The 57099-nt window shown below is 55.2% G+C and carries 53 protein-coding genes, 2 tRNA genes, 1 pseudogene and 1 other annotated feature (1 of these 57 only partly in view); of the genes and pseudogenes, 26 read left to right on the top strand and 30 right to left on the bottom strand.

Going from position 1 to position 57099, the window contains the following annotated elements; translation table 11 throughout:
- The 9 genes from hisIE to hisL form a co-directional block, all read right to left on the bottom strand.
- On the bottom strand, nucleotides 1-496 hold the 5' portion of the coding sequence (hisIE, locus tag EPG66_RS08445; RefSeq protein WP_109650766.1) for a bifunctional phosphoribosyl-AMP cyclohydrolase/phosphoribosyl-ATP diphosphatase HisIE. 116 nt of this gene lie to the left of the window's left edge; the window shows 496 of its 612 coding nt (coding positions 1-496); it begins with the start codon at nucleotides 494-496; the stop codon falls past the left edge of the window.
- Nucleotides 490-1266 carry an imidazole glycerol phosphate synthase subunit HisF gene (gene hisF / locus EPG66_RS08440; RefSeq protein WP_010248068.1) on the bottom strand — a complete coding sequence of 259 codons (777 nt, stop codon included), beginning with the start codon at nucleotides 1264-1266 and terminating at the stop codon, nucleotides 490-492. The genes hisIE and hisF overlap by 7 nt, the downstream gene beginning before the upstream one ends.
- Nucleotides 1248-1985: a 1-(5-phosphoribosyl)-5-[(5-phosphoribosylamino)methylideneamino]imidazole-4-carboxamide isomerase gene (gene hisA, locus EPG66_RS08435; protein ID WP_163657706.1), complete on the bottom strand. Its 738-nt coding sequence runs from the start codon at nucleotides 1983-1985 to the stop codon at nucleotides 1248-1250. Before hisA ends, hisF begins: the two co-directional genes overlap by 19 nt.
- Complete coding sequence (hisH, locus tag EPG66_RS08430; RefSeq protein WP_008926061.1) at nucleotides 1985-2575, bottom strand: imidazole glycerol phosphate synthase subunit HisH; 591 nt, start codon at nucleotides 2573-2575, stop codon at nucleotides 1985-1987. The genes hisA and hisH overlap by 1 nt, the downstream gene beginning before the upstream one ends.
- On the bottom strand, nucleotides 2575-3642 hold the full coding sequence (gene hisB, locus EPG66_RS08425) for a bifunctional histidinol-phosphatase/imidazoleglycerol-phosphate dehydratase HisB (RefSeq protein ID WP_010670960.1): 1068 nt from the start codon (nucleotides 3640-3642) through the stop codon (nucleotides 2575-2577). Before hisB ends, hisH begins: the two co-directional genes overlap by 1 nt.
- Entirely contained in the window at nucleotides 3639-4715 is a 1077-nt protein-coding gene (gene hisC, locus EPG66_RS08420; protein WP_182686498.1) for a histidinol-phosphate transaminase, read from the bottom strand. The genes hisB and hisC overlap by 4 nt, the downstream gene beginning before the upstream one ends.
- On the bottom strand, nucleotides 4712-6016 hold the full coding sequence (gene hisD, locus EPG66_RS08415; protein WP_115758973.1) for a histidinol dehydrogenase: 1305 nt from the start codon (nucleotides 6014-6016) through the stop codon (nucleotides 4712-4714). The genes hisC and hisD overlap by 4 nt, the downstream gene beginning before the upstream one ends.
- A 3-nt stretch (nucleotides 6017-6019) precedes the next feature.
- The gene (gene hisG, locus EPG66_RS08410) at nucleotides 6020-6919 is read right to left on the bottom strand and encodes an ATP phosphoribosyltransferase (RefSeq protein WP_004571317.1); all 900 of its coding nucleotides are present in this window, start codon (nucleotides 6917-6919) and stop codon (nucleotides 6020-6022) included.
- Nucleotides 6920-6967: 48 nt separating this feature from the next.
- Nucleotides 6968-7088: a sequence feature (His leader region), on the bottom strand.
- The gene (gene hisL / locus EPG66_RS08405) at nucleotides 7064-7111 is read right to left on the bottom strand and encodes a his operon leader peptide (protein ID WP_100396937.1); all 48 of its coding nucleotides are present in this window, start codon (nucleotides 7109-7111) and stop codon (nucleotides 7064-7066) included. It overlaps the preceding feature by 25 nt.
- Nucleotides 7112-7290: 179 nt before the next feature.
- Between hisL and EPG66_RS08400 the strand changes: the two genes are divergently transcribed.
- The gene (locus EPG66_RS08400) at nucleotides 7291-8118 is read left to right on the top strand and encodes an SDR family oxidoreductase (RefSeq protein ID WP_115758972.1); all 828 of its coding nucleotides are present in this window, start codon (nucleotides 7291-7293) and stop codon (nucleotides 8116-8118) included.
- Between the two features lie 168 nt (nucleotides 8119-8286).
- Here EPG66_RS08400 and EPG66_RS08395 read toward each other — a convergent pair whose 3' ends face one another.
- From EPG66_RS08395 to puuD, 3 genes are read right to left on the bottom strand one after another with little or no spacing between them, the layout of a single operon-like run.
- Nucleotides 8287-9564 carry an NAD(P)/FAD-dependent oxidoreductase gene (locus EPG66_RS08395; RefSeq protein ID WP_182686496.1) on the bottom strand — a complete coding sequence of 426 codons (1278 nt, stop codon included), beginning with the start codon at nucleotides 9562-9564 and terminating at the stop codon, nucleotides 8287-8289.
- Between the two features lie 18 nt (nucleotides 9565-9582).
- Nucleotides 9583-10140, bottom strand: coding sequence for an HTH-type transcriptional regulator PuuR (gene puuR, locus EPG66_RS08390; protein ID WP_010670955.1), 558 nt, complete (start codon nucleotides 10138-10140; stop codon nucleotides 9583-9585).
- Nucleotides 10133-10900, bottom strand: coding sequence for a gamma-glutamyl-gamma-aminobutyrate hydrolase (gene puuD / locus EPG66_RS08385; protein WP_182686494.1), 768 nt, complete (start codon nucleotides 10898-10900; stop codon nucleotides 10133-10135). Before puuD ends, puuR begins: the two co-directional genes overlap by 8 nt.
- A gap of 204 nt (nucleotides 10901-11104) precedes the next feature.
- Here puuD and EPG66_RS08380 point away from each other — a divergent pair, with 204 nt between their 5' ends.
- Together EPG66_RS08380 and EPG66_RS08375 are read left to right on the top strand one after the other, a co-directional pair.
- Complete coding sequence (locus EPG66_RS08380) at nucleotides 11105-12520, top strand: glutamine synthetase family protein (protein ID WP_031591324.1); 1416 nt, start codon at nucleotides 11105-11107, stop codon at nucleotides 12518-12520.
- A 404-nt stretch (nucleotides 12521-12924) separates the two neighbouring features.
- The gene (locus EPG66_RS08375) at nucleotides 12925-14283 is read left to right on the top strand and encodes an APC family permease (protein ID WP_031591323.1); all 1359 of its coding nucleotides are present in this window, start codon (nucleotides 12925-12927) and stop codon (nucleotides 14281-14283) included.
- Nucleotides 14284-14331: 48 nt separating this feature from the next.
- On the opposite strand, the gene ygbI is transcribed toward EPG66_RS08375, so the two are convergent.
- Nucleotides 14332-15093, bottom strand: a complete 762-nt coding sequence (ygbI, locus tag EPG66_RS08370) for a DNA-binding transcriptional repressor YgbI (protein WP_109650750.1) — start codon at nucleotides 15091-15093, stop codon at nucleotides 14332-14334.
- A 266-nt stretch (nucleotides 15094-15359) separates the two neighbouring features.
- Between ygbI and ltnD the strand changes: the two genes are divergently transcribed.
- From ltnD to EPG66_RS08345, 5 genes are all read left to right on the top strand, one after another.
- A complete protein-coding gene (ltnD, locus tag EPG66_RS08365; RefSeq protein WP_061703786.1) occupies nucleotides 15360-16265 on the top strand; it encodes an L-threonate dehydrogenase in 906 nt (301 codons plus the stop codon).
- The gene (gene otnK / locus EPG66_RS08360) at nucleotides 16265-17527 is read left to right on the top strand and encodes a 3-oxo-tetronate kinase (protein ID WP_182686492.1); all 1263 of its coding nucleotides are present in this window, start codon (nucleotides 16265-16267) and stop codon (nucleotides 17525-17527) included. Before ltnD ends, otnK begins: the two co-directional genes overlap by 1 nt.
- Entirely contained in the window at nucleotides 17520-18164 is a 645-nt protein-coding gene (gene otnC / locus EPG66_RS08355; protein WP_022625000.1) for a 3-oxo-tetronate 4-phosphate decarboxylase, read from the top strand. The genes otnK and otnC overlap by 8 nt, the downstream gene beginning before the upstream one ends.
- Nucleotides 18164-18949, top strand: a complete 786-nt coding sequence (locus EPG66_RS08350) for an HPr family phosphocarrier protein (RefSeq protein ID WP_039389460.1) — start codon at nucleotides 18164-18166, stop codon at nucleotides 18947-18949. The genes otnC and EPG66_RS08350 overlap by 1 nt, the downstream gene beginning before the upstream one ends.
- Nucleotides 18950-19074: 125 nt before the next feature.
- A complete protein-coding gene (locus EPG66_RS08345) occupies nucleotides 19075-20430 on the top strand; it encodes a GntP family transporter (RefSeq protein WP_069025161.1) in 1356 nt (451 codons plus the stop codon).
- Nucleotides 20431-20488: 58 nt separating this feature from the next.
- On the opposite strand, the gene sbcB is transcribed toward EPG66_RS08345, so the two are convergent.
- Nucleotides 20489-21916 (bottom strand): exodeoxyribonuclease I, encoded by a 1428-nt coding sequence (gene sbcB / locus EPG66_RS08340; protein ID WP_069025160.1) that lies wholly within the window; start codon nucleotides 21914-21916, stop codon nucleotides 20489-20491.
- A 1006-nt stretch (nucleotides 21917-22922) separates the two neighbouring features.
- Between sbcB and EPG66_RS08335 the strand changes: the two genes are divergently transcribed.
- From EPG66_RS08335 to tmaR, 4 genes are all read left to right on the top strand, one after another.
- Nucleotides 22923-23159, top strand: coding sequence for a hypothetical protein (locus tag EPG66_RS08335; protein ID WP_069025159.1), 237 nt, complete (start codon nucleotides 22923-22925; stop codon nucleotides 23157-23159).
- A 340-nt stretch (nucleotides 23160-23499) separates the two neighbouring features.
- Entirely contained in the window at nucleotides 23500-24663 is a 1164-nt protein-coding gene (dacD, locus tag EPG66_RS08330; RefSeq protein ID WP_031591310.1) for a serine-type D-Ala-D-Ala carboxypeptidase DacD, read from the top strand.
- A 267-nt stretch (nucleotides 24664-24930) separates the two neighbouring features.
- Nucleotides 24931-25989, top strand: coding sequence for an FUSC family protein (locus EPG66_RS08325; RefSeq protein ID WP_010670945.1), 1059 nt, complete (start codon nucleotides 24931-24933; stop codon nucleotides 25987-25989).
- A 160-nt stretch (nucleotides 25990-26149) separates the two neighbouring features.
- Nucleotides 26150-26476, top strand: coding sequence for a PTS system regulator TmaR (tmaR, locus tag EPG66_RS08320; RefSeq protein ID WP_004571340.1), 327 nt, complete (start codon nucleotides 26150-26152; stop codon nucleotides 26474-26476).
- Between the two features lie 93 nt (nucleotides 26477-26569).
- Here tmaR and EPG66_RS08315 read toward each other — a convergent pair whose 3' ends face one another.
- The 4 genes from EPG66_RS08315 to EPG66_RS08300 form a co-directional block, all read right to left on the bottom strand.
- The gene (locus tag EPG66_RS08315; protein ID WP_083069000.1) at nucleotides 26570-27631 is read right to left on the bottom strand and encodes a LacI family DNA-binding transcriptional regulator; all 1062 of its coding nucleotides are present in this window, start codon (nucleotides 27629-27631) and stop codon (nucleotides 26570-26572) included.
- 129 nt (nucleotides 27632-27760) lie between these two features.
- The gene (locus tag EPG66_RS08310) at nucleotides 27761-28675 is read right to left on the bottom strand and encodes a ketopantoate reductase family protein (protein WP_083068998.1); all 915 of its coding nucleotides are present in this window, start codon (nucleotides 28673-28675) and stop codon (nucleotides 27761-27763) included.
- Between the two features lie 185 nt (nucleotides 28676-28860).
- Complete coding sequence (locus EPG66_RS08305; RefSeq protein WP_083068996.1) at nucleotides 28861-29634, bottom strand: phosphate/phosphite/phosphonate ABC transporter substrate-binding protein; 774 nt, start codon at nucleotides 29632-29634, stop codon at nucleotides 28861-28863.
- The gene (locus EPG66_RS08300) at nucleotides 29627-30589 is read right to left on the bottom strand and encodes a fatty acid desaturase (RefSeq protein ID WP_182686490.1); all 963 of its coding nucleotides are present in this window, start codon (nucleotides 30587-30589) and stop codon (nucleotides 29627-29629) included. Before EPG66_RS08300 ends, EPG66_RS08305 begins: the two co-directional genes overlap by 8 nt.
- 208 nt (nucleotides 30590-30797) lie before the next feature.
- On the opposite strand from EPG66_RS08300, the gene EPG66_RS08295 reads away from it, so the two are divergent.
- The 3 genes and pseudogenes from EPG66_RS08295 to katG all read left to right on the top strand — a co-directional run bounded on the left by EPG66_RS08295 (nucleotide 30798) and on the right by katG (nucleotide 34525).
- Complete coding sequence (locus tag EPG66_RS08295; RefSeq protein ID WP_010247994.1) at nucleotides 30798-31820, top strand: LLM class flavin-dependent oxidoreductase; 1023 nt, start codon at nucleotides 30798-30800, stop codon at nucleotides 31818-31820.
- A 115-nt stretch (nucleotides 31821-31935) separates the two neighbouring features.
- Nucleotides 31936-32118 (top strand): annotated as a pseudogene (locus EPG66_RS22990) (hypothetical protein); the annotation flags it as partial.
- A 187-nt stretch (nucleotides 32119-32305) separates the two neighbouring features.
- A complete protein-coding gene (katG, locus tag EPG66_RS08290; protein WP_220495177.1) occupies nucleotides 32306-34525 on the top strand; it encodes a catalase/peroxidase HPI in 2220 nt (739 codons plus the stop codon).
- A gap of 125 nt (nucleotides 34526-34650) precedes the next feature.
- Here the strand turns inward: katG and EPG66_RS08285 are convergent, their stop codons facing one another.
- The 4 genes from EPG66_RS08285 to EPG66_RS08270 form a co-directional block, all read right to left on the bottom strand.
- Complete coding sequence (locus EPG66_RS08285; protein WP_182686488.1) at nucleotides 34651-35673, bottom strand: type II toxin-antitoxin system HipA family toxin; 1023 nt, start codon at nucleotides 35671-35673, stop codon at nucleotides 34651-34653.
- Nucleotides 35670-35981, bottom strand: a complete 312-nt coding sequence (locus tag EPG66_RS08280) for a HipA N-terminal domain-containing protein (RefSeq protein WP_031591302.1) — start codon at nucleotides 35979-35981, stop codon at nucleotides 35670-35672. Before EPG66_RS08280 ends, EPG66_RS08285 begins: the two co-directional genes overlap by 4 nt.
- Nucleotides 35966-36301 (bottom strand): XRE family transcriptional regulator, encoded by a 336-nt coding sequence (locus EPG66_RS08275; RefSeq protein WP_143990366.1) that lies wholly within the window; start codon nucleotides 36299-36301, stop codon nucleotides 35966-35968. The genes EPG66_RS08280 and EPG66_RS08275 overlap by 16 nt, the downstream gene beginning before the upstream one ends.
- A gap of 366 nt (nucleotides 36302-36667) precedes the next feature.
- Nucleotides 36668-36743 (bottom strand) — tRNA-Asn (locus EPG66_RS08270).
- 333 nt (nucleotides 36744-37076) lie between these two features.
- On the opposite strand from EPG66_RS08270, the gene EPG66_RS08265 reads away from it, so the two are divergent.
- Nucleotides 37077-38198 (top strand): Gfo/Idh/MocA family protein, encoded by a 1122-nt coding sequence (locus EPG66_RS08265; protein WP_182686486.1) that lies wholly within the window; start codon nucleotides 37077-37079, stop codon nucleotides 38196-38198.
- A gap of 90 nt (nucleotides 38199-38288) precedes the next feature.
- Here EPG66_RS08265 and EPG66_RS08260 read toward each other — a convergent pair whose 3' ends face one another.
- The 3 genes from EPG66_RS08260 to EPG66_RS08250 all read right to left on the bottom strand — a co-directional run bounded on the left by EPG66_RS08260 (nucleotide 38289) and on the right by EPG66_RS08250 (nucleotide 41230).
- Nucleotides 38289-39119, bottom strand: a complete 831-nt coding sequence (locus tag EPG66_RS08260) for a glycosyltransferase family 8 protein (protein WP_182686484.1) — start codon at nucleotides 39117-39119, stop codon at nucleotides 38289-38291.
- Nucleotides 39120-39131: 12 nt separating this feature from the next.
- Nucleotides 39132-40514 (bottom strand): D-arabinono-1,4-lactone oxidase, encoded by a 1383-nt coding sequence (locus tag EPG66_RS08255; RefSeq protein ID WP_182686482.1) that lies wholly within the window; start codon nucleotides 40512-40514, stop codon nucleotides 39132-39134.
- Nucleotides 40515-40597: 83 nt separating this feature from the next.
- The gene (locus EPG66_RS08250) at nucleotides 40598-41230 is read right to left on the bottom strand and encodes a TetR/AcrR family transcriptional regulator (RefSeq protein WP_010247970.1); all 633 of its coding nucleotides are present in this window, start codon (nucleotides 41228-41230) and stop codon (nucleotides 40598-40600) included.
- A 151-nt stretch (nucleotides 41231-41381) separates the two neighbouring features.
- Between EPG66_RS08250 and EPG66_RS08245 the strand changes: the two genes are divergently transcribed.
- Entirely contained in the window at nucleotides 41382-41921 is a 540-nt protein-coding gene (locus tag EPG66_RS08245) for a DUF2058 domain-containing protein (RefSeq protein ID WP_031591296.1), read from the top strand.
- Between the two features lie 16 nt (nucleotides 41922-41937).
- On the opposite strand, the gene EPG66_RS08240 is transcribed toward EPG66_RS08245, so the two are convergent.
- The gene (locus EPG66_RS08240) at nucleotides 41938-42651 is read right to left on the bottom strand and encodes an RluA family pseudouridine synthase (protein WP_069025148.1); all 714 of its coding nucleotides are present in this window, start codon (nucleotides 42649-42651) and stop codon (nucleotides 41938-41940) included.
- A 72-nt stretch (nucleotides 42652-42723) separates the two neighbouring features.
- Nucleotides 42724-42939 carry a hypothetical protein gene (locus EPG66_RS08235; RefSeq protein ID WP_155763504.1) on the bottom strand — a complete coding sequence of 72 codons (216 nt, stop codon included), beginning with the start codon at nucleotides 42937-42939 and terminating at the stop codon, nucleotides 42724-42726.
- A gap of 119 nt (nucleotides 42940-43058) precedes the next feature.
- On the opposite strand from EPG66_RS08235, the gene EPG66_RS08230 reads away from it, so the two are divergent.
- Entirely contained in the window at nucleotides 43059-43319 is a 261-nt protein-coding gene (locus tag EPG66_RS08230; protein WP_031591294.1) for a hypothetical protein, read from the top strand.
- A gap of 430 nt (nucleotides 43320-43749) precedes the next feature.
- Here EPG66_RS08230 and EPG66_RS08225 read toward each other — a convergent pair whose 3' ends face one another.
- Nucleotides 43750-45672 carry a methyl-accepting chemotaxis protein gene (locus EPG66_RS08225; RefSeq protein ID WP_031591293.1) on the bottom strand — a complete coding sequence of 641 codons (1923 nt, stop codon included), beginning with the start codon at nucleotides 45670-45672 and terminating at the stop codon, nucleotides 43750-43752.
- Nucleotides 45673-46327: 655 nt separating this feature from the next.
- Here EPG66_RS08225 and EPG66_RS08220 point away from each other — a divergent pair.
- Entirely contained in the window at nucleotides 46328-46600 is a 273-nt protein-coding gene (locus EPG66_RS08220; RefSeq protein ID WP_083068971.1) for a hypothetical protein, read from the top strand.
- Nucleotides 46601-46727: 127 nt separating this feature from the next.
- Here the strand turns inward: EPG66_RS08220 and fhuE are convergent, their stop codons facing one another.
- Nucleotides 46728-48890 carry a ferric-rhodotorulic acid/ferric-coprogen receptor FhuE gene (fhuE, locus tag EPG66_RS08215; RefSeq protein ID WP_182686480.1) on the bottom strand — a complete coding sequence of 721 codons (2163 nt, stop codon included), beginning with the start codon at nucleotides 48888-48890 and terminating at the stop codon, nucleotides 46728-46730.
- A gap of 394 nt (nucleotides 48891-49284) precedes the next feature.
- Between fhuE and EPG66_RS08210 the strand changes: the two genes are divergently transcribed.
- From EPG66_RS08210 to EPG66_RS08200, 3 genes are all read left to right on the top strand, one after another.
- On the top strand, nucleotides 49285-50373 hold the full coding sequence (locus EPG66_RS08210) for a YncE family protein (RefSeq protein WP_083069276.1): 1089 nt from the start codon (nucleotides 49285-49287) through the stop codon (nucleotides 50371-50373).
- 298 nt (nucleotides 50374-50671) lie between these two features.
- Nucleotides 50672-51025, top strand: coding sequence for a type II toxin-antitoxin system RelE/ParE family toxin (locus tag EPG66_RS08205; protein WP_010670918.1), 354 nt, complete (start codon nucleotides 50672-50674; stop codon nucleotides 51023-51025).
- A 4-nt stretch (nucleotides 51026-51029) separates the two neighbouring features.
- Nucleotides 51030-51332, top strand: a complete 303-nt coding sequence (locus EPG66_RS08200; protein ID WP_010247918.1) for a helix-turn-helix domain-containing protein — start codon at nucleotides 51030-51032, stop codon at nucleotides 51330-51332.
- A gap of 90 nt (nucleotides 51333-51422) precedes the next feature.
- Here the strand turns inward: EPG66_RS08200 and EPG66_RS08195 are convergent.
- Nucleotides 51423-51498, bottom strand: a tRNA-Asn gene (locus EPG66_RS08195).
- A 505-nt stretch (nucleotides 51499-52003) separates the two neighbouring features.
- On the opposite strand from EPG66_RS08195, the gene EPG66_RS08190 reads away from it, so the two are divergent.
- The 4 genes from EPG66_RS08190 (at nucleotide 52004) to nac (ending at nucleotide 56865) form a co-directional block, all read left to right on the top strand.
- Entirely contained in the window at nucleotides 52004-52927 is a 924-nt protein-coding gene (locus EPG66_RS08190; RefSeq protein WP_031591254.1) for a sugar ABC transporter substrate-binding protein, read from the top strand.
- A 32-nt stretch (nucleotides 52928-52959) separates the two neighbouring features.
- Nucleotides 52960-54444 (top strand): sugar ABC transporter ATP-binding protein, encoded by a 1485-nt coding sequence (locus EPG66_RS08185; RefSeq protein ID WP_039389407.1) that lies wholly within the window; start codon nucleotides 52960-52962, stop codon nucleotides 54442-54444.
- 23 nt (nucleotides 54445-54467) lie between these two features.
- Entirely contained in the window at nucleotides 54468-55493 is a 1026-nt protein-coding gene (locus EPG66_RS08180; protein WP_425497027.1) for an ABC transporter permease, read from the top strand.
- Nucleotides 55494-55947: 454 nt separating this feature from the next.
- The gene (nac, locus tag EPG66_RS08175; RefSeq protein ID WP_010247899.1) at nucleotides 55948-56865 is read left to right on the top strand and encodes a nitrogen assimilation transcriptional regulator NAC; all 918 of its coding nucleotides are present in this window, start codon (nucleotides 55948-55950) and stop codon (nucleotides 56863-56865) included.
- Nucleotides 56866-57099: the final 234 nt, after the last annotated feature.

Here is a 57099-nt window from a genome sequence, read left to right as displayed (position 1 = left end):
GATCGTTGACCGTGGCGGCCAGTGCGGTTTCAACGCCTTCTTCACCCACTTTCTGCGCGATGCGTTTGGTGCCGCTGGCGTAGAGTCGTGCAGTGTAGGAGCTTTCAGGATCGGCGGTTTTACGCGAGGCCAGCAGCTGCTCAAGCTGATAGAGGAACGTCCACTCAGGGACCGCCGGTGAGAAGCAGCTGGTGGTGCCCAGATGGCAGGTCGGGCCAATAGGATCGGCCAGCACTAACAGGGTGTCATTGTCGCAGTCAGGCGTGATGCTCACCACCTGCAGAAAGTGGCCGGAGGTTTCGCCTTTGGTCCACAAACGGTTTTTGGTGCGGGAGAAAAAGGTGACCTTGCCTTCTGCCAGCGTTTTTTCCAGCGCGGCCGGGTTCATGTAGCCATGCATCAGTACTTCGCCTGAGACGAAGTGCTGGACAATGACCGGCATCATGCCCTGTGTTTTATCCCAGTCGAGAAGGGCCTGTTGTTGTTCAGTTAGCACGCGCGAATCTCCACTCCGTTGTCGATCAGAAAGCTCTTCAGCTCACCAATATTAATAATCTGCTTATGGAATACCGAGGCGGCTAAAGCACCATCCACGTTAGCTTCGGTAAACGCATCCAGGAAGTGCTGCATGGTGCCTGCGCCGCCAGAGGCGATGAGGGGGACCTTGCAGACTTCACGCATTTTCTTCAGCTGCACCAGGTCATAGCCGTTACGCACGCCATCCTGATTCATCATGTTCAGCACGATCTCGCCTGCGCCCAGCTTCTGCACTTCCTGCACCCACTCCAGCGTTTCCCACTGTGTCACACGGGTGCGCGCTTCGTCACCGGTATACTGATTCACCTGATATTTACCGCTGGCTTCATCAAACCAGGTATCGATCCCGACCACAATACACTGCACGCCAAAACGATCCGCGAGGCGGGTAATGAGCGTGGGGTCGGCCAGCGCCGGCGAGTTAATCGAAATCTTATCTGCGCCAAACTCCAGAATGCGCGCTGCGTCTTCCGGGGTTTTAATGCCGCCCGCGACGCAGAACGGGATATCGATCACTTCCGCAACCCGCGACACCCAGCTTTTGTCGACGACCCGGCCATCGGATGAGGCGGTGATGTCATAGAACACCAGCTCGTCGGCACCTTCGGCGGCATAGCGCTGCGCCAGCGGCACGATGTCGCCGATGATCTCGTGATTACGAAACTGTACGCCTTTGACCACCTGGCCGTCACGTACGTCCAGGCAGGGAATTATCCGTTTTGCCAGCATGCGATCGCCTCCGAAACAGTGAATTTATCTTCCAGCAGCGCACGTCCGACAATCACGCCCTGAACGCCGCTGCCGCGCAGGGCGGCGATATCATTGAGTTCGCCAATGCCACCCGAAGACTGAAAAGCAATCGTCGGGAAGCGCGCCGTCACTTCCTGATAGAGCGCAACATTGGAGCCGCTCAGGGTGCCGTCGCGGGAAATGTCGGTGCACAGTACGTGCTTCAGACCCACCTGCTGAAAGTCGGTAATCACCTCTTCCAGCGTGACGCCCGCCGCTTCCTGCCAGCCACTGATCGCCACTTCTTTGCGGTTACTGGCATCAATGCGCACATCTAACGCGAGCACAATCGCCTCTGCGCCAAACTCCGCAAACCACCGTTTTACCTCTTCAGGCTGTTTCACGGCGGTGGAACCGACCACCACACGACTCGCTCCGGCTTCAAGCAGCGCATGCACATCGTCACGGCTGCGAATGCCGCCACCGACCTGCACCGTCACATCAACGCCATCCAGCAGGGTTTTCAGCAGCGCGATCTGGCGTTTCGCCGGATCTTTCGCGCCGGTTAAATCCACCAGATGCAGCACGGTCGCGCCCTGGCGAACGTAATCCTGCAGACGCGGCAGCGGATCGCTGCCGTAATCACGCTGCTGTCCATAATCGCCCTGATGCAGACGAACCACTTTGCCGTCAATTAAATCTAACGCGGGGATAATCATTACATCTCCAGGAAGTTTTTCAGCAGCTGCGCGCCCGCTTTGCCCGAGCGTTCCGGGTGGAACTGGACGCCAAAGAAGTTATCTTTCTGCACCGCGGCGGTGAAAGCTTCACCGTAGTGACACTGTGCGATGGTGCTGGCATTGACCGGCATGGCATAGCTGTGAACGAAGTAGAAATAGCAGCCTTCGTCGATGCCACGGAACAGATGATTGCCCGCCTGCGCGGTAATCTGATTCCAGCCCATGTGCGGCAGCGGCAGGCCGTGCGTGTCCATTAACGACACCGGCTCATCGATAATCCCCAGCGTCGGCACACCGCCGTTTTCATCGCTGCCGCGACCCAGCAGCTGCATACCCAGGCAGATCCCCAGCACCGGCTGGGTACAGGCTTTGACCAGATCGATCAGGTCACGCTCTTCCAGCTGATTCATTGCCGCCTGCGCGGTGCCTACGCCGGGCAGAAACAGTTTATCGGCACGCAGCACCACATCGGGATCGCGGCTTACTTCCGGGGTGTAGCCCAGACGTTCAATCGCCCATTTCACCGACGACAGGTTGGCGCAACCGGTATCCATGATCACCACGTTCATCACAGCACTCCCTTCGAGCTTGGCAGCGTATTGCCCTCAACGCGGATCGCCTGACGCAGCGTACGGCCAAAGGCTTTAAACAGGCTCTCGACGCGGTGATGGTCATTCTTGCCTTTGGTTTTGAGGTGCAGGGTGCTCATCATGGCGTAGGAGAGCGAGCTGAAGAAGTGCTCGACCATCTCGGTACTGAGGTCGCCCACGCGCTGATAGTTGAACTCCGCTTTGAACTCGATGTGCGGTCGGCCGGAGATATCCAGCGCGCAGCGCGCCAGACATTCATCCATCGGCAGCACAAAGCCAAAACGGCCAATGCCACGCTTGTCGCCCAGTGCCTTCAGTAGCGCTTCGCCCAGTGCCAGACCGGTATCTTCCACCGTGTGGTGATCGTCAATATAGAGATCGCCTTTCACTTCGATGTTCATGCGGAACCCGCCGTGCACGGCGATCTGGTCCAGCATGTGGTCGAAGAAACCCACGCCGGTATTAATCTTGCTGCCGCCTTCGCGATCCAGCCACAGTTCTACCCGCACCTGTGTCTCTTTGGTGTTGCGCTGCACCAGCGCATGGCGGTCACGCTGGGTCAGACGCTGCTGGATGGTCTGCCAGTTCTGGCCGTCAGCGCCGTAGCGGATAGGCTGGATACCCATGTTCTCCGCCAGCTGGACGTCGGTCAGGCGATCGCCAATCACGTAGCTGTTGGCGGTATCCAGCGCGCCTTCGGCCAGCCAGGCTTCCACCATTCGGGTTTTCGGCTTGCGACAGTCGCAGTGATCGTCCGGCATGTGCGGGCAGATCAGCACATCGTCAAACGCAATGCCCTGCGAGGTCAGGATCTGCATCATCAGATTGTGCGGGCCATCGAAATCGGCCTGCGGGAAACCCGGGGTGCCAAGACCATCCTGGTTAGTGATCATGACCAGGCGATAACCGGCGGCCTGCAGCGCCAGCAGCGCCGGAATAACATCTGGCTCAAACGCCAGCTTATCCATGCGGTCCACCTGATAATCTTCAGGCGGCTCAGAGATTAACGTACCGTCGCGGTCAATAAAAAGGGTCTTCTGGCTCATGCTTGCTCCACAGAAAAGGCTTTCAGCGCGGCGATCACTCGTTCGCACTCTTCACGCGTGCCGATGGAGATGCGCAGGCATCCCGACAGGCCCGGATTTTTGTTCTGATCACGCAGGATAATGCCCTGATCCCATAAGGTTTTGAAGACTTTTGGTGAATCGGTAAAGCGCGCCAGCACATAGTTGGTTTCACTGGAGAAAACCTGCTCAACGCAGGCCTGCTGAGTCAGTTCAGCCTGCAGCCAGCTACGGTTCTCATTCAGCTGTGCCACATGCTCACGCATCAGCGCAATCCCCTGGTCGCTCAGCGCCTGCCCGGCGACATCGGCCACCGGTGTCGCCAGCGGGTAGGGCGCAATCACCTTCATCAGCAGGTCGATGACCGGCTTATTCGCCAGCGCAAAGCCGCAACGCAGGCCAGCCAGCGCAAAGGCTTTAGAAAGCGTACGCAGGATTACCAGATGCGGATAATCCTTCAGCCAGCCGGTCAGCGTCGCCTGCGGGCAGAATTCAATGTAGGCTTCATCTGCGACTACCAGCGCTTTACCGGCGGTCATCGCCAGCAGCTGACGGATGTCGTCCTGATTGATCAGGTTGCCGGTCGGGTTGTTCGGGCTGCAGAGGTAAACCACTTTGACGCCATCCAGCTGCTCTGCAATGGCAGGCAGGTTCAGCTGCCAGTTGCTCAGGGCCGGGACGGTGCGGTATTCAATGCCGATGGTTTCGGCGCTGACGCTGTACATGCCATAGGTCGGTGGACAGAACAGAATCGCATCCTGACCCGGCTCACAGAAGGCACGCATGATCAGTTCGATGGCTTCATCTGCGCCACGGCTCACCAGTACCTGCTCCGGCGTTAAGCCCGCATAAGCCGCGTAGCGCTCAATCACCAGTTTGGGCTGACATTCCGGATAGCGGTTCAGCGTCTGCTGCGACAGCTCAAACGGCACCGGCAGCGGAAACTCGTTGGCATTGAGCCAGACATCTCCGTTGCCACCCAGACGACGCGCTGACATATAGGGCGTCAGGGCACGCACATTGGCGCGCGCCAGCTGCTCAATATCCTGACTCATGCTTGCTCCTTCAGTGCGGCAACGCGCAGGGTGACGGCATTCTTGTGGGCATCCAGCTGCTCGGCGGCGGCCAGGGTTTCAATGGTGGCGGCCAGGTTCAGGAAGCCCTGCGGCGTCAGCTCCTGCACCGTCATGCGTTTCTGGAAATCGGCCAGGCCCAGGCTGGAACAGGTCGAGGTATAACCGTAGGTCGGCAACACGTGATTGGTGCCAGAGGCGTAATCGCCCGCGGACTCCGGCGACCAGTCACCTAAAAATACCGAACCGGCGCTGGTGATCGACTCCACCAGATCGCGCGGTTGACGCGTTTGCAGAATCAGGTGCTCCGGGCCGTAGAGATTAGAGATCGCGACGCACTGCTCAAGGTCACGCGCCACGATCAGGCGGCTGCTTTCCAGCGCCTGACGCGCCGTGGCAGCCCGCGGCAACTGCGCCAGCTGCTGCTCAACCGCGACCGCGACCGCCTCGGCTAGCTTTAATGAAGGCGTCAGCAGAATCACCTGCGAGTCGGGACCATGCTCTGCCTGTGAGAGCAGATCAGACGCGACAAATGCGGGCGTGGCACCTTCATCCGCAATCACCAGCACTTCAGAAGGACCCGCCGGCATATCAATCGCCGCGCCATCGAGTCGCTGACTTACCTGACGTTTCGCTTCTGTCACCCAGGCGTTGCCCGGGCCAAAAATCTTGTCCACGCGCGGCACGGTTTCGGTGCCGAAGGCCATCGCGGCAATGGCCTGCGCGCCGCCCACCTGGAACACCTCTTCTACGCCGCATAGCTGGGCGGCATACAGGATCTCATCGGCAATCGGCGGCGGCGAACAGAGCACGACGCGACCACAGCCAGCGATACGGGCCGGGGTCGCCAGCATCAGCACGGTGGAAAAGAGCGGGGCGGAACCACCAGGAATATAGAGTCCGACCGATTTCACCGGACGGGTAATCTGCTGGCAGCGTACGCCTGGCTGGGTTTCCACATCCACCGGCGGCAGGATCTGCGCGTTGTGGAAGGTTTCGATATTGCCCACCGCGACAGCCATCGCCTGCTTCAGCTCGTCACTCAGACGTAAGCTGGCTTCTGCGATTTGCTGCGCGGTAACACGCAGGTTATCCACCTGCGCTTTGTCGAAGCGGGCGCTGAATTCGCGCAGGGCGTCATCACCATTCAGCTTTACCTGCTCCAGCACATCGCGCACCGTCAGCGTCACGTTTTCAGAGGCGGCGATAGCAGGACGTAACAGCAGCGCCTGCTGCTGTTCGGGGGTGCACTGCTGCCACTCAATCGGGGTAGAAAAGGCCATGGCTTACTCCATCATCTTCTCAATAGGCAGCACCAGAATCGAACTGGCACCCAGCGCTTTCAGTTTTTCCATGGTTTCCCAGAACAGGGTTTCGCTGCTGACCATGTGCATCGCCACGCGGCTGACATCGCCTGCCAGCGGCAGCACGGTCGGGCGCTCTGCGCCAGGCAGCAGGCTGATCACTTCTTCCAGGCGCTCACTCGGCGCGTGCAGCATGATGTACTTCGATTCACGCGCTTTAATCACACCCTGAATACGGGTCATCATCTTGTCGATCAGCTCCTGCTTCGCGGCAGGCATCTCGCCGTCACGCTGGATCAGCACCGCTTTTGAACGATAGATCACTTCAACTTCGCGCAGGCCATTGGCTTCCAGCGTAGCACCGGTAGAGACCAGATCGCAGATGGCGTCAGCCAGACCGGCGCGGGTCGCCACTTCTACGGAACCGTTCAGTAAACAGGTCTTAAAGCTGACGCCTTTTTTGTCGAGGTATTGTTTTAACAGGTGCGGATAGGAGGTGGCGATACGGGATTTATCCAGGCATTCCGGGCCGGTGTACTCGGCATCTGTCGCCATCGCCAGTGACAGACGGCAACCGCCGAAGTCGAGGCGGCGAAGCGTAAAGTAGCGCGGATCTTCACCCTGGGCACGGCGCGACAGCAGCTCTTCTTCCAGTACGTTCTCGCCGATGATGCCTAAATCGACCACACCATCCATCACCAGGCCAGGAATGTCGTCATCGCGCACGCGCAGGATGTCGATCGGCATGTTCTCCGCAAACGCAATCAGGCGCTGTTGCTGAAGGTTGATTTTAACGCCGCAGCGCGCCAGCAGTTCGCGTGAATCATCACTTAAACGGCCAGATTTCTGCATAGCTATGCGTAAACGGGTGTTATCTAACATGGTTCCTGTCCTCTTAATTCTGTCCTGAATGTGTGGTTACGTCAGCCCATAAAAAAACCCCCGGAAGACGATCTTCCGGGGGTTCTCTTGCGTTCACACCACTGGAAGATCTTGAAAGTCTTCCAGCACCAATCGCCTGAAAGACTAGTCAGGATGATGGTGGTGATGATGGTTGAACTGAACGCGTGTCATAATAATCTCGTCGATGAATGAGTATTCATTTGTGGGGTTTAACCTAGCGAAGATGGCTGCGCTTGGCAACACTTTTTTAAACGGACGGTTCGGAAAGCGCTGAAACAGGTTGTTCTGGTTTGCAATCCGGGGGCAAACTACGGTGAAGTCAGGGTTGATGTTTCACGTCAGGAGTCAAAATGAAGAAGGTCGCGATTGTGGGACTGGGCTGGTTAGGCATGCCGCTGGCCACGGCGTTAACGGCGCGAGGCTGGCAGGTCACCGGCAGCAAAACCACGCCAGACGGTATAGACGCGGCACGCCGCTGCGGCATTGAGGCGTTCCAGCTGGAACTGACGCCGGAACTGCTCTGTGATGCCTCCGATATTGAGCCGCTGTTCAATGTCGATGCGCTGATCGTGACACTGCCCGCCAGCCGCACAGCAGAAGGGGGCGAAGCCTATCTTCAGGCGGTGCAGAATGTGGTCGATACCGCGCTGGTTTATAAGGTACCGCGCATTATCTTTACCAGTTCCACCTCAGTCTATGGCAGCAGCGCCGGCGCTAAGCGGGAAAACAGCCCGCTGGACGCAGAAACGGTGGCCGGAAAGACGCTGGTTAAACTGGAGAACTGGCTGCACGATCTGCCGGGCACCAGCGTGGATATCGTGCGCCTGGCCGGTCTGGTCGGGCCAAAGCGCCATCCGGGACGCTTCCTCGCCGGTAAGCAGGATGTGGCCAATGGCTCGCAGGGCGTCAATCTGGTGCATCTGGATGATGTGGTTGAGGCAATTACGCTGCTACTGCAGTCGCCCAAAGGGGGCCGGGTCTACAATCTGTGTGCCTCGAAACATCCGACGCGTGACACTTTCTATCCTGCGGTCACGCACCAGCTTGGGCTGCAGCCGCCGCAGTTCGCACCCGAGGCGGAAAAGAATAGCGGCAAGCTGATTGATGGTTCCCGCATCTGTAGCGAACTCGGTTTTGAATATCGCTACGACGATCCGGTTAAGATGCCGCTGGAGTGATGTGCGGCAAGAATTGTTGCGGGGGCTGAGTGCTCCCGCTCTGATAGCTGAGCGTTCTGCTCTTTCTATAGTTACAACATACTAATGCTGTTTAAACAACAGGGCAGAATGTGCCCCGCTGGAACACCTGTGTTCAGCAGGCCAGACAGCCAGGTCTGGCCCTCAGCCTCACACCCCTAACCGATCCCTCAACGCATACCACACCGCGCCCATCGCCGTCAGCGGCACCTTAAATCGTCGCCCACCGGGAAACGGCAGGTGAGGCAGGCGGGCGAAGGCATCAAAACGCTCGGCATCGCCGCGTAACACTTCGCTGATCAGCTTGCCGGAAAGATGCGTACTGGTTACGCCATGACCGCTGTCACCCTGCATAAAATAGACATTCTTCTCCAGCCGGCCAAACTGCGGCATGCGCGACAGCGTCAGCAGGAAATTGCCGCTCCAGCCAAAGTCCAGTTTAACGTTCTGCAACTGGGGGAACGTGCGGCGCAGCTTGGGCCGGATCAACGCTTCAATATCGGCCGGTTCCCGTGCGCCATAAACCACGCCGCCGCCATAGAGCAGCCGGTTGTCCGCAGTCAGACGGAAGTAATCCAGCAGATAGTTACAATCTTCCACACAGTAGTTGTTCGGCATCAGCGACAACGCCTGGTCGGGTGACAGCGGTTCGGTTGCTACAATCTGTGATCCGCACGGCATGCTTTTCCTGCTCAGTCGCGGTTCCAGCTGCGGAGCCAGATAAGCATTCCCGGCGAAGATCACAAAGGTCGCGCTGACCTCGCCCTGGGCGGTTTTCACCCGATTTGGTGTGCCATAAACCACACTGGTCGCCGCGGACTGTTCATAGATGCGTCCGCCATGTCGACGGATCGCCTCCGCTTCACCCAGCGCCAGGTTCAGCGGATGCAGATGGCCGCCGCGCCGATCCAGCAGCCCGCCAACGTAGCGTTCGGTGGCGACTTCACGTCGGATGGCTCGCTCATCCAGCAGTTCCAGATCATGATTCCCATACTGCTGCCATAACGCTTTCTGTTTTCGCAGATGCGCCATCTGGCGCGCATTCAGGGCCGCAAAAACGCCGCCAGGCCGGTAATCGCAGTCGATCGCGTACCGCTTAATGCGATCGCGGATAATCTCAGCGCCTTCAAACATCATGCTGCCCAGCATGCGGGCGCTCTCTTTACCGTAGCGCTGCTCAATCACATCCACGTCTCGGCTGTAGGAGTTCACCACCTGACCGCCGTTACGTCCGCTGGCACCAAAGCCGACCCGCGCCGCTTCCAGCACGACCACGTCATAGCCCACCTCGGTCAGATGCAGCGCCGCCGAAAGACCGGTGAAACCGCCGCCAATAATGCAAACGTCACACTGAATGCTCTCCTGTAATGTCGGCCAGGGCGCATGCGGATTGGCGGTCGCTGCGTAATAACTCTCCACGTAATTCATAACAACCTCCTGAAGCGCCTAAAAGTTGGCTGGCGTATGGGCACTGACAATGCGGCAGGGGATTTCAGCACGGTTGGTGAAACTGTGTGGTAAGCCAGTATCAATGACGTAGCTCTCTCCGGCGGAGAGATGATAGTGCTCTCCGTTGATGACCAGCGTAATTTCTCCTTCCAGCAGCGTGCCGGTCTCTTCGCCCGGATGACGCAGCTTCTCGCCGGTGCTGGCGCCAGGTTGATAAGTTTCCAGCAGCATGCCCAGCGTGCGCTGTGCACGGCCATTGTCGATAAGCTTCAGCGAAACCCCCTGACTGCCAATCTCCAGCAGGTCGCTGGCGCGGACAATGACCTTCGGTTCCGCGTCCGGTTTAGGTTCCGAGAAGAACTCTGACAGCGAGAGCCCATAGACTTTCAGCAGCTTCTGCAGGGTGCTGACCGCCGGGCTGACCTTATCCTGCTCAATGGTGCTGATGGCGCTGTGGGTCAGTCCGGCCAGTTCGGCAACGCGGCGTTGCGACAGCCCCAGTGTCTGCCGGATCTGCGCCAGCCGTCGTCCCGGCGCCAGCGTGGCATCACTCATTTTCTTTTCCCTTGTGGTAACGAATGGCGGCCTGAATAAAGCCACTGAACAGCGCCTGCGATCCCGCCGTGTGTTCCGGCTGCCACTCGGGATGCCACTGCACCGCCAGGGCGAAGGGATGATGGCGCAGACTCACCGCCTCAATCAGACCATCCGGCGCGCGCGCTTCAACGCGCAGCTGCGGGCCCGGTTCGCGTACCCCCTGATGATGCAGTGAATTGACCGCCAGCGAGCTGTTGCTGTCCAGCAGCGTCGCCAGCAGGCCGTCGGGTTCGATAGAGATCGGATGCGTCGGCGCATACTGCTCCTCCAGCGGCAGCGTTTCATCTTCATGGTGACGCTGAAACGGCGGCTGCCCGCTGAGCTCCCGCCACAGTGCGCCACCATTCGCCACCACCAGCTCCTGCAGCCCACGGCAGATCCCGAACATCGGCATCTTGTGGCTGGTGGCCCAGGTGATCAGCTGAAAGGCGAGATGGTCACGGCCCGGATCGGCATGGGGCTCTTCGCCCGCCTCGCCATAATGCCAGGGTTCGATATTGCTGGGGCTGCCGGTCAGCAGCAGGCCATCCAGAACAGCCATAGCGTTTTCTAATAGATGAGGCGCATTCATCAGACTGTGGGGCAGGGCCAGCGGTACGCCACCCGCAAGGACAACCGCATCGGTGTACTTATTGTGAACCGTCTGGCTCGGATGGCCGCCCAGATCCTTCTGGCACATCACTACGCCAATCAACGGCTTGTCAAAAATAATGCCCATTTCACGTCCTCGCATCGCTGTTCGAAATATCTACCGAAAGGGCACGTCTGGCGGTTAAGTGTGCAATATTTTTTCAATCTAGCAATCTGCTGTTTGTTCTTCAAACAGATTTGTTACATTTGCACACTTTTTATGTTGGCGCTATGTTAGTGGTGTGGCTGTTATTTTGAGCATTACGCAAACCTAATAGGGGCGGGTGAGATCATGACTAACCTGGTAGAAGTGGAAGACTTCACGCTTCACAGTGAAGAGAAACGAACCAGCGCGTTCCAGCTTGAGGTGAAAACCTGGCTGGAGCGCCATCCTGACACGCAGTATGTCGACATCCTGTTAAATGATTTAAATGGTGTGTTCCGCGGCAAGCGTATTCCGGTCTCTGCGCTGCCTAAGCTGGAAAAAGGGTGTTATTTCCCCGCCTCGGTGTTTGCCATGGATATCCTCGGCAATACAGTAGAAGAAGCGGGACTCGGCCAGTCACTGGGCGAACCCGATAATCTCTGTCTGCCCGTCACCGGTACTTTAGTTCCCTCCGCGTCTGACCCTCAACACATTGCGCAACTGCTGTTAACCATGTGCAACCAAGATGGCACTCCCTTTGACGTTGAACCCCGAAATGTCCTTAACCGGCTGTGGCAACAGCTGCGTAACCGAGGTCTGTTCCCGGTGGTAGCGGTAGAGCTGGAGTTCTATCTGGTGGACAAAAAGCGCGATGCCGAAGGCTTTATCCAGCCGCCGTGCTCGCCCGGCAGTGATGAACGCAATATGCAGAGCCAGGTCTACTCGGTAGATAACCTCGATCACTTCGCCGATGTGCTGCGTGACATCGACGATCTGGCGCGTCAGCAGGGTATCCCGGCCGATGGCGCGCTGGCGGAAGCCTCGCCCGGACAGTTTGAAATTAACCTGCATCATACCCGCGACGTGCTGCGGGCCTGTGACCATGCGGTGCAGCTGAAACGCCTGATTCGTCAGGTGGCAGAAAACCACGGTATGACCGCAACGTTTATGGCGAAGCCCTATGAGGAGTATGCGGGCAGCGGCATGCATGTGCATATCAGCATGCTGGATGCCGCCGATCACAACGCCTTCGCCTGCGATGACGGCAGTGATTCGCCGCTGATGAAACGGGCGCTGGCTGGGATGATCGATCTGATGCCTGCCTCAATGGCGCTGCTGGCACCTAATGTGAATGCCTATCGCCGCTTTGTTCCGGACGCCTATGTGCCGTTACAGGCATCGTGGGGCCATAACAACCGGACCGTTGCGCTGCGGGTGCCGTGCGGAGATATCGACAATCACCGTATTGAGTACCGGGTTGCGGGTGCGGATGCTAATCCCTACCTGGTGGTGTCGGCGATCCTTGCCGGGATGCTGCATGGGCTGGATACCCAGTTGCCGTTGCCGCATCCGGTCACCGGCAACGGTCACCATGCCGAGGGTCTGGCACTGCCGATCCGCCAGAGCGATGCGCTGTATGAGTTTGACAACAGCTATCCGCTGCAGAAGTTACTGGGCGAACGCTTTGCCACTGTCTGGCACAGCTGTAAGCATCATGAACTGATGCAGTTTGAACGGCTGATTACGTCTACAGAGATCGACTGGATGCTGAAAAATGCCTGACAGGTTTTTTTACCTGTTATCTGACGGGCTTTTTTTTGCATAAGATGCCCCGATGGCTTGTATTCCTGCCATGGGTTAGGGCAGAATACGCGGCCTGCAAAATCAGATGATAACCGACGCTTACCGCGCCGGTTATTTTTTTGCATCCAGTTTTACCAGAGCGTTTTTTGCTGACTTAACCGAGGCCGGGCACGCACCCGGATAGATAAACACTGAAAACACGCATAAGCGTGAGATTGAGGATTAAAAGATGGGGATGTTTTACACTCTGCCAGCCAACGCTGGTACGCGTTTTCGTGATGACTACGGCGCCGCGTTAACCGCTAACCTTACTCCCTGTCGCTTAATGCGCAGTTGCCCTGTGACCCAGCCCAGCCAGGTTGTCGCACATGGGGGACTGAAGCATGTCGCTTAATACCTCCGCCGCACCGCAGCGTGCGCAACTCAAAAAAACACTCACGTTACTTCCGGTCGTCATGATGGGCTTAGCTTACATGCAGCCTATGACCCTGTTCGATACCTTTGGCATCGTTTCCGGGCTGACCGAAGGTCACGTCGCCACCGCTTATGCTTTCGCGCTGATTGCGATTCTGTTCACTGCCGTGAGTTACGGTAAGCTGGTACGCCGCTTCCCCTCTGCGGGCTCCGCTTATACCTACGCTCAGAAGGCGATCAGTCCGCACGTCGGCTTTATGGTCGGCTGGTCATCACTGCTGGACTACCTGTTCATGCCGATGATCAACATCCTGCTGGCTAAAAACTATTTCGAATCGCTGGTGCCGGGCATCCCGTCGTGGATTTTTGTGGTGTTGCTGGTCGGGTTTATGACGCTCTCTAACCTCAAGGGCATCAAAACCGTCGCCAACTTCAACAGTGTGATTGTGGTGCTGCAGGTGGTTGTCATGGTCGGGATTACCGCGATGGTAATCTACGGTGTGGCAAGCGGCGTTGGTTCCGGCACGCTGGTGAGCAGCCGTCCATTCTGGTCTGAGAATGCGCATGTGGTGCCGATGATCACCGGTGCGACGATACTCTGCTTCTCGTTCCTCGGCTTTGATGGCATCAGTTCGCTGTCGGAAGAGACCAAAGATGCAGAACGCACCATTCCGCGCGCTATTTTCCTGACCGCGCTGATTGGTGGGGTGATCTTTATCGCGGCATCTTACTTCCTGCAGCTCTACTTCCCGGACATCACACGCTTCCAGCACCCGGACTCATCGCAGCCTGAAATCATGCTGTTCGTGGCCGGTAAAGCGTTGCAGGTCGGCATCCTGATCTTCTCGGTGGTCACGGTGCTGGCATCCGGTATGGCGGCGCACGCTGGCGTATCGCGTCTGATGTATGTGATGGGCCGTGATGGCGTGTTCCCGGAGCGTTTCTTCGGTTACATCCATCCGAAATGGCGTACCCCGTCGCTCAACGTGCTGCTGGTGGGTGCGATTGCGCTGATGGCGATTAACTTCGATCTGGTGACCGCAACCGCGCTGATTAACTTTGGTGCGCTGGTGGCGTTTACCTTCGTTAACCTGTCGGTGATTGCGCAGTTCTGGATCCGTGAGAAGCGTAACCGCACGCTGAAAGATCACGTTCAGTATCTGCTGCTGCCGCTGCTTGGCGCGCTGACGGTGGGTGCGCTGTGGGTGAACCTGGAAGAGAGTTCTATGGAGCTGGGCCTGATCTGGGCCGCCATCGGGATTATCTACCTGGCGTTCGTAACCCGCAGCTTCCGTAATCCGGTGCCGCAGTTCAGCGAAGAAGTTTAATCACGCTCACGTTGCCGCCTTCCCCGCCTCAGGGAAGGCGGCGACAGCTTAACCAGCCAGCACCAGTTCACAGCTCCCCGCACTTAACAACTCCCGCGCCGACTCACTCAGATGCGTATCTGTCACCACCCGATCAAAGCTCTCCAGCGGTAAAGCCAGAAACGTCGCAATCCTGTTGTACTTCGAACTGTCACTCAGCAATACCCGCTTACTGCTCACCTCACTCACCGCCTGCTTCACCATCACTTTATCTTCATCCGGCGTAAACAAGCCACGCGGCCCCCAGCAGGAGGCGGAAATAAAGGCAATATCAATGGCCAGATGACGCAGGCTGCGTGCCGCTGCCTCGCCGACACAGGAGCGGTTCTCACGGCAAACGGTGCCGCCCGTGTGAATAACCCGGCACTGACTGGCCTCCATCAGCAGATTCGCCACCATAAAATCATTGGTTACCACCAGCAAATCATCACGATCCACCACTTCTCTTGCCAGCGCTAACGTCGTGGTGCCGGCATCCAGGTAGATGCAGCTGTTACGGGGGATCTGTCGGGCGGCGGTGCGGCCAATGGCGCGCTTCTCCTCGTTGTAGAGGGTGCTTTTCGTCAGGTGTGACGGCTCAGCGGCCAGCCGGTCGGCTGAGCGCACGCCGCCGGAGACCGACAGCACGGCCCCTTGCTCCTCCAGTTTCTGCACATCACGGCGTATGGTCATGTGTGACACACCCAGCCGTTCAGTGAGTTCTGCAATGCTCACTACGCCACGATCGGCCACCAGCGCAAGAATCTGTTGATGACGTTCAACCGGAATCATATCGGCTCCCTGATAATTATCATTTTTTCACATTATAAAGTATCTGACGGTTAACCAGAACAGATAATAACAGCGGTAATTTTGGCATCAGCGGCGGTAACCGCACTGCAACAGGGCCAGCGCTGTGAATGTGGCAATGTTAAAAATTGTTCGGCTTCACATCGGGAATATTTTTTTGTGAGTGGCAACACATTTTTGCCGGCAGGAAGCTGGCAGGATTAACAGTAACAAACAAATAATCACTTAAATTAACAGGGGGGCGTATCGTGCCAGCTGAAAATATCTGCGTTATCGGGTTAGGTTCCATGGGCATGGGTGCTGCGAAATCCTGTCTGCGTGCCGGTCTCAATACCTGGGGTGTCGATTTGAATCCCGCCGCGCTTGAGAACTTACGTCAGGCCGGCGCGCGTGATGCGCAGCCTTCAGCATCCGCCTTTGCAGACCAGCTTGATGCCGTTTTGCTGCTGGTGGTAAATGCGCAGCAGGTTAACGCCATTCTGTTCGGTGAAGAGGGCCTGGCCGCAAAACTGCGTCCCGGCACCGTGGTCATGGTCTCATCCACACTGTCCGCCCGGGATGCGCAGCAGATTGAACAACAGCTGGCGCAATATCAGCTGCTGATGCTGGATGCACCGGTCTCCGGCGGTGCCGCTAAAGCGGCCAGCGGTGAGATGACGGTGATGGCGTCCGGCAGTGAAGCGGCCTTTACGCAACTGCAATCTGTACTGGATGCCGTGGCAGCCAAAGTGTATCGCGTGGGCAGTGAGATCGGCCTCGGATCAACCGTCAAAATTATCCATCAGCTGCTGGCAGGTGTTCACATCGCGGTCGGGGCAGAAGCGATGGCGCTGGCGGCGCGTGCCGGCATCCCGCTGGAAACCATGTATGAAGTGGTCACCAATGCCGCAGGCAATTCATGGATGTTCGAAAACCGCATGCGGCATGTGGTGGATGGCGACTACAGCCCGAAATCGGCGGTTGATATCTTTGTGAAAGATCTCAACCTGGTGGCCGATACCGCGAAATCCCTGCACTTCCCGCTGCCGCTGGCCTCAACCGCCCTCAATATGTTCACCGAAGCCAGCAACGCCGGTTACGGCCGGGAAGATGACAGTGCAGTGATTAAAATCTTCAGCGGCATCACGCTGCCGCAGGCTGAGGAGAAAATCTGATGCGGCTTGGCGTGATAGCGGACGATTTTACCGGTGCGACTGACATCGCCAGTTTTCTGGTGCAGAACGGGCTGACCACCATTCAGTTCAACGGCATTCCTGACAGCGAGGAAATCACAGAGGCGCAGGCGATTGTAGTCAGCCTGAAGAGCCGCTCCTGTCCGGCAGACCAGGCGGTTGCTCAGTCGCTGGCTGCGCTGGCATGGCTGCAGAAGCAGGGCTGTGAGCGCTTCTACTTCAAATATTGTTCCACCTTCGACAGCACCGCGCAGGGCAATATCGGTCCGGTAACCGACGCCCTGCTGCAGGCGCTGGGTGAAACGCATACGGTGATCTGTCCGGCGCTGCCGGTGAATGGCCGCACCGTTTATCAGGGCTACCTGTTTGTCGGCGATCAGCTGCTGTCAGAGTCTGGTATGCGGCATCACCCGGTCACACCGATGCACGACAGCAACCTGCTGCGGCTGATGTCATCACAGGCGAGGGGCAAAGCCGGGCTGATCGCTGCGGCACAGGTCGATCAGGGCGCTGAGTCAGTACGGCAGGCGCTGGGTCAGCTGGCGGCGCAGGGGATCAACTACGTCGTAACTGACGTCCTGCATCAGGAACATCTGTTGACCCTGGGCGAAGCACTGAGCGATCTGCGGCTGGTCACCGGCGGTTCCGGGCTGGCCATCGGTCTGGCACGGCAGTGGGCGACGGCTGAAAGTGATGCAAAAGCGGAGCAGGCAGGCCGTCCGCAGGGCGATCGCGCCGTGGTGCTTTCCGGTTCCTGTTCACAGATGACCAATCGTCAGGTCGCCGCGTACCGCCAGCTGGCACCGGCCTGCGAAGTTGAGACTGAACGCTGTCTGGAAGATGCCGGGGCTTATGCCCGGCAGTTATGCGACTGGGTGGAAGCGAACAGCGATCAGGCGCTGGCACCCCTGCTTTTTGCCACCGCTGACGCGCAACACTTGCAGGCGATTCAGCAGCGTTATGGTGCTCAGCGCAGCAGCGAAGCCGTTGAGCAGCTGTTTGCTGCCGTCACCCGCGAGCTGAAACGGCGCGGATGGCAGCGCTTTATCGTGGCGGGTGGCGAAACCTCCGGCGTGGTCGCGCAGAGCCTGGGTGTGACGGCCTTTCACATCGGTCCGACGATTTCGCCCGGCGTGCCCTGGGTGCGCGACATTCATCAGCCGCTCTCTCTGGCACTGAAATCGGGCAATTTTGGCGACGAAGATTTCTTCCGCCGCGCGCAAACGGAGTTTACTGATGTCTGAATCTTTCTCTTTAACGGAACAGCAGGCGCGTGACGAGATGGTGCGTCTTGGCGCTTCGTTCTTTCAGCGCGGCTATGCCACCGGCTCGGCGGGCAACCTCTCAATGTTGCTGGAGGATGGCAATCTGCTGGCGACACCCACCGGTTCATGCCTGGGTGAATTGCAGGGTGACCGGCTGGCAAAAGTCACGCCTGACGGCGAATGGCTCTCCGGTGATAAACCCTCCAAAGAGATTGCGTTTCACCGCGCGCTCTATCTGAATAATCCCGACTGCAGGGCGGTGGTGCATCTGCATAGCCACTACCTGACGGCGCTCTCCTGCTTACAGGGGCTGGACACGGACAACTGCATTCGTCCGTTTACTCCCTATGTGGTGATGCGTGTCGGTGATGTGCCGGTCGTGCCTTACTACAAGCCGGGTGATGGGCGACTGGCTGAGGATCTGGCGGCGCTGGCTCCACGTTACCGTGCCTTTCTGCTGGCGAATCATGGCCCGGTGGTAGTGGGGAAATCGTTGCAGGAAGCGGCAGACAATACTGAAGAGCTGGAAGAGACCGCCCGGCTCATCTTTACCTTAGGCGACCGCCCAATCCGTTATCTCAATGATGCCGAAGTGGCGGAATTAAGGAGCCGATAATGCCGAAGTTTGCTGCTAACCTTTCGACGCAATTTACTGAATTGCCGTTTGCTGAACGCTTCGCTGCAGCGGCGGAAGCCGGTTTCACCGCCGTCGAATTTCTGTTTCCTTATGACTATCCCGCCACGCAGATCAAGCAGTGGCTCGATGATAACCAGCTGCAACTGGTGCTGTTCAATACCGCACCCGGCAACGTCGCAGCGGGTGAGTGGGGCGTTTCGGCCATCCCCGGACGGGAAGCGGAAGCAAAGGCGGATATCGATCGCGCCCTGAGCTATGCGCTGGCGCTGAACTGCCCGCAGGTGCACATCATGGCGGCGACGGTGCCGCCCGACGCTGACCGTCAGCGCTACGTTGAGACCTTTATCAGCAATATGCGTTATGCCGCTGAGCGCTTTGCGCCGCACGGTATCATCCTGCTGATTGAGGCGCTTAATCCCACAACCAAACCCAACTATCTTTACGCCAGCCAGTATCAGACGCTGGAGATGGTCGAACAGATCGATCGACCCAATGTCTTCACTCAGCTCGACCTGTTCCATGCGCAACGGGTGGATGGCAACCTCAGCCATCTGATTCGCCACTATGCCGGACGCTATCGGCACGTGCAGATTGCTTCGGCACCGGATCGTCATGAACCGGATGAGGGTGAAATCAACTATCCCTATCTCTACTCACTGCTGGATGAGGTCGGCTATTCCGGCTGGGTGGGCTGCGAATATATCCCGCGCGGCAGCACTACCGCGGGTCTTGGCTGGTTTGCGCCCTGGGCGAGAAAAACCTGATTTAACGGGCTAAAAAAACCGGTGTTTCGGCACCGGTTGAGATTTTTTCGTCCTTTTTCTGACCCTGCACCTGTTTATTCTGTACGCTGATACTCAAAAAAATATAACAATTTCTGAGGTTTACTATGTCCACCGCACTGCTGTTAGCCATAGCGACCGCCAGCATCGTGATCCTGCTGCTGCTGGTCATCAAAGCCAAAGTTCATCCGTTTGTCGCCCTGTTAATTGTCAGTCTGCTGGTGGCTATCGCGACCGGCATTCCGGCTGAGAAAATCATGGAGACGATTATCACCGGGATGGGCGGCCTGCTCGGTCACATCACCATCATCATCGTGCTTGGTGCCATGCTCGGGGCGATTATTGAAGCCTCGGGCGGCGCTGAATCGCTGGCGCAACGCTTCAGTAAAACGCTGGGGCTGAAGCGTACCGTTGCGGCATTGACCATGGCGGCCTTTATCCTTGGCATCCCGGTATTTTTTGAAGTTGGCTTTATCATTGTTATTCCGCTGATTTATGGCTTTACCAAAGTGGCGCGGGTCTCGCCGCTGAAGTTTGGCCTGCCGATGGCGGGCGTGATGCTGACGGTGCACGTGGCGCTGCCGACCCATCCGGGCGCAGCGGCGGCAGCCGGGATCCTGCACACCGACATGGGATGGCTGATGATACTGGGGATCGCGATTTCCGTGCCGGTCGGGATCATCGGCTATTACGTGGCGAAATTCATGAACCGTCGCCACTACCCCCTCTCGGTAGAGGTGCTGGAACAGTTGCAGATGGCCAGGCCGGAAGGGCAGGAAAAGAAGAATGAACCGGCACCACCCGGTGCGCTCACCATCAGCGGCCTGATTGTGGTCCCGATTGTATTGATCGTGCTGGGAACTCTGTCACACACACTGCTGGCTGAAGGGAGTCTGCTGCGAAATGTCATGACCGTGATCGGCACACCGCCGATTGCCCTGCTGATTGCCTTAGGGCTGGCGGCCTGGCTGCTGGGCGTACGGCGTGGCTGGAGCAAAGATAAGCTGGAAGATCTGACCGGCCGGGCCATTCCCACCTCAGCCAGCGTGATTCTGGTGGCCGGGGCTGGCGGGGCATTCGGCAAAGTGCTGGTGGAGTCGGGCGTCGGTAAAGCGCTGGCAGTCACGCTCGAAACGCTGCATCTGCCGCTGGTGCCAGCGGCATTTATCCTGTCGCTGGCGCTGCGTGCATCACAGGGTTCCGCCACGGTGGCGATCCTGACCACCAGCGGTTTGCTGACCCAGGCGGTGACCGGCGTAACGGATATGCAACGGGTACTGGTCACCCTGGCGGCCTGTTTTGGCGGTCTGGGATTGTCGCATGTTAATGATGCGGGATTCTGGGTCGTGACCCGTTATCTGGGACTTTCGGTGGCCGACGGTTTACGCACCTGGACGGTGCTGACAACGCTAATGGGGCTGAGCGGCTTTGCGCTGACCTGGCTGGCGTGGACCGTGCTCTGATTAAGCAGCATCAGAAAGTCTGACCCGGCAGGCGATACCGGGTCAGACTCTTAGTGCTTCAGGAGACCAGCTCCTGGGCATACAGATAAAGCGCTTTAAGCTGTGCGAGTTTTTCTGCATCCGCTTCATGCAGATTCGCCAGACCTTCCAGTTCCTGCATAAACGCCTGCACCCGATCGGCATTAAGCACGTCACGACGATGCTGCAACCAGCGTTGCTGCTCGGCATCATCCAGCGTGCCGGGGAAGTTACGTGCCCGGTAGCGGAACAGCAGTTTCGCTACCCGCGCACTCTCAAAGCTCAGGTCCAGCGCAGGCAGATTCGCGGGCGCGGTCTGACGGATAATATTCATCCCCGCCCGGTCGGCATCACTGAAGAAGCCATCATAGAGTTGTGTGTCCACATCATCTGACGGTGTAAACGGCTCCGCTTCGGCAAACAGCGTGACCAGTTTTTCCCGCACGTCGGGCTGCTGACGCAGCAGCGCCAGATTCGCCAGGCAGTGCTGACGATCAATATTCAGCCGGGCCGCATCTTCAGGCCGCAGCGTACTGGCAGGCGCCAGCACCGGACACTTATTGATATGCACCAGTTTGACCGGCACCGCGGGCAGATCGCCGAGATCGTTTTTCGGCGTGTAAAGACGCTCACGCAGCGTGTCGGCATCCAGTTGCAGCAGCGGTGACATATCGCCCGCCAGATCCACCACGATCAGCGCATTGCGGTTATCGGGATGCCAGGCCAGCGGTACGATCCAGCTGGTGTTACCGCGCGCGGCACCGAACATGCCGGAGACATGAACCAGCGGTTTCATCTGCGGGATATCAATCAGGTTCATCAGCTTGTTTTTGTTACGATGGGTAAACAAAAACTCAAACAGTTTTGGCTGCTTCTCTTTCACCAGTTTCGCCATCGCCAGCGTGGCGTAAACATCGGACATGGCATCATGTGCATTTTCATGTGACACGCCGTTCGCTTTGGTCAGATGCTCCAGCCGGAAGCTGGGAAAACCTTCTTCATTCTCCGGCCAGTTGATTCCCTCGGGCCGCAACGCGTAGCAGGCACGCATCACGTCGAGCAGATCCCAGCGTGAGTTGCCGTTTTGCCAGGCCCAGCCATAGGGATCGTAAAAGTTGCGATAGAAGATATTGCGCGTCACTTCATCATCGAAACGCACGTTGTTGTAGCCCACCACACAGGTTTGTTCCGTGGTGAACAGCGCATGGATGCGTTCAGCGAACTCAGCTTCGATCACGCCGCGACTCATCGCTATCTGCGGGGTAATGCCGGTGATCATTACCGCTTCGGGTTGTGGCAGATAGTCATCAGGCGGACGGCAGTAGAACACTTCGGGTTCGCCGACCGGATTAAACTCACTGTCGGTGCGCAGGCCGGCAAACTGGGCTGGCCGGTCACGAGAGGGGCTGGTGCCGAAGGTCTCGTAATCGTGGAAGAGGAAAGTGGGCTGTACGCGGTCGTTATTCAAATTTCATATCCGTTCATTGCGTTCACTGACTTAATGAACAGAAAGCGATAAAACGGCTTTCTGTTCGCTCTGTATCCCTGTGCGCAGGCAGAATTTAGCTCTGATCATTATGTCTGATGCGCGCTGACTGCGGGTTCAGCCGTACAGAGCCATTATAGCGGCTCCGGACAGCGGCTGACGCCATCCCTGTATGGTAAACCATATTCCGGTACGACAAAAATTTCAGGCGCTGTGGCCTGAGTCTTCGCATATCTCCGGATAATGATCGTGTTTCACTTCCGCTACAGTCTGGTGCGTTAAAGGCCTCGCCACGCTCATTAGTTACCGAAAAAATCTGGCGGTAAGGTTACGCGGTTTACCTGAAGCAGTTGGGTGATCAAACGAAACTGTTAAAATAAAGTACGATTTAACATCTCCTTTTCAGGAATATAAAAGTACTGTGCGAATTATCGCAGGAATATATTTTTTTGAGGACGATTAGTACAATTTTATCATGAAAGTTTTTCAGAGTCTGTGTTTATAGAGTGCAACTGATTGTTTGTATTTTTCTTTTTTGAAATTTGGTTTGTTAATGATGGTTTTGAAGGCTCCAGCATTGAATGATATAAATAATAAGCGCGCGCGAAAAGTTGTTATTTCAGGATGAAAACTAATGGGAGAATAAAAATATGGAAATAGTGAGCCATGTGCAGTTAAAAAGCGTGGCGGGTGCAAGCGGTGCCTATGATCCGGCTTATGCTGGCGCTGGCGCCCGTCAAAGCCAGCATGGAGGTAACCATGGTAGTAGCGGCAGTAATGGAAGCCACGATATTTATGCAGGAACGGATAGCTGTGTTATATCCATTGGGTTAGGTGCTCTGGGCGGTATAAAAGGTGGACCACTGGGAGCACTAACCGGTGTCCTGTCAAACGGATATGGCACCTGTATTGGTAGCGCAAATAATGGTTCTGGTGGCAATGCAGCGCAATCCGGTTCCGGAAGTTGCTCTGGAGGAATAGGGGGCGTATGCAATTAGAAAAAAAGTCAAAGATATGCACCTGGTTGGTAGAGTTAGCTGTCATGGGCTTATGTCTGATATTAAATGTCTGTTTTTTGCATAGTGTCGGCATACTGGATTGGGGGTATTTTGATATTCCTGAAAATGTTTCAGGATACGCATTGTACCTGACCAGTTTTATCGGGACTTTGGTCATAAGCAAAAGGGTGGCTGACTTTTTTAATGCGATTTTATCAAAAGCCTGAGTGACTGAATGTAAAGCCCGCCCCGGTGGGCTTTTCTATATATAGCGTAGTGGTCGGGTATCATGCCGCCTGGACGGCAAACATAAAAATCCACTCAACCAACCCAGAGGATTGACACAGGAACATCGTTAGCGAGTTGTCGATGAGCCAAAAAACGCTCCGAACCGCTATGGCTATGTTTACAGGACGGCAAAGCGCCGGTTTTGAGCCTCAATCCGCAGAGCCAGTTCATACTTTTTTTCAATTTATTCAAACCTTCACAACGCTTTTGCCGTAAAACGTGCGGCTGTTTCCGTTTCGTTTTAGAAATTTTCTCTCCCGTGCAATTAAGGATGAAGTGTTGAAAAGGCGTCTGCTGTTCACCGTTACCGCTACTGTTTTTTGGGCCTCGCTGGCGCAGGCTGATGCGATTCCCTTTCCTGTGACGCCTCCGGCGATTGATGCGGCTTCCTGGGTGCTGATGGATGCCACCACAGGACAGGTTCTGACCGCTGGCAATCCCGATGAACGCCGTAATCCCGCCAGCCTGACCAAACTGATGACCGGTTACGTGGTCGATCGCGCCATTGACCAGAAGAAAATTAGCCGTGACGACATGGTTACGGTCGGAAAAGATGCCTGGGCGGCGGGTAATCCGGTGTTCAAAGGCTCCTCGCTGATGTTCCTGAAGCCAGGCGATAAGCTGAGCGTCCGGGATTTAAGCCGTGGCGTCATCATCGACTCCGGTAACGACGCCTGCGTTGCCCTTGCTGATTATGTTGCGGGCAGCGAAGCGAACTTCGTCGGCATGATGAATCACTACGTTGAGAAGCTCGGCCTGCAGAATACCCATTTTGAAACGGTTCATGGTCTGGATGCGCCGGGTCAGTTCTCCAGCGCGCTGGATATGGCGAAACTGTCACGCGCCATTATTGATGGTGAGCCTGACTTTTATGCCATGTACAGTGAGAAGACCCTGACCTGGAACGGCATTACCCAGAACAACCGTAATGGTCTGCTGTGGGATAATAATCTCCACGTTGATGGGCTGAAAACCGGTCACACTGAGACCGCGGGCTTTAACATCATCGCCTCGAATGTGGTGGGCAAGCATCGCCTGATCGCCGTCGTCATGGGCGGTAAAAGCCCGAAAGGCCGCGAAGAGCAGGCGCGTAAACTGCTGGTCTGGGGCCAGAACACCTTTGATACCGTTCAGCTGTTCCATGCCGGTAAGAAAATTGGCAGCGAAAACGTCTGGTACGGCAATCCTCATGAGGTGGATGTGGGTACCGCAGAAGATGTTTATCTGTCACTGCCGCGCAGTGAAGTACAGAACGTGAAAGCGAAGTACGTGATCGATCGCAAAGATCTGGAAGCCCCGCTGAAAGCCAATGAGGTCATCGGTGAGATTCAGGTGATGGATAAAGATCAACAGATTGCCCATTATCCGCTGGTGGCACTGAGTGCGGTTGAACCCGCAGGTGTTATTACCCGCCTGACGGATTATCTCAAGCAGAAGTTCTGATTAGCCGATTGTCAGTACTAAAACGGGTAGCCTGCGGGCTGCCCGTTTTTACTTGCGCGCAGGCGTACTCTGAGCGTGTTACTGAGAGCCGATAAAGGTTAAAAAATCGAATTAAGTTATTTTTAATTTCCGGGCAGGTATGTGAGGCGGATGTTGATAATTGTAAGCGAACGTCAAAACTGTTTTGAAATATCCGGCCCGCGCTAAGCCTGAGCCGCGTTCAGCGTTAAGATAGCCACACCATGTTCCCGCAACCGGAAAGTCATTTTGCGTCCCGATAAGCCCATATCAAAACTGGAGTTCTGGTTTTATCGCCATTACCGCTCCGTCCACGGCGTGCGTATTGCCATCGCCTTTTTGCTCTGCTTTATCTTTGTGCGGGCGACCGATATCCCTGAAGGCACCTGGCCGCTGATTACGCTGGTGGTGGTGATGGGGCCCATCTCCACCTGGGGAAATGTTTTTCCGCGCGCGCTGCAGCGCATCAGCGGCACGGTCGCCGGGTCAATATCCGGTCTGATTGCCCTGAAGCTGGAGCTGATCTCGATGCCGATGATGCTGGCCTGGTGCGGCATCATCATGATGATCAGCGGCTACCTGACGCTGGGCAAACATCCCTACATGGCGCTGTTGATCGGGATTACGCTGAGCGTGGTCGTGGGCGCACCAACCGGCGATTTCACGATGGCACTGTGGCGCGGCGGTGATGTGATCCTGGGATCGCTGATGGCGCTGCTATTTACCGCTATCTGGGCACAGCGTGCCTATACACACTGGCGCATTCAGCTCTCCGACGCGCTGGCGGAAATGGCAAAAATCTATCACGCCGGTTTCTCACCCAACCTGGTTGAAAAGCCGCGCCTGAACAAGCCGCTGGGCAAATTGCTGAGCAGCGTGATCAAAATGCGGGCGCTGCTGGAGCCGTCAAGCAAAGAGACGCGCATCCCAAAATCGGTGCTTGAAGCGATTCAGACCATCAACCGTAATATGGTTTACACCATTGAGATGCAGATTAATGCCTGGTGGGCATCGCGCGAGAGCCATCTGATTATGCTTAACGCGCCCGCATTGCGCCGCACTCAGCAGATGACTGAGAACACGCTGCGGGCGCTGTCGGTCATGGCGATTGAAGGGGAAACGGAAGAGGTGGTGGCTAACAGTCACGAGCTGACTGAAATCAGTGGCGAACTGCGGCGACTGATCGCGGAAGCGGGCAGCGAAGGTCTGGAGGAGACGCCGATCTACGGCTACGTCTGGCTGACGCTGGAACTGGCAAAGCAGCTGGAACGGATGACCGACCTGATGCGAATGGCGCTGCGCAAATAATCACCTCAGACAATGACTTAATGTGAAACAGGGTTTCTTTGCGCTAAGATAAGAGCCAGTCTGAATTTAGCTGTGAAAATTGCTTACCTGGCGGGCTAGCCGCTAAGCTGATCGTTTTGACTCTCTCCCTGCGTCAGCAGGCTCAAAGAAAGGTGCCATCATGGAAAATGCCAAGCAATCATTTCAGGACGTACTGGAGTTCGTGCGTATGTTCCGCCGCAAAAACAAACTGCAGCGTGAAATTGTCGACAACGAGAAGAAAATTCGCGACAACCAGAAGCGCGTACTGCTGCTCGACAACCTGAGCGAATATATCAAACCCGGCATGAGCGTTGAGGCTATTCAGGAAATCATCGCCAGCATGCGTGTGGATTATGAAGATCGCGTGGATGAGTACATCATCAAAAACGCCGACCTGTCGAAAGAGCGTCGCGAGCTGTCGAAAAAGATCAAAGCGATGGGCGTGGGCGAACACCCGAAAGCGTAAGGGCAGATAGCAGCGCGCAAGCGCCAGACGTCCTATGCCAACCCGCATCCACTCCGGTGGGGCGGGTTTTTTATTGCCTGCGTCAGCGCAGCGTTATTTTCCCGCCAGCCTGCGGGCGATCACCTGTAACTGCTGTGACAGCGCCACTAAATTGATCCGCTCATCAGCAGGCGGGGCGGTGGTCTCCCGGATCACCAGCGTGGTTTCCAGCGCGTTGTCTGACGCCTCCTCTCCCTGAAGCCGGGCCAGCATCCGCTCGACGCTCTGCGCGCCAAGAGCGTGCAAATCCTGCCGCACCGTGGTCAGCGGTGGCTGATACCACGCGCTCTCGGCGGTATCATCATATCCAATTACCGATATCTCGCCAGGAATGGCTACGCCATGCTGATGCAGAGCCCGCATCGCACCCAGCGCCATCTGATCGTTCGCGACCAGCAGCGCCTGCGGCAGATCGTCAGGAAGCTGCGCCAGCAGCGCCTGGTAACCCGACTGCGCGCTCCAGTCGCCGCGCAGAGAACAGTGCGGTGTCAGCTGATGATCGGCCAGCGCCTGACGCCATGCATTTTCACGCTGACGGGCCGAGACCGAGCGCAGCGGCCCGTTCAACAAACCAATCTGACGATGACCCAGCGCCACCAGATGTTCAACGGCGGCACGGGCGCCAGACTCATTCGGGTACTGACACTGCGCTACCGCCGCCTGGGGTTCGACATCCAGAAACAGCACCGGTTTGCTGCCGCAGAGCAACTGGATCTGTTGCGCCTCATCTGCCTCCAGCGGCAGGTTGATCAGCAGTCCATCGACCCGCTGTGCCAGCAGTTCATTCACCGTTGCTGCCGCATCGTTACCACTGTCCATGGCGATCACCAGATGATAACCCGCCCCGGCGGCGCGCTGCTGGATCGCCGAGGCGATCTGCGCAGGAGCCATCAGGGCCAGGTCGCTGGTGGCCAGACCCAGCGTGCGCGTCGCCTTACCGGCCAGCTGCTGCGCCACACGATTCGGCACATAATTGAGCTGCAGCATCGCCGCCTCAACCCTTTCCCGCGTGCGGGCTGACACCTGTTCAGAACGGTTTAAAACACGTGAAACGGTTTGATATGAGACGCCGGCCAGTTGAGCGACATCATCGAGGGTCACGGAGCGGGAAGTCATTGAACTCTCCAAAAAATGAAGCGACGAGTGTAGCAAATTTTCCTGCTGCACTGCTGCTGCACACCACACTTTCGCGACCACAAAAACCGGGTCCGTTGCGGCACCCGGTCACGGAACCCGACAGAGTCATTAACGCTGCTGCAGATAGACCTGAAGGTTTACATCCACCGCGTTAAGCAGTGGCGTGGCAAGACTATGGCGTTTCGCCCGCAGCAGCAGGTCACCTATCACCTGATCGGCTTCGATATCAAAGCCCTGGATTAAATCGCGGTACATTGAGGAGGTCATCGGGGTAGCCGGATCGCTTAACAGCTCAAGAATGCGGGCAGTGGCCGCCGGACGCGTCTGATAGCCTTCGGCAGTAATGACTGACAGAATCTCCGAGAAAACACCCTGTAACAGCGCTTCGCCGCCGCGCGAGGTGAGTATCTGTTGGGTATTTCCACGCGCCAGGCAGCAAACCGCGCCGAGCGTGCTCAGCAGCAGCCACTTTTCCCACAGCTCATCCATGATGTTATCGCTGAATCGGGTATCGACCTGACAGTCACGCAGCGCCGCATCAACCCGCTGTAGTCGCGCATCGTTGTGGCCGTCCAGTGCGCCATAATAGAGCTGATGCAGCGGCGTCATCTGGATTACTTCACCATTGTCACCCAGCGTCGCGTTGATTTTGCACAGGCCGCCAATCACCTTATCTTCGCCGAAACGCTGTTGAAGCGTTGCGATGTGCCGCAATCCGTTCAGAATCGGCATGATCAATGTTTCCGGGCCCACTGCAGGTGCAATATCCTCCATCACCTGATCAAGGGCAAAACTCTTCACCGTGACGATAATCAGATCATAGTGGCCCGTCAGGCTGCTCGCCTGGGCCAGCTGCGGCTGTAGCGTTTCAGTGCCCTGCGGTGTCTGCAATACCAGACCGCTGGCCTGTAGCTGCTGATAACGCCGTTCACGGACCAGAAAAGTCACGTCCTGGCCGGCCTGAGCCAGCCGTGCACCAAAATATCCGCCGGTCGCGCCGGCGCCTGCCATCAGAATGCGCATCCCACTCTTCCTCTGCTGAAAACCTCTACCTTAGAACGCCGTGACCGGGCTTACCAGACTTAGCCTCGGTCAGAGCGCGTCGGGGAGCATGAAATGAGAGGCCGGGAAAGCGCGGGCAGGGAGGGGGCGATGCAGAGAAATCAGATTTTCCCTGCCCGGTCAGCAGGGCGAAACAGAGGAGTGTATTACAGCCGGGTAACGCCCAGCGCGGCGGCCTGCTGTTCCCACGCCTGCACGCCCTGATAATCGTCTCGCTGCACCGGGCTGAATCCGCCGATCAGGTTATCGTCGCAGGCGGTGCGCCAGGCGGGATCGTTCACCAACTGATGCAGCGCGATGCGGAGTCTCTCCAGCCGGTCCACTGACGTCGGGGCTGCCGTAATCAACGGCAATCCGGGGGCGGCTGGCGTTTCACCGATGATATGCAGGCCGCGCAGCGCATCCGGCTCATAGCGCGCCAGCAGTGCCCAGCTGACGCAGTCGATAGCCGCGATATCCGCCTGTGAATCACGCAGCGCCGCCAGCGACTGACGATGGCCGCCGCTCAGCAGCAGCTGCGAAAACCTCACGCCCTGAAGCGCTGCCACAAACCGCAGCGCGTTATAGCCGGAGTGAGAGTCCAGGCTGTTAGCCACGGCCCGCCGGCCGTTAAAATCGGCCAGCGTCGCCTGTTTATCCCGCGCCACCAGCCAGCTGCGATAGTCACGGCCGGTGCAGCCTGGGGCCTGATAGTGAAAGGTGCCGACCAACTGAACCGCAGGAAGCTGGCTGACCAGCGGATAGCCGCAGGTCTGGCTCAGCAGCAACCGGTTATCCTGCCAGTGTGTCAGCAGATCCTCAGGCCAGACCGGCTGCGTGGCAATGCCCTGCTGCGTCAGCAGGGTAACCACAGCCTGCATCAATGCCCGGGTGGCGGGCGGGTGAATCGCATACATCGGCAAGGCGAGCAGGTTATTCATGCGTTTTCTCCGCTGATCGTCCCGGATGGACATTGACCCCGACCGGTCGGGCCCAGAACTGACGCAGCCAGACCCGATAGCCCGCCACGCGAAAGCCATGATTGCGCTGGTAGTAATGATCGCGGTCGCGCAGATAGAGGCGACGCAGGCCATACCAGGGGACGCCGGGGAGGTCGTGATGCACTGAATGGTAGTACAGATTCAGGAATAGCATGCGCCATGGCCACGCCGCTTCATTATTCACCGACCGTGCCAGCGGATCGTCCGCCGCACGATGCTCATAGAAGGAGCGCACTTTGGTCAGCGCCAGCGCCGGATAACTCACCGCCAGCAGATACCACAGCGGCGAAAATCCCTGCCGCGCCATCCAGAAAAACAGCAGTGCCAGCAGCGTCCCGTGCAGCAGCCACATCGCTATCGCGGATCGATCGCCACGGCGCAGTGCCTGCCACATCCCGCCGAAGGTCGCCGCCACATCCAGCAGCGGGCCGAGCAGCAATCGTCCCAAAAAAGTGTTACGCAGATGAATCAGCTGCTGCTGCCAGCGCCGTAACTTCGCCCAGCGAGCAGGGGAGAGGTAGTAGGTTTCCGGATCCTCATCCGGCTCGGTCAGGGTGTGATTGCGATGATGGGCCAGGTGAGAATCGCGATAGAGCCCATAGGGATACCAGACTGCCAGCGGCAGGGTGCCAAATAGCTGATTCACCCGCGGCCAGCGCGTGGGATGCCCGTGGATCAGCTCATGCTGCAGCGACATATACCAGCCAGTGAAGACGATCAGCAGCAGGGTGGCGGGCAGCTGTCCCAGCATCTGCGCGTTCAGCATCACCGAAAACCAGCCGCCATAGATCACACCGATTAGCAGCCAGGTCGGCATTTCGCTGCGCCAGAGCCAGCTGCGTGCGCGCGCTTTAAGCCAGGCGCGCTGCTGTAGAGAGAGATAACCGGTGTGCATGATTCACCTGACAGCGGAAGCGGGAATCTGAACAGTGAAAGAAAGGGCGGGCAAAGGCAAAGTGGATAATCTGCTTAGCTATGTCGAAATTCCTGAATATGGCGCTGAAAGATATTGACTATCAGTGGCGGCTCCGGGGGCGTAACCTTTCTCTATCAGAAATCGCCTTGCATCCACGGGTGTTTACCGCCTGTCAGGAGAAATACAGATGAAAAATATTGGCTTCTTATCCTTTGGTCACTGGACGCCTTCGTCGCAGTCCGCCACCCGTACCGCACAGGATGTGCTACTGCAATCGATCGACTTAGCGGTCGCCGCCGAAGAGCTGGGCGCAGATGGCGCTTACTTCCGCGTCCACCATTTTGCCCGCCAGCTCAGCTCGCCATTTCCGCTGCTGGCTGCCGTTGCAGCGCGCACCAAAACGATTGAGATCGGCACCGGTGTCATCGACATGCGCTACGAAAACCCGCTCTACATGGTGGAAGACGCCAGCGCGGCAGACCTGATTTCCAATGGTCGTCTGCAACTGGGTCTGAGCCGCGGTTCACCTGAGCAGGTAATCGATGGCTGGCGCTACTTTGGCTTTGAACCGAAAGCGGGTGAAAGCGATGCGGATATGGGCCGTCGTCACACTGAAGAGTTTCTGGAGGTGCTGCGCGGCGAAGGTTTCGCTAAGCCAAATCCACAGCCCATGTTCCCGAATCCGCCTGGCCTGCTGCGTCCCGAGCCGCTTTCAGAAGGCCTGCGCGACCGCATCTGGTGGGGATCCGGCTCCAACGCCACCGCAGAATGGGCGGCAAAAATGGGCATGAACCTGCAAAGTTCAACCCTGAAAGATGATGAAACCGGCGAGCCGTTCCACATTCAGCAGGCTAAACAGATCCGCGCCTATCGTGAGGCCTGGAAAGCAGCGGGACATCAGCATGCGCCACGCGTCTCGGTCAGTCGCAGCATCTTTGCGCTGGTGAATGATATGGACCGCGCGTACTTTGGCCGCAGCGGTAACGACCAGGATTCCGTCGGCTTTCTCGATGAGAAAACCCGCGCTATCTTTGGCCGCAGCTATGCCGCCGAGCCAGAGGCGTTAATTAAGCAGCTTGCGCAGGATGAGGCGATTGCCGAAGCTGATACCCTGCTGCTCACCGTGCCTAACCAGCTTGGTGTCGCCTACAACGCCCATGTGATTGAGGCGATCCTGAAGTATGTCGCCCCGGAACTCGGCTGGCGTTAAGTGACAGAGCGCCCTGAAGAGCAGGGCGCTGTGAGATCCACGGCAGGCGCAGATGACAAAGCGCCTGCCGTGATCCTGCTGTAAACGCGCTTCATCACTCCTCGCTTTTTCTGGTTTATCCTCCCTGAACTTCTCTCTGGCGTTTATTCCACTGACACACTCGGCGTTCTGAGGAACGCTGGCCTTTACCCTGATTGGTAGCACGCTGGTTTTCCTGCCCGCAATGTACGCTATCTGGTTCCGCATCCGCCTGCCGGGCAGCAAAACGGCAGTTGTGAAACCGGCGCTGTCGGAATAGTCTCAGGGTGATGGTTGCCGCTTCGCTGCTCTTTACAGCCTGTCGGCTACCGTCAATTCATTGTTTTAAGCTTTTGAAGAAGGCGTATAAAAAGGTAAAAGCTATCAAACAGATAGGATGAGACAGGTGTGCGTTCCTGAAAATCCTCTATAGAGTAGCGATGAAAATACAAAAAAGAGGTGTGACCATGAGCAATTCCATTGATGAAGATGCAAAAGATGCAAAGCCTATTGTCGAAGCCGATCGCGAGGCGCCTGAGGGCAAATGTCCTTTTCATGCTGGTAAGCCACCTCAGGCTAATCAGGCGCCGGGCGGCGGAACAACCAACCGCGACTGGTGGCCTAATCAACTCCGGGTTGACCTGCTGAACCAGCACTCATCGCGTTCGAACCCGCTTGATGAATCCTTCGATTACCGTAAAGAATTTGCCAAATTAGATTACTCAGCGCTGAAAGCTGACATCAAAGGGTTGCTCACCGAGTCACAAGCCTGGTGGCCCGCTGACTGGGGCAGCTACATCGGCCTGTTTATTCGTATGGCCTGGCACAGCGCCGGAACCTATCGCTCCGTGGACGGACGCGGTGGTTCAGGTCGTGGTCAGCAACGCTTCGCCCCCCTAAACTCCTGGCCAGACAACGTCAGTCTGGATAAAGCGCGCCGCTTACTGTGGCCGGTTAAACAGAAATATGGTCAGAAGATCTCTTGGGCCGACCTCTACATTCTGGCGGGCAACGTCGCGCTGGAAAACTCCGGATTCCGTACCTTTGGCTTTGGTGCCGGACGTGAAGATGTCTGGGAACCGGATATGGATGTGAACTGGGGTGAAGAAGCCGCCTGGCTGGAACACCGTCACCCGGAATCCCTGGCGCAGTCACCACTGGGCGCTACCGAAATGGGTCTGATCTACGTGAACCCGGAAGGGCCTGAACACAGCGGCGATCCTGCCTCTGCGGCCCCGGCTATTCGCGCCACTTTCGGCAACATGGGCATGAACGACGAAGAGATCGTGGCATTGATTGCTGGTGGACATACGCTGGGTAAAACCCACGGTGCCGCACCGGCCAGCCACGTCGGAGTTGATCCGGAAACTGCACCGATTGAGGCGCAGGGCCTGGGCTGGGTCAACAACCACGGCACGGGCGTTGGCGCAGATGCGATTACCTCTGGTCTGGAAGTGATCTGGTCTCAGACGCCAACCCAGTGGAGTAACTACTTCTTCGAGAACCTGTTCAAATATGAGTGGGTTCAGACGCGCAGCCCGGCGGGTGCCATCCAGTTCGTGGCAGCTGATGCCCCGGACATTATCCCGGATGCGTTTGACGCTGCGAAGAAACACAAACCGACCATGCTGGTCACCGACCTGACGCTGCGTTTTGACCCGGAATTTGAAAAGATTTCGCGTCGTTTCCACAACGATCCGCAGGCGTTCAATGAAGCCTTTGCCCGTGCCTGGTTTAAGCTGACTCACCGTGATATGGGGCCAAAAGCGCGTTACATCGGACCTGAAGTCCCGCAGGAAGATCTGATCTGGCAGGATCCGCTGCCTGCACCGGTTTATCATCCAACCGTGGCGGATATTGCGCAGCTGAAAGAGAAGATTGCTGCAACCGGCCTCAGCGTCAGCGAGCTGGTTTCGGTTGCCTGGGCTTCGGCATCAACCTTCCGTGGCGGCGACAAACGCGGTGGTGCCAACGGTGCCCGCCTGGCGTTGCTGCCGCAGCGCGAGTGGGACGTCAATGCCGTCGCAGCACGCGTGCTGCCAACGCTGGAAGCGGTGCAGCGTGAAGCGCACAAGGCTTCACTGGCAGATGTGATTGTGCTGGCGGGTGTGGTCGGCGTTGAGCAGGCGGCGAAAGCAGCTGGCGTTGAAATTGAGGTGCCATTTACTCCGGGACGTGTTGATGCGCGTCAGGATCAGACTGATATCGAGTCGTTCGATCTGCTGAAACCGCGTGCAGATGGTTTCCGTAACTACGGTACTGGCTTCGGCAAAACCACCACCGAAAATCTGCTGATCGATAAAGCGCAGCAGCTGACCCTGACCGTGCCGGAATTAACGGTGCTGGTTGGCGGGATGCGCGCGCTGGGTGCTAACTTTGATGGCAGCCAGCACGGCATCTTCACGCACCACACAGGGACGCTGAACACAGACTTCTTCGTGAATCTGCTGGATATGCGTACCGAGTGGAAAGCCGCTGATTCGACCAATGAGAAATTCATTGGACGGGATCGCGTCACTGGCGAAACCCGTTTCACCGGCACGCGCGCCGATCTGGTGTTTGGTTCCAACGCGGTGTTACGCGCCTCGGCGGAAGTCTACGCCAGCAGTGACGCCCGTGAAAAATTCGTCAAAGACTTTGTTGCCGCCTGGACCAAAGTGATGAATCTGGATCGGTTTGAACTCTGATTGCTGTTGACGTTGTAAAACCTGAAACCCGCTGATATTAGCGGGTTTTTTTATGGGGGCAGGTGAGTTATTCGACAGCTTAACTATCCTTTTACAACCCAGGCACAACAGGTTAATGGCATCATTTAAATTTCGGTCACTGCCAGTAACGTGATTCTTCGGGCCACGTAGTCAAGTACGGCTTCCCGCTGCGATTCAGGCATATGACTTTCATTATAAGTATCGATAATAAGCTGATGATGACTCACCACCTCGGAAAGCCATTTTCGTGCCAGTGTCGGATTAATATCCATACCCTGGGCAAGCAGGATAAAGTCTGCACCCAGATATTCTCCGTACTCTGAATTCATCCCAGGTGCGTTTTCTGCATCATTTTCTTCACGTTCCAGCAGGGGCAAAGCTAAATACTCTCCAAACGCTGCAGGGTAGGGCACAACGCTGATAAAGTCATAAACCGGTGCCAGCCAGGGTGAACCCTGCGGAGGCAGGATAATCCCGATATTGCGCAGATGAAAATCATTGTTTCCCAGCACATAGGCATACACGATGCGCAAAAAGAGGTCTCGTTTACTCTTTAAACTGCTGTTCACTCTGGTATTCAGGAATTTAGCGGCTTTCTCGTAACTGATGGCTTTATGGTTATCAATCCTGCCATATTTATCGCCGAGACCCATCGCGCCATCCAGCTGTTCCTGATGTAATCTCGCGTTATCTGACGCTGTCCGGTCATACCTTTTTATGACAAACGCCAGTTCATCTGGCCGATTTTCATCGTGTCTGAATGGCATCAGCCCGAACGGGGGAACGTCAAATTTCAGACGCTGCATAACGCACATAGTGGCATGCTCGTTTTCTGCCAGGTGTGGGTATTCTTCCGGAGAGGGTTTCAGGATATAGGTGCCATCATTGCTGACGACCACCAGTTCTCCCTTTTCCAGGCGAAGCGACAGTTTGGGTTGATAGCCTGAAATGCTCATGCCTTTCTGACGTTCAGGGAGTTCCTGAATAAACTGACTGCGCGTAAACGGCAGGCTAAGGGCCACACTCAGACTACCCAGCAGATGCCGGATGCCTTTTGTTGAGTAGCCGGTTTTTAGCTCAGATTCTTTAAGCCGTTTTAATGTGATCAGGCAGCGTTCTGAATTCATGATGTTATCTCTTTAAAGACGACTGCCCCAAGCAAATCGTTGCCATTTTCCATCAGTAAGCCGAACAGATCTTTATCATCAATTTTTTGAATTTCAGAATAGCGTTTTCGCAACCAGCCTTCTGGCGCTAAACCTTTAAAGAAGGGATGTAGCTCTTCACTTAAATAGGGCTCAGGTCTTACCGGCATGCTGAGAGATATCGCACAGCCGACATAAGTGGGCAGGTAGCAGAAAGTATAACCGTTTTGCCCTTCACTCAGCGTTCCTGCCAGCGTGTTGTAAAGCCACACCTCTATTTTTCGAGCCATACTTTTATACCCAGTTCTTTAAGCAAGGCGTGAAGATTTATTGCCTTTGCAGAAGATGGTTTAGCGATCAGTCGTTTAAATGTTGAGAGTGATACACCAATCTGAATCGCCATCTCTTCATAGGTGATGTTTTGTCGTTTGAGTTCATTGGCCAGTAGTTGTGGCAGTGTCGGAAACGTCAGAGCACTCAGCACCGATCGGGTGTCCGGTTCGTCCGCTTCTGTTATGGCTTCTCTACTCAAAGCGAACCCCGCCAATACCTTTCGCCGATCTGACTCAGAAAGGTTTATCAGCGAAGATTTAATCTCATCAAGGTTCATTTTTGACCTTTTCTGCAATTTCAGTACGTTTTTGAAACGATATGGTCCGACTATAGTGCTAAAAGGGTCATTTTTGAACCTATTAAAGGCATCATCTTCTCATCTTACAGCCAGAATCCGAAATATGCTGATGAAAGGTCATTTATGACACTTTAAGTCACTCTTAATGCATTTGTTAAGGAAACAGGAGATGTAGGGTCAGAAATGAACCTTTAAGTGAGGGCGGAACCGAATGTTTAAGTATCAGGCAATAACGAAAAGAACCGGGGATTTGAAGAGGAAACAGACTTAGTAAGACGCAGAAATTTTATCAGAAGTATGAAAAGCAAAAAGCCCGCTTAGTTTCCTAAGCAGGCTTTTCTAATTTGGCTCCTCTGACTGGACTCGAACCAGTGACATACGGATTAACAGTCCGCCGTTCTACCGACTGAACTACAGAGGAATCGTTTGAACGGGGCGCATAGTAACGGCCACGCCGGGCCATGTCAAAGCTCTTTTTCATAAATTAGCGCGACTGCTGAAATAGTCGCCACTATGGCGTTGTAAGCACTGAAAGAGCGGCCTGTGCGGCTGACTCATCCGGCAAAACGCCACGTGTAAAACTGAGGTATTTATGAGGTGTTCTGGCGCTGTATTGTCCTTGTCAGGCAGCCGGGCGCGTGATTTTACCGGATAGTTTTTTACGGGCGTCACAAAGTCTCCATTCTGGCTTTGTCAGCAATAAAAACGAAACGTAGATTCCATTTCAACCCTGAACAGAATCTCTGGAGTTGAAATGAACAAAGTCAGAATCGGCATGATTGGCAGCGGCTATATCGGACGCTGCCACGCGATTGCTTATGCGCAGGCGCCCACCGTATTTTCGCTGAAAGGCGAAATCGTGCGGGAGATGCTGGCTGAAGTTAACCCCGAGCTGGCCGCCCGTCAGGCGGCGACCTTTGGTTTCGCACGCTCGACGGGTGACTGGCGCGCGCTGGTCAGCGACCCGGCGATTGATGTCGTGGATATCTGCGCCCCCAACTTCCTGCATAAAGAGATGGCGCTGGAAGCGATACGTCACGGCAAACACGTCTATTCAGAAAAGCCGCTGTCGTTAAGCGTGGCGGATGCGCAGGAGATGGTAGCAGCAGCCGATGCGGCAGGGGTTAAAACGCTGGTGGGCTTCAACTATATGAAAAACCCTACCAGCCAGCTGGCGAAAGAGATCATTGCCAATGGTGAGATAGGCGACGTGGTGCATTTCTACGGCACCCATAACGAGGATTATCTCGCCAGACCGGAAACGCCGCTCGACTGGCACTGTCAGAAAGCGCTGGCAGGTCTCGGTGCGCTGGGCGATCTGGCGGCGCATATCGTTAATATGGCGCACTACCTGGTTGGTGAAATTGCTGAGGTCAGCGGCGACATGATGACGGTGATCGCCTCCCGGCCCGACCCGAAAGAGCCTGCGCGGCAGTTACCGGTCGAAAACGAAGATCAGGCCAGCGCGCTGCTGCGCTTCCATAACGGCGCGCACGGCGTGATTGAAACCTCACGCATCGCCTGTGGCGCAAAAATGGGCCTGACTTACGTTGTCACCGGCACCAAAGGCACACTGCGCTACACCCAGGAGCGAATGGCGGAGCTGGAGCTTTATCTGCATGACGAACCGGCCGGGCGTCAGGGGTTTAAAACTATTCTGACCGGACCAGCGCACCCTGATTACGCGAATTTCTGTGTTTCTGCCGGACACGGCATCGGCTTTAACGATCAGAAAACGGTGGAGATTCGCGACCTGATCAACGGCATCGCGGCGGGCGATTGCATGTGGCCTGATTTTGCAGAGGGATTGCAGGTTCAGAAGGTGCTGGAAGCGATTGCTCACTCAGCAGTGCAACGCCGCTGGATTGAGGTGTAGGGCAGAATCAGAGGGATACAGGGTATTGCCGATGTGTTGATTAACCCTGGCGGGCAGGGCGGGAAACGTTCGCTTCCCGCCCACACCCAATCAGATCAGACCGCTTTTTTCCCACCACAATTTATCCAGCGCATAAAAGCGATCGCGCTGACTCTCGGGCTGGCTGAGATCGCGTTTCCACGGTTTTGCCAGAATATAGTGCAGGTTCTTCACCTCTTGATCGTGCCAGAGACCGCTGTGCTGAAACGGCAGCGTTTTCAAGGCATTGTAGATGTAAGATAGCGGCTTCCAGCGATCGGCAAACACTTCATTCAGCAGATCCTGCTCGGAGAAGGGATAGTTACTGAGATCATCAATGGCGGCAATACGCTTTTCCAGTACGTCGAACACCGCATTATCGGGCTTCAGCACCAGAAAACCGCCATTCAGGTAAAGATCCACACTCTCTGGCGCCTTTTCACCGCGCGCCTGCCAGGTATAGTGGCACTGCTCGGGCTGCCACTCTGCCGGATAAGAGGCAATCTGGTTGGGATTACAGCGGCAGGCGTGGCAGGCGGCTAGCGGGTTATCGCCCAGTTCCAGGGTAAACAGCTCATCCATATTTTGAAGGACCAGCATATCGGCATCCAGAAACACGACGCGCTCATAATCGGTGAGCTGCCAGGCGCGCAGCTTGGTCCAGACTTCACCGAACTGCGCCGAAGCGTAGTGCTGATCCAGATCGGCGCGCGGATAGAGGGGCTCGACCGGTTTAATCACACAGCCCTCATCCTGCAAAATCTGACAGTCAGACGCTGAAATCGCCGGCGTGGTCATCACCACCAGCGGCCACTGGCTGTGGCTCTGTTGCAGCGAACGGTGCAGCGCTTTCACGCCCACCAGATAATCGGGTTGTGTTAACAGCGTTACCCAGGCAAACATAGCTTTCCTCAATCAGTCAAAAAGTGGCGTGATGTAGTCGTTACCCAGTCGGCCCTGCGGGTCGAGCTGGCTGCGCAGGGCGCGGAAGGCGTCCCACTGCGGATAGATCTCACGCCAGTTGTAGCGTTCTTCATCGTAATATTTGCCCCAGTGCGGGCGTCCGCCCTCTTCGGCCAGCAGTTTTTCCACTTCAGTCAGGAAGTGCAGTCCTTCCTGTGACAGCGAGCCATCGTCGGCGTAATAGACTACAAAGCCGAAAAAGCAGGTTGGCTGGTCAGCGGCCGGACTGAGCCAGGCCGATGATGCCCCGGTGCAGCGCAGGATAATCGGGTAGTGCATATGCGGACGGTTCCCGGCATACCACTGCTTGATGCGGCGAATGATGGCCGGGGTTTTTGCCAGCGGCACGCCGATTTCCACATTGATCTGCGGCACCGCAATGCCGCGGCAGAAGAGCTGGTAAATGTCACCGGTAACATCGGTGAAATCACGAAAACGGGTGACGGTGCGAAACTGTTTTCCCCCTTTGCCCTCAATCTGCGTATCGCGGTGCATATGTGCCAGCGTCTGGTCGATGGTGTCGTTGAGGCTTTCGTCAACTTCGCCCTCATGTTCCACCACCTGACGACCCTGCACTTCGTAGCGCTGACGCTCTTCGTCACTCGCCTCATGGGCGTTCCAGACGTGCACCAGATTGTCATCGACAAACCACCAGGCTTTGCTCAGCGGATAGTCGTTGTTCCAGCGCAGCAGATCCTCTTCAAGGGTATCGGCAGAGACGGCATTTTTGTGGCAGGTGAAGATGCTAAACGGCTGGGTACGCAGGGTTACCGCGGTAACAATCCCTAATGCGCCCAGTGAAACCTGCGCTGCCGGGAAGTCAGCGTCGCCACGAACAAATTCGCGCACGCTGCCATCGGCCAGCACCATTCTGATTGCCAGCGCTTCGTCGGCAATCGAACTCTGCTGCAATCCCTGGCCGTGCGTTCCGGTCGCCATTGCGCCCGCCAGTGTCTGAATCGCAATCACGCCTGGCGATGAAGCCAGCATGCGGTTCATTTCGGTCAGGCTGCGATAGACCTGCTCAAGCGGGGTCGCGCCACCAAAGGTCACGCTCTGTTCATCACTGGCAAGCTGGCCGCTCAGTGCGCTGAGATCGAGCAGCACATCGTCATCACTGACATGCAACATACGACCAGGCGACAGCTTGCTGCCGATCACCCGAATCTGGCCGTGTGACTCCCGGATAAGTCTCTGTAATTCCGCTTCACTGGCGGGACGCTGAACCTGGTGACGGCTGCCGATTTGCGCGTTCTGCGCCCAGTTCCACAGCGCATCATCATCGGGTTCAACATGGGTCTGACGAAGCGGATAGAGGCGTGCATCTCTGCTCACAACAGCATTCCTTATTATTGCATTTTAGTGACAAGTATTAGTAAGCGTAGACTATGGCTAAGCGCAGCCGGGCCTGCGGGCATTTATTTGCGGATATAGCGTAACGTTGCGGTTACAGCCAGCTGGCGATTACGGCGAATACTCTCTGCTTCGCTGTTGTCCGGGCTGAACAGGGCGTTGAAGGTGTAGCGGTTTGAGACGTGATGAACGCAGATACTGCTGATCAGGCGATGGACATCGATGGTCTGCACATCGGCAGTGAATACGCCCTGTTGCTGACCGCGTGCCAGGATGTCATCCAGCAGATCCAGCGCGCTGCGGTTAAGGGCTTTAATCTGCGGCGACTGGGTGATGTAGCGCCCGCGCAACAGGTTCTCACTGCAGACCAGCCGGATAAAATCGGGATGTTCGACATGGTAATCAAAACTGGCTTCCACCAGGCGGGTCATGGCCAGTTCCGGCTCCATCGCCGCCAGGTTCAGGCCGGTTTCATGCTGACGTATCTGCTGATAAACCTGCTCCAGCACGTGGATATAAAGCTGCTCTTTACTGCCAAAGTGATAGACCACCATGCGTTTGGTGGTTTGCGCATGTTCAGCAATCTGCTCCAGCCTGGCACCCTGCATACCAAACTCCGCGAAGGTTTTCAGTGCGCCTGCGATGATGCGTTTTTTCAGCCCTTCAGGGTCATTTTTACGTTTTGTTAGCTCTGACATGGTGCTCAATAAGGTGATTTTGACCGGGGAATGTTAGCACAGTGTTGAGAGGCTGCCCGCAATCGCGGGCGCGGCAGGTGCGGCAACCTGGTACAGCCCGGATGATTACAGGTATAATCCCGGACATTATTTCACAGGTTCAGAGACGACAATGACAAAACTCACCTTGCAAGAGCAGATGCTGAAAGCGGGATTAGTATCCAGCAAAAAAATGGACAAGGTTCAGCGTACAGCGAAGAAATCCAGGGTTCAGGCACGCGAAGCCAGAGCGGCGGTGGAAGATAACAAAAAAGCGCAGCTTGAACGCGATAAGCAGCTGAACGAGCAGCAGAAGCTGGCTGTGCTGTCTAAAGAGTACAAAGCGCAGGTCAAACAGCTGATCGAAATGAACAAAATTGACGTGGTAAGAGGCAACATCAGCTTCAACTTCACCGACAATAACCTGATCAAAAAGATTATGGTGGATAAGCTGACGCAGACTCAGCTGATCAATGGGCGTCTCGCCATTGCCCGCCTGGCGGCTGACAATAATGGCGAGAGCCAGTACGCCATCATCCCGGCCAGCGTAGCGGATAAAATTGCGCAGCGTGATGCCAGTGCCATCGTATTAAACAGTGCATTAAGCGAAGAAGCACAGGACGAAGATGATCCTTATGCTGATTTCAAAGTGCCCGATGATTTAATGTGGTAACAGCGCGCTGACGCATTCAGAACGGGCTGTCGGCAGAGAGTTGCAGCGTGCAGCCGCTGACAGGATGAACAAACGTCAGTCCGCTGGCGTGCAGCATCAGTCTCTCTGCCTGCTCCGCGCCAGGCAGCAAAAGCCCGCCGTAGAGATCACAGCCCAGAATCGGGTACCCAAGCTGCTGACAGTGAATGCGCAGCTGATGGGTGCGCCCGGTTTCCGGCATCAGTTCAACCCGCGTGACCGGCAATCCCTTTCCCTTTTTTTCCTGATAATAACATTCCTGATAATAGCCGCGAGCCATGACCCGGTAGCGTGAGCGCGCGGGTTTTCCCTGGTCCGGGCAAATCACCATCCGGGGAAACTGCGCCGGATCTTTTGCTATCGCGGCATCAATAACGCCTTCGTCATCGGCAAGGTGCCCGCACAGTAGTGCCTGATAAGTTTTACGCACGCTGCGCTGGCTGAATTGCTGGCAGAGGGCCGCGTTAATCGTTTTGCTGCGTGCGACGACCATCAGCCCGGAGGTGCCAAAATCGAGCCGATGAACCAGCGTGCAGCCAGGAAAAAGTTTCACCAGCCGATGGTGCACTGAATCGAGGTTTTGCGGATTTTTACCTGACAGGCTCAGCAAGCCGCTGGGTTTATTGATCACCAGCAGATGTTCGTCCTGAAATAAGAGGGTTATCTCATCAAAGCAGGGCGGGGCGATAAACGTATCGATAATGGCAGACATCGGGCAACCGGCAGGTAAGTGGCAACGGATCATAACCGATTGGCCGGTCACTGACGATGCCGCGCGTAGCCATTATTCTTCGCTGATCGTTTCCCCGCTTTGCGTGAAGAGTGACTGGCCAGCCTGCTGCGTTTTAAATTTGCCATGGGCAGCAAAAACGGAGCAGACCGTCGCAGCCAGCAGCGTAAGGAGAATGGAAAGTTTCATGGTGACATCCCATCGTGAATTTAAAAGCAAGTCTGACAGGAAGGGCTGCAGAGACAAACAGAACAATCCGGAAAAAAACATTTAGTATTTTCCATTAGCAAGTTGCGCGGTTTTTAGTGATAAATTCGGGCAGTTCTCTCTTTTACGACTACAGTCTCTGGTGAGGTTGTCATCAATTCGTATCTAATGGAGGATTTTCTGTGTTATTTCAAAACGACGAGAAAGGCCACGTCATTATTGGCGAAGCGGCACTAAGCCTTGCCCTGGGGGAAAAAGAAATCAGTATCGCAACACTCTTTACTCAACTGGGTTATATGGCGAAATCTGAAAGCAACGCGGATCGGCTGACGAAAATCGCTGAAGCCAGAAGCTGGCTGAGTAGTTTTAAGTCACCGGCGATTGCTCAACAGCAGGTGCCGTACCTGCAGACGCTTACAAGCCTGAACGAAGAGCTGAACTAGCAGTAACGGAACTGACGCCAGTGGACGTAGCCCGGCTCCGGCCGGAAAACGACGAAGCGGACGACCTCATCGGTTGCGCGAAAGCGTATACCGGCCGGAGAAGCTGTCAGGGACGACAACTCTCTCCATCGCGTTCTGTACAGACCGATCGCGATTCCTTTCTCTCCTCATTTCAAAACCAGTCGAAATATAAAGCAGGATAATCAGGCGCGAGCCAGTTCGTTTCAGCTGTCATGGCCGATAATATTATCTTCCTTCAGTTTACGGATGCACGCCTGACAATGTCATTCCCGCGTTAACCATTGCGGCTTTATATCTTCTGGTTAATCAGATCAGTTATTTGTCTGAAGATGACGTTTATTTCAGCCAGCCTCAATCAATTAAGGCTGGCTCTGTTCACGTTCAGACAGAATTAACGTTTCGCTAACCGTTAAAAGCTTTCCCAGCTTGAGTCTGCGGATGCATTAACGGGCGCAGCGGGTACTAAACGCGGTGACAGGGCAGGTGCGCCCCGGCTGACACTGCTTTGTCCGGGAGAGAGACGGAATACGGCCACTGTTTTTTCCAGTTCGTCTGCCTGAGATTCCAGTGAGCTGGCTGCGGCGGAGGACTCTTCAACCAGCGCGGCGTTCTGTTGCGTCGTGGTATCCATCTCGGCCATTGCCGTGGCGATCTGAGAAATGCCGCGGTTTTGCTCGTCAGAGGCGGCAGCAATCTCACCCATAATGTCTTTAACCTGACTGACAGAGCGGACGATGTCATCCATGGTGGTACCAGCGCGTTCCACAAACTCAGAACCATCATGAACCCGATCAAGTGACTCGCGTATCAGCGTTTCAATCTCTTTGGCGGCCAGTGAACTGCGCTGGGCCAGATTTCTGACCTCACCGGCAACCACCGCAAATCCGCGACCCTGTTCTCCGGCTCGTGCCGCTTCGACTGCGGCGTTAAGGGCCAGAATATTGGTCTGGAAGGAGATGCTGTTGATGACGTGAATGATCTCGCCGATTTTGCCCGAACTCTGGCTTATATTGTTCATGGTTTCGATAACGTCACGGATAATCTCGCCACCGCGTCCGGCATTAACCGACGCGTCTGTCGCCAGCTGACTCGCATGGTGAGCGTTCTCCGCATTCTGTTTCACCGTTGAAGAGAGCTCTTCCATGCTGGCCGCGGTCTGAACCACTGCGGCAGACTGCTGTTCTGTGCGGGATGAAAGATCGGTATTACCTGCCGCGATTTCCGCCGAGGCACGCGCCACGCTGCTGACGCCATCACGCACGTTGGTGATGATGTTCTGCAGGCTGATGTTCATTGCATCTACCGCCTGCATCAGCTGGCCTAACTCATCACCACGTGTGGTTTTCAGTGAGGTTGTTAAATCACCAGCGGCAATACGTTGCGCTGCGTTCAGCGTCTCTTTCAATGGCAGCGTAATGTTGCGGGTGATCCGCCAGGCAATCAGCAGACTCAGAACCACACAAATCAGCGCGGCAAAAGCAATGCGCCACTCCGCCTGTTTGATAAATTCAGAGGAGAGCTGGGACTGATAGGCAAAGGTATCGGAGACCGCCGCATTGAGCCGCTCTGCGGTGGTGGTCAGGCCCGCTGATTCGCTCTTTTCTTTCTCTGTCGCATCGACATAGCGCGTCAAAGCCTGGCGTTGCTGCGTCAGAGTGCTGAGCACATTTCGCGTTACGTCATTAATATTCGGCTGGGCGAAAATATCCAGTTGCTCGCTCAGGGTGTTGATAGCGGTGTATTCTGCAAGAATCGCCTCTCTGCTGGCCTCAGACGGTTTATCGAGAAACGCTTTTTCAACATTGGCCGCATCAAACAGCGCTGCGGCCAGGTGCATGACCGGCAGCGCCGCATCGGGTGTCAGAGCCATATCGAGTGATTCAAACTGATGCGCAAGCGCAATCAGGGCACCCGGTTTAATGGCATCAAAGGCGTCGCTTGTCGCCTGTGCAGCAGTCACGAATGTCTGGCGCTGATTCTGATATTCGTTAAGTAACTGCCCCATCAGCGCGACTTTCTGCTGGCCCATCTCATCCCATTTAAATCCATCCAGCCGTTTATAAAGGGCATCTAACTCCTTCAGGGCCTGAACGTTCTGCGTGGCAAATTTGGGATCTTTGGTGTACTGGTAGAGGGTGCGGTTAAGGCGTGCCTTGCTTAACGTGTTTACCATCTCCACGGTAATCGTGCGCCGGGCGGAGTTGTCTTTAATACTGCGAAAACAATCGAAAGCGATAAAAGTAATGGCGAGGGAGGCGGCAATGACGACGATAAAACCGACGCCCAGTTTTTTCCCAATTTTAATATCGGAGATGCGTTGAGCAAGGCCCATAAGGTTCACCTTTAGTGAGATATCAGAAGCAGAGAAGAGGCTGTTAAATATTTCAAAGATGATCTTCTTATCGTCAGCATGAAGTGAATCTTTAATGTTATTTATGAGTAGCTGAGAGACTAATTAATTAGATGTATATTATTTTACCGTGAAATTATCTGGCTGCTAATCCTTGTGCTATTTATGCATAACATAATGATTATTATTGATATTTTATTAATAAGTAATTTTTTGTAAAATTAACTGTCCTTTATTGATATTGATCAAAATGGTAATGCTTAAAGCATGATTGGATGTGGGTGACTATTTTTAACGTGATGTTTATTGGTGTTATTCCTGTTTAAAGTAAGAGTAAAACTGAGAAACTTATTAATTTTCTGCAATGAACGCTGAGCGTGAAATTTCATGTTAAAAGCTCGCTTAAGTTGTGTTTTGAGTGTCAAAAATTTCATTGAAATGATATTCAGATTAATGAAAGTCACAGGGTCATACACCTGCCAGCGTGCGCTTGCAACCTGGTATCCTGTCCAGTGTGATCCGGGTCGTGTCAGAAAGGCCTGGCGTGACCAGAAAGCAGGCGTCACTTATCAATACTTACGATCTTCGCCAGCATCCGCTAGAGTAGTAATCCGCCTCTTAATTGTGAGTACAGTCAATGCCCGATTACTGTTTCTACACCCACGGCAAGCAAATCGTTGTTCTGGAAAGATCAGAGGTGAACCGCGCCATTGAACTGATGGTGCAGGGATATAAGAAAGAGGTCGAGGAAGTCCATGCCATTAATGAAAAACAGGCTACTGCGCGCTTTGCTGATATCAGAAAGAACAATGATATTGATCGACATAACTTTCTGGCAGGTGCAAGCGTGATGCCGCTGATCGGCGTGCTAACAGCGATGGCTGCGTTTCTCTTCTGGCGTAAAAAATAGTTCTGCTTCGTGATGGGATCAGCGCGCTGGAATATGGAAGGACAGCCCTGACACGCATCCTGCCCGTTAAATCAGCCCACCAGACAGCCCGCAATCGCGAGCTGTTTAGCCTCTCAGCTCACCATTATCAGAACTGATAAGAAACGCTGACATTCAGGTTACGTGGCTCACCGTAAACGTAGCTGTTCATGTAGCTGTAATATTCACGGTCGAAGAGGTTATCGACGTTGGCCTGTACGGCAACCTGCTTATTCACCTGATAGCGGGCAAACAACGAGGCCAGCGGGTAGCTGCCCTGATATACCCGTACGCTGTCGCCGCTGGCATTGGTCACGTCTTTAAACACCCGGTTCTGCCAGTTAACTCCGCCACCAACGGTGAGCTCGGGGATCGCGGCTAACTGATAACGGGTGAAAAGTTTGAATGAGGTTTGCGGCTGATAGCTGTTGAACCGGCCACTTTTATCGCGTGCCACATAGCGGGTTGCGCCAAAGGTCAGCTGCAGATTATCGGTCAGCGCGCCATTCAGCTCGAACTCGGCACCTTTACTGACTGCACCTTTGGCGGCGTCATAGGCCTGCTCATTGCCGCTCAGATAAACACCATCAATTGCCTGTCCGACGTTATCCTGCTCGATGCGGAAAAGCGCCACGCTGGCGGTCAGCAGGCCATCGTTCCAGGCGGATTTCAGACCGGTCTCGTAACTTTTACCGGTCACTGGTGAGAGGTAACTGCCGTGAGTATCGCGATAAGTCTGCGGCAGGAAAATGGCGGTGTAGCTGCCATAGGCGGACCAGGTGTCATTAATGTCATACACCAGCCCTGCATAAGGCGTGGTGTTATTTTTAGTCATCTCTCCGCTGCTGCCATGGGTGCTCCACTGGGTATAGCGAGCACCAATAATCAGCGACAGCGGATCGGCCAGCGACAGGCGTGCAGCGCTATAGACCGATTTCTGACGAACAGTGTCATCATCGTTGAGATACCAGCCCTGCCATTCAGGCTCTGCAACGTTACCGGTCCAGCTATTATTGAAAATTCCCATATCGGCGGCAGTGATTTCACCCGCCTCCGCATCGCTGAATCCATCCTGACTGTAAGCGGCATTATGCTGGCGGCTGTAGCTTGCTCCGGCCATCAACAGGTGCTGACGACCCAGTAGTTCAAACGGGCCGCTGGCAAAGCCATCGATTGAATCCATTTTACGCTTGCCGCGATCCATACTGCCGTAACCGGTAGTGCCTTCACCGCTCTCCTGATCGGGATTGCCCATCACATAGAGCAGCTTATCGCTGAAGGTATTCTCGGCATGCGTGCCGTTAATATGAATATTCCAGCCGTTATCGAAGTTATGGTCGATATCCGCAAAGACTTTGCGCGAATTAGTGTTGTAACGCGCCCAGTTAGCTGACGAATTCAGGCTGCGGTCGTAATGTGTCGTGGCGTTATTACTGTAAAACATCGGCAGGCCACCCCAGGTTGGATTGACGGTGTTGTCATCTTCATAGTCGTAGCCCAGTGACAGCGTCGTCTTGTCGGTAAGGTCCGCATCAATCACGCCGTAGATGAATTTTTTGGTTTTTTGATAGCGATCCAGCCAGCTCTCCTGATCGGTATAACCGGTCACCACGCGGCCGCGCAGGCTGCCATCGCTGTTAAGCGGGGCAGAGAGATCCGCCACGTAGCGCTGCTTGTTCCAGCTGCCATAACTGGCACTCAGCGTGCCGGTCGCGGTTTTGCTGTCAGCATGTTTACGTACCATATTAATCGAGGCCGAAGGGCTGCCCGCTCCGGTCATCAGACCGGTCGCACCGCGCACGATTTCAATACGGTCATAGATTGCCGTGTCTGACGCCGCATCGCCGTAATTCCAGCTATCGTTAACCGAGGTCGGGATGCCATCGAAAGTGAAGTTGCTGACTTTGAAGCCGCGTGAATAGTACTCGGAGCGTTCACTGTCGATAAGATTGGTGGAGATACCGGTGGCGTTGGTCAGCACATCATTAACCGATTGCAGATCCTGATCCTGCATTCGCTGCTGCGTCACCACGCTGAGTGACTGAGGCACATCTCGCGGTGTCAGCATTAATTTGGTGCCCGCGCGGGTGGTCTGCACCGCGTAATTCTGCTCACCGCTGTCACTGGTTTCGCCGGTCGTGGCGCTGACCACCATATCCTGCGATGTCTCCTCTGCCGCCATGGCGGGGTGGAAGAGGGCGTGTATCGCCAGTGTCAGTAGTGAGACGCTAAAACTGTTTCTGAAACCTGATTCCCTGCCACTACGAGCCATAAAATTTTCCATTAAAAATTGGTATTAAGTTAAACCGTTGTGTCTCTGGTTGTTTTTTTTATCTACCCATCTTCTGGAGAAAAAGGTTCAGCCAGTTATGAGAACGCCAATGATAATCATTTGCTTTATATATTCTGCAAAGGATTCAACCGAAAGTGTAACTTTATGTTAATTATTTATAATTCAGTGTGATAGGCAGATATAAAGCCATTTAGTTGCTGGTGTTTACGTGGTTTGAAAGCAGAAAAAGGGCGTTCAGGCGGTAAAAAACGGGGCAGTTAAGCAGTTTAACGCGGGTAAAATGACCGGACAGGCATGGATAGCAGCGTCGTCATTTGATTAGTGGCTGTTAATGCGTATGATTCTCATTCTTTATTCCCTGACGGAGTTCAGCATGAAATCGTTAAGCCCGCGCAAAGCCGCTGTTGCCATGGCAGTTGCCGCTGCCTTTAGCCTGACAGCGTGTCAGGCACCAGCTAAAAAAGCCGATGCGCCTGCCGCTGAAGCCCCAAAACCGGTTAATACCGCAGTGACACAACGCGCTCTGGGTGATGGTCTGTACGAAATGGCTTACTCCCCTGCGTCAAAAGCGTTGTTTGTCGCCAGCGCGCTGGCGTTTAAGGATGTGAACGGCGGCATGATCTATCGTCTCGATCCGGCCACGCTGACGACCAAAGGTGAAACGCATACCGACATGAAAAACTTCGGTACCGCTATCGATGAAAACGGTCAGGTGTTCTACACCACCAACTCACTGGATGGCGCGATCTCCAAAGTGGACGCCCAGAGTGGCAAAGTGCTGCAGCGTCTGGTGTTCCCGGGCAAGATCAGTAAAGAGGGCTATCCGGCTGGTGCGCGTGAAGTCCTGTGGCACGGCAACGAGCTTTATGTCGGTCGCGTAGCCGACCCGGGCTATATCTCCGTCGTGGATACCCGAACCTTTAAGCTGAAAACCGAGATTAAAAACGCCGGGAAATGGGTCACCGGTATCATCTATTCCCCGCTGACTGAGCGCATTTATGCGGCTAACGGCTCGGGTGAAATTCTGGTGATCAATCCACGCAGCCATAAAATTGAGAAGCGCTGGACCGCAGGCGATGGCAAAGAGTATCTGTTCCTGAACATGGCGGAAGATCCTGCCACCGGTCGCCTGTTTGTTACTGACGACTCCAAAGGCAAAGCCACGCTGATCTTTGATGAGCGCACCGGCAAAGTGATCAAGCGCATCGAAGGCGATGCGATGGGCATCAAGTTCAACGCTAAACGCAATGAGCTTTACATCAGCCAGCGCGAATCGAAGAAAGTGCTGCAACTGGATGCCACTACCTACGCGGTGAAAAACAGCTGGTCGTTTGACAAGAATCCAAACAGCCTGCTGATTGGCCCGGACAACAACACGCTCTATGTCACGCTTAAGGCGGAATTTAACAAGGATTCCTCCACCAAAGGCACTGACGAGATTGCCCGTATCGCGCTGCCGTAATCACGCGCTAAAAGCGTCACTCTGCATTGGCAGGGAAGCGATGCGAACAAAGTTAAAGCCCGCTCAGGGAAGCCTGAGCGGGTTTTCTTATTGATAACAATGCCCCACAGCATCTCACCCCATAACCAATCCGGTACAGCTCGCAAAACGATGAAGGTTGTGTGGATTCATCACTGACCCGGCTGAACGCTTCTCTCACTTTGCACTAAAAGCACAGGCATCTGAAATCCCCCTGTATCACACTCGATTATCGCTTTACACCTATATAGTATTTGACCTATATTAATAAGGAGTTCCCGTGTGGATGATTAAAACGACGGAGAGGTTTGATCGCTGGTTTACCTTGCTTAATGAGAGCGATCGCGCCTGCGTACTGGCAGCATTAATGGTGTTGCGCGAAAAAGGGCCGGGGTTGTCCAGGCCATACGCGGATACGCTAAAAGGCTCTGTTTATATCAACATGAAAGAGCTGCGTATTCAGAGTCGCGGCGATCCGATAAGGGCTTTCTTTGCTTTCGACCCAAACCGAACGGCGATTGTGCTTTGTGCCGGAAACAAGGTGGGTAATGAAAAGCGTTTTTATCAGGAGATGCTTCCGGTTGCCGATCGGGAATTCACACACTGGCTGAATAGTTTTAAAGATGAGGAGTAACCAGATGGGCAGAACGCTGGAACAGCTTATTGCGGATGAAAAACCGGAAGTCGTTGCCGACGCACAGGCGATGGCGACGGATATCCTGCTCAACATTCACCTTGCCGAGCTGCGTGAGAAAGTGCAGAAAACACAGGTCGAAATGGCAAAGGCGCTGGGCATTACACAGCCTACCGTGGCAGGCATGGAGAAGCCGGGCCGCGACCTGAAGCTCTCCACCCTCAAGCGCTATATCGATGCGGCAGGGGGTAAGCTGCGGCTGGTGGTGGAACTGCCGGACGGCTCGCACTACGGGTTTGAGGTGTAAGCCATTCAGGCGGGGATATCATGGCGCCATGACCAAAAACGTAAAAGCAAAAAGCCCGCTCAGGTTTCCCTGAGCGGGCTTTTCTAATTCTGGCTCCTCTGACTGGACTCGAACCAGTGACATACGGATTAACAGTCCGCCGTTCTACCGACTGAACTACAGAGGAATCGCTTGAACGGGGCGAATATTAGCGGCGCAGATCCCGCTTGTCAAAGCCCTGTTTACTGAATTGCGTTCAGATGCTCGTAAAAGCAGCGGATTGGCGATTTTTACCCGATTCTGCTGGATTTTCAAACTGCCAACAGGATCTCACTTTGCGGGCATTTCTCCGCAGATGTTAGAGGCATGTCAAAGTTTTGTTGTTTGCCGATGTTAAAACAACCGTTTCAGTGCTTTTATGATAAAAATTTCAAAACGTGATTATATGGAATAAATAAACTGCTTATCATCACGGTCGTCATTATCGTCTGAAAGTGAAACGCTATTTTGAAGTTAACTGTTTGCAGATCAAGTGATTGTGAAAAGGAGTGGTCGATCACAAAAATAGTCAGAACCTGAAGTCTTACCTCAAATTTCCCGAAACAGACGCCAGACAGGCTGGGTGAATGTAAAAGATATTTTTCATTCGCGGTCACAGCCGCTGAGCAAGTTAACAAATAAGAAGGGTCCCTATGAACATTAAAAAAACGATTGTCGCCTCACTGTTAGCCTGCATGTTACCTGCCGCGGTTATGGCAAAAGATATCTCGGTTGGCGTCTCCATGGCGCTGTTTGATGACAACTTCCTCACCATTCTGCGTACTTCAATGCAGAAAGAGATGCAGAAAGATGGCGTTAAAGGGCAGGTTGAGGATGCAAAAGGCGACGTTTCACAGCAGCTGCAGCAGGTTCAGAACTTTATCGGTCAGGGTGTTGATGCGCTGATCGTCAACCCGGTCGATACCAATGCGGTTAAACCGATTATGGACCAGGCGAGCAAAGCGGGTATCCCGCTGATCTTTGTCAACCGCCGTCCACAGGCTGAGCTGACCGGCAAAATGGCCTACGTCGGGTCCGATTCGGAACTGGCCGGACGCTTACAGATGGAAGCGCTGGCTAAAGCGATGAACGGCAAAGGCAACGTTGCCATCCTGATGGGTGACCTGGCGAATGAAGCGACCCGTGACCGTACTAAAGGGGTGGAAGAGGTTGCGGCTAAATTCCCTGGCATCAAAATTGTTCAGAAACAGACCGCTAAATTTACCCGTAACGATGCGGTAGACGTAGTCAGTAACTGGATGACCGCCGGTGATGAGATCAATGCCATCGCTTCTAACAACGATGAAATGGCGATCGGTGCGCTGCAGGCACTGGGTAAAAACCCGGACAAAATCCTGATCGCTGGCGTCGATGGCACACCCGATGCGCTGCAGATGCTGAAGCAGGGCAAGATGGTCGCGACCGTATTCCAGGATGCGCAGGGCCAGGGTGAAGGTGCGGTGCAGACCGCAGTCAAACTGGTAAATGGCGAAAAAGTCCAGAAAGTCATCAACATCCCTTACCAGCTGATTACCAAAGACAACATGGAACAGTTTACCAAGCGTAACCTGAAATAGTCGTTCCCGACCCAGCAGTACGGAGGTGATGTATGAACGCGTTTGCGCTTGAAGCCGAAGGCATCAGCAAGTTCTTCCCCGGCGTAAAAGCCCTCGACAACGTTTCGTTGCGGGTGCGTCCGGGAACGGTACATGCCTTGATGGGCGAAAATGGCGCGGGCAAATCCACTTTAATGAAGTGCCTGATCGGGATGTATCGTCCCGATCAGGGCACCATCAAAATTAAAGGGGAGCCGGTGCAGTTTCAGGACACCATGGACGCATTGCGTTCCGGTATTTCCATGATCCACCAGGAACTCAACCTGGTGCCTTACATGACCGTTGCCGAGAATATCTGGCTGGGTCGCGAACCTATGAGATTTGGCTTTGTCGATCACGCCCGACTTAATCAGAAGACGCAGGAATTGCTGAACCGCCTGAATATCCGCCTGAAAGCCGATCGGATGGTGGGTGAGCTGAGCATCGCGTCACAGCAGATGGTTGAGATTGCCAAAGCAGTGTCATGGGATTCAGACATCGTGATTATGGATGAGCCCACCTCCGCGCTGACAGAAACCGAAGTGGCGCATCTGTTTACCATCATTCGTGACCTGCGGGAGCAGGGTAAAGCGATCATCTACATCAGCCACAAGATGGATGAAATCTTCAACATTACCGATGAAATCAGTATTTTCCGCGACGGCACCTGGATCGCCAGCGATCAGACGTCGAAATATACCCGCCAGTCGCTGATCACTCAGATGGTGGGGCGCGAACTGACCCAGCTTTTCCCGAAATTTAACAGCGCCATCGGGGAAGAGGTGCTGACGGTGCGCAATCTCACCTGCAAAGATCGTTTTACCGACGTCAGTTTCAGTGTACGACGGGGTGAAATCCTCGGTGTCGCCGGACTGGTGGGTGCGGGCCGGAGCGAGGTGATGGAGAGCCTGTTCGGCATGGAGAGCTTCGACAGCGGCGAGATCTTAATTGATGGCGTGCCGGTGACGATCGACTCACCCTCAACCGCGATTGAAAAGGGCATGGCGTTCCTCACCGAAGACCGTAAAAAGTCCGGCCTGTTTCTGGTGCTATCGGTGATGGAGAACATGAGCATCGTTAACATGCCGGAGTACAGCGGTAAAAGCGGATTTGTCAGCCATGTGAAGATGGCGCAGGACTGCATGGATCAAATCCGTCGTCTCAACATTAAAACGCCGACCATGGATCAAATCATCAATAACCTTAGCGGCGGTAATCAGCAGAAAGTCCTGATTGCCCGCTGGCTGCTGGCGCAACCGAAGATTCTGATTCTGGACGAACCGACGCGCGGCATTGACGTCGGCGCAAAAGCGGAGATTTACCGCTTAATCAGTGAACTTGCCAACCGTGGCGTGGCTATCATCATGGTCTCCTCTGAACTGCCGGAAATTCTTGGCATGAGCGACCGGGTGATGGTTATGCACGGCGGGCGTATAACCGGCATCCTCGATAAAGAAGAAGCCGATCAGGAAACCATTCTGTCGTTGGCATCCGAGTGAGGCGCGAGACCACTATGAGCAATATGAAAGCTACTGTCACCCCGGCAGCCCCACAGCAACCCTCTTTTTTTGCCAGCCTGCGTCATAAATTGCCGAAAGATACCGGCATTTTCGTGGTGATGGTGGGGATTGCGTTAATTTTTGAAATGTTCGGCTGGTACGTGCGTGACCAGTCTTTCCTGCTTAACACCAACCGTCTGATCCTGATTATATTGCAGGTGGCGATTATCGGAATTATCGCCGTTGGCGTGACTCAGGTCATCATCACCACCGGTATCGATCTCTCCTCCGGGTCCGTTATCGCCCTGGCGGCGGTGGTGGCCGCGAGCCTGGCGCAGACCTCTGACAGTCTGTCGCCAATGTATCCATCGCTGGTGAATATGCCTGCGGCAATCCCTATCGCGGCCGGTATCGGCGTCGGTTTGCTGGCGGGCGTGGTCAATGGTGTCCTGATTACCCGCACCGGCATTCCACCCTTCATTGCCACGCTGGGCATGATGGTGTCGGCACGCGGTCTGGCGCAGTATTACACGCAGGGCAATCCAATCAGCTTCCTGTCCGACGGCTTTACCTCAATCGGGCAGGGTGCCATGCCGGTGGTCATTTTCCTGGTGGTGGCATTTCTGTTCCACATCGCCCTGAAACATACCCGCTACGGTAAATATGTTTACGCCATCGGCGGTAACATGACCTCGGCGAAAGTCTCCGGTATCAACGTTAATAAGTATTTGATCATTGTTTATTCCATAGCCGGCGGACTCTCTGGTCTGGCGGGCGTGGTACTGGCGGCACGCGTCAGCAGTGGTCAGTCGAGCATGGGGATGTCGTACGAGCTGGATGCGATTGCCGCAGCCGTTATCGGTGGCAGCAGCCTGATGGGGGGTGTGGGCCGTATCACCGGTACCTTAATTGGCGCAGTGATCCTTGGCCTGATTAAAAGCGGATTCACCTTCGTTGGTGTCGATGCGTACATTCAGGACATCATCAAAGGGATGATTATTGTGGCTGCGGTCTCTATCGATATGCACCGTAACCGCAAAAAACGCTAACTGGTAGCCGTTGCCTTCCTCCGGATGCGGGAGAGGGCAATGGTTGCTTTTTATCATCCGGCATCCGCCAGTGATAAGAAATCCCGCTGATAACGGTTACATTAACTCCCTGTTTTTCACGCCTCTGTTCAGGCGCAGCAAGCCTTCATCAGGTGCAATGCGTTTCCACTGCACTCAAACTGTACAGCCTGTCATCACTTTTCTGCACGTCTGACTCGCAGCGTCTGCACTGTCACAGTGCGCCTGACTGTTTTACTTTCTCTTCTCAGCTATTCCTGATCCTTATTAACCCATAAGAGGTAATCAGAAACGCTTATTTTCCGGGCCGTTAGGAAAAATCTGGCTGCTTGATAGCCTGAATTTTTTAAACCTGGCCTGCATCTTGCAAAATCTCTTTTATCAGGGCGATGGGATCAGACCCATTTCGCTATTCGGGGTGAGTGACGGAGGCAAGATGAATTTAAGACGACTGAAGTACTTTGTGAAAATCGTCGATATCGGCAGTCTGACGCAGGCAGCAGAAGTGTTGCACATCGCCCAGCCTGCACTCAGTCAGCAGGTCGCGACGCTGGAAAATGAACTGGATCAGCAGTTGCTGATTCGCACCAAGCGCGGCGTTACGCCAACTGAGGCTGGTAAGATTCTCTATGGTCATGCGCGCACCATTCTGCGCCAGTGTGAGCAGGCCCAGACTGCGGTAATTAACGCTGGTCAGGTACTGAGTGGACAGGTGTCGATTGGGCTGGCCCCAGGGACGGCGGCTTCATCGCTTACCATGCCACTGTTGCAGACCGTTCGCGATCAATTTCCGGAAGTGCTGGTTTATCTGCACGAAAATAGCGGCAGCGTGCTGAATGAGAAAGTGATGAACGGTCAGCTGGATATGGCGGTGCTGTACGATCGCGCACCCACTGCCGGGATCACCAGCATGCCGCTGATGAAAGAGGATCTCTTTCTGGTAGGCGCCACCGATTACCCGGGTGCCAGCGTCGATCTGGCCGATGTGGCGCAGATGAGTCTGTTCTTACCACGCGATTACAGCGCAGTGCGCAAGCGGGTCGATGAGGCCTTTTCGCTGCGTCGGCTGAGTGCACGCATCATCGGTGAGATCGAATCGATTTCAACCCTGACCGCAGCCATTTCCAGCGGCATGGGCGTGACCGTATTACCTGAGTCCGCCGCCCGTTCGCTGGTGGGATCCACCGATGCCTGGATGTCACGCATCAACAGTCCGTCATTGAGTCTGCCGCTGTCACTGAACGTCTCCGCCCGGTTGCCGCTGTCGCCTTCAGCGCAGGCAGTGAAGAACATTCTGCTGTCGCTGCTGAATAAGCCGCTGAGTGAGGAGCGGGAGTTGATGTTAGTGAGTTAAGAGGGCGCTTGTAGCGGGCTGGCAACCAGCCGGTTTCGCTTTGCAGTGAGTTTCGCTTTGCAGCGGGCTGCATTGCGCGGGTTTCGCCCGCCAGGCGTATGGGAGTTTCAGGTCACTTAGCCGCGCGTTAGTACTGAGCGGTTTACGCCCGCCATGCGATGGGGAGTTTCATGTCACTTAGCCGCGCGTTAGCACTGAGCGGGTTTCGCCCGCCAGGCGATGAGGAGTTTCAGG

Origin of the sequence: Pantoea pleuroti (genome assembly GCF_014156615.1) — a bacterium.
Lineage (GTDB): Bacteria > Pseudomonadota > Gammaproteobacteria > Enterobacterales > Enterobacteriaceae > Pantoea > Pantoea agglomerans.
Note: the sequence above shows the minus strand (reverse complement) of the source record. Positions and strands in the feature narration are given on the sequence as shown.

Coding starts and splice junctions, on each gene's coding strand:
- EPG66_RS08380 (WP_031591324.1), top strand. CDS start 11,105: ATGACTAACCTGGTAGAAGTGGAAGACTTCACGCTTCACAGTGAAGAG.
- EPG66_RS08190 (WP_031591254.1), top strand. CDS start 52,004: ATGAACATTAAAAAAACGATTGTCGCCTCACTGTTAGCCTGCATGTTA.
- EPG66_RS08305 (WP_083068996.1), bottom strand. CDS start 29,634: ATGAATAACCTGCTCGCCTTGCCGATGTATGCGATTCACCCGCCCGCC.
- EPG66_RS08300 (WP_182686490.1), bottom strand. CDS start 30,589: ATGCACACCGGTTATCTCTCTCTACAGCAGCGCGCCTGGCTTAAAGCG.
- fhuE (WP_182686480.1), bottom strand. CDS start 48,890: ATGGCTCGTAGTGGCAGGGAATCAGGTTTCAGAAACAGTTTTAGCGTC.
- hisC (WP_182686498.1), bottom strand. CDS start 4,715: ATGAGTCAGGATATTGAGCAGCTGGCGCGCGCCAATGTGCGTGCCCTG.
- otnC (WP_022625000.1), top strand. CDS start 17,520: ATGTCTGAATCTTTCTCTTTAACGGAACAGCAGGCGCGTGACGAGATG.
- EPG66_RS08280 (WP_031591302.1), bottom strand. CDS start 35,981: ATGGCTCGAAAAATAGAGGTGTGGCTTTACAACACGCTGGCAGGAACG.
- EPG66_RS08395 (WP_182686496.1), bottom strand. CDS start 9,564: ATGAATTACGTGGAGAGTTATTACGCAGCGACCGCCAATCCGCATGCG.
- nac (WP_010247899.1), top strand. CDS start 55,948: ATGAATTTAAGACGACTGAAGTACTTTGTGAAAATCGTCGATATCGGC.
- EPG66_RS08235 (WP_155763504.1), bottom strand. CDS start 42,939: ATGTTTTTTTCCGGATTGTTCTGTTTGTCTCTGCAGCCCTTCCTGTCA.
- katG (WP_220495177.1), top strand. CDS start 32,306: ATGAGCAATTCCATTGATGAAGATGCAAAAGATGCAAAGCCTATTGTC.
- hisF (WP_010248068.1), bottom strand. CDS start 1,266: ATGCTGGCAAAACGGATAATTCCCTGCCTGGACGTACGTGACGGCCAG.
- EPG66_RS08240 (WP_069025148.1), bottom strand. CDS start 42,651: ATGTCTGCCATTATCGATACGTTTATCGCCCCGCCCTGCTTTGATGAG.
- tmaR (WP_004571340.1), top strand. CDS start 26,150: ATGGAAAATGCCAAGCAATCATTTCAGGACGTACTGGAGTTCGTGCGT.
- EPG66_RS08210 (WP_083069276.1), top strand. CDS start 49,285: ATGAAATCGTTAAGCCCGCGCAAAGCCGCTGTTGCCATGGCAGTTGCC.
- EPG66_RS08400 (WP_115758972.1), top strand. CDS start 7,291: ATGAAGAAGGTCGCGATTGTGGGACTGGGCTGGTTAGGCATGCCGCTG.
- puuR (WP_010670955.1), bottom strand. CDS start 10,140: ATGAGTGATGCCACGCTGGCGCCGGGACGACGGCTGGCGCAGATCCGG.
- EPG66_RS08180 (WP_425497027.1), top strand. CDS start 54,468: ATGAAAGCTACTGTCACCCCGGCAGCCCCACAGCAACCCTCTTTTTTT.
- EPG66_RS08185 (WP_039389407.1), top strand. CDS start 52,960: ATGAACGCGTTTGCGCTTGAAGCCGAAGGCATCAGCAAGTTCTTCCCC.
- EPG66_RS08260 (WP_182686484.1), bottom strand. CDS start 39,119: ATGTTTGCCTGGGTAACGCTGTTAACACAACCCGATTATCTGGTGGGC.
- hisH (WP_008926061.1), bottom strand. CDS start 2,575: ATGAACGTGGTGATCATGGATACCGGTTGCGCCAACCTGTCGTCGGTG.
- puuD (WP_182686494.1), bottom strand. CDS start 10,900: ATGGGCATTATTTTTGACAAGCCGTTGATTGGCGTAGTGATGTGCCAG.
- hisD (WP_115758973.1), bottom strand. CDS start 6,016: ATGGCCTTTTCTACCCCGATTGAGTGGCAGCAGTGCACCCCCGAACAG.
- EPG66_RS08335 (WP_069025159.1), top strand. CDS start 22,923: ATGCAATTAGAAAAAAAGTCAAAGATATGCACCTGGTTGGTAGAGTTA.
- EPG66_RS08345 (WP_069025161.1), top strand. CDS start 19,075: ATGTCCACCGCACTGCTGTTAGCCATAGCGACCGCCAGCATCGTGATC.
- otnK (WP_182686492.1), top strand. CDS start 16,265: ATGCGGCTTGGCGTGATAGCGGACGATTTTACCGGTGCGACTGACATC.
- EPG66_RS08285 (WP_182686488.1), bottom strand. CDS start 35,673: ATGAATTCAGAACGCTGCCTGATCACATTAAAACGGCTTAAAGAATCT.
- EPG66_RS08225 (WP_031591293.1), bottom strand. CDS start 45,672: ATGGGCCTTGCTCAACGCATCTCCGATATTAAAATTGGGAAAAAACTG.
- EPG66_RS08275 (WP_143990366.1), bottom strand. CDS start 36,301: ATGAACCTTGATGAGATTAAATCTTCGCTGATAAACCTTTCTGAGTCA.
- EPG66_RS08315 (WP_083069000.1), bottom strand. CDS start 27,631: ATGACTTCCCGCTCCGTGACCCTCGATGATGTCGCTCAACTGGCCGGC.
- EPG66_RS08245 (WP_031591296.1), top strand. CDS start 41,382: ATGACAAAACTCACCTTGCAAGAGCAGATGCTGAAAGCGGGATTAGTA.
- ygbI (WP_109650750.1), bottom strand. CDS start 15,093: ATGATTCCGGTTGAACGTCATCAACAGATTCTTGCGCTGGTGGCCGAT.
- EPG66_RS08375 (WP_031591323.1), top strand. CDS start 12,925: ATGTCGCTTAATACCTCCGCCGCACCGCAGCGTGCGCAACTCAAAAAA.
- EPG66_RS08350 (WP_039389460.1), top strand. CDS start 18,164: ATGCCGAAGTTTGCTGCTAACCTTTCGACGCAATTTACTGAATTGCCG.
- EPG66_RS08310 (WP_083068998.1), bottom strand. CDS start 28,675: ATGCGCATTCTGATGGCAGGCGCCGGCGCGACCGGCGGATATTTTGGT.
- EPG66_RS08295 (WP_010247994.1), top strand. CDS start 30,798: ATGAAAAATATTGGCTTCTTATCCTTTGGTCACTGGACGCCTTCGTCG.
- EPG66_RS08200 (WP_010247918.1), top strand. CDS start 51,030: ATGGGCAGAACGCTGGAACAGCTTATTGCGGATGAAAAACCGGAAGTC.
- hisG (WP_004571317.1), bottom strand. CDS start 6,919: ATGTTAGATAACACCCGTTTACGCATAGCTATGCAGAAATCTGGCCGT.
- EPG66_RS08250 (WP_010247970.1), bottom strand. CDS start 41,230: ATGTCAGAGCTAACAAAACGTAAAAATGACCCTGAAGGGCTGAAAAAA.
- EPG66_RS08265 (WP_182686486.1), top strand. CDS start 37,077: ATGAACAAAGTCAGAATCGGCATGATTGGCAGCGGCTATATCGGACGC.
- EPG66_RS08220 (WP_083068971.1), top strand. CDS start 46,328: ATGCCCGATTACTGTTTCTACACCCACGGCAAGCAAATCGTTGTTCTG.
- hisA (WP_163657706.1), bottom strand. CDS start 1,985: ATGATTATCCCCGCGTTAGATTTAATTGACGGCAAAGTGGTTCGTCTG.
- hisB (WP_010670960.1), bottom strand. CDS start 3,642: ATGAGCCAGAAGACCCTTTTTATTGACCGCGACGGTACGTTAATCTCT.